Annotated in this window: 40 protein-coding genes; 16 read left to right on the top strand and 24 right to left on the bottom strand. The window is 53.8% G+C overall.

The window, feature by feature from the left end:
- From AB8B76_RS10405 to AB8B76_RS10385, 5 genes are all read right to left on the bottom strand, one after another.
- Positions 1-1,134 (bottom strand): metallophosphoesterase, encoded by a 1,134-nt coding sequence (locus AB8B76_RS10405; RefSeq protein WP_405272277.1) that lies wholly within the window; start codon positions 1,132-1,134, stop codon positions 1-3.
- Complete coding sequence (locus AB8B76_RS10400) at positions 1,131-2,150, bottom strand: hypothetical protein (protein ID WP_405272276.1); 1,020 nt, start codon at positions 2,148-2,150, stop codon at positions 1,131-1,133. Before AB8B76_RS10400 ends, AB8B76_RS10405 begins: the two co-directional genes overlap by 4 nt.
- 200 nt (positions 2,151-2,350) lie before the next feature.
- On the bottom strand, positions 2,351-3,112 hold the full coding sequence (locus tag AB8B76_RS10395; protein WP_405272275.1) for a hypothetical protein: 762 nt from the start codon (positions 3,110-3,112) through the stop codon (positions 2,351-2,353).
- A gap of 109 nt (positions 3,113-3,221) precedes the next feature.
- The gene (locus AB8B76_RS10390) at positions 3,222-4,367 is read right to left on the bottom strand and encodes a patatin-like phospholipase family protein (RefSeq protein ID WP_405272274.1); all 1,146 of its coding nucleotides are present in this window, start codon (positions 4,365-4,367) and stop codon (positions 3,222-3,224) included.
- Between the two features lie 98 nt (positions 4,368-4,465).
- Entirely contained in the window at positions 4,466-6,421 is a 1,956-nt protein-coding gene (locus AB8B76_RS10385; protein WP_405272273.1) for an acetoacetate--CoA ligase, read from the bottom strand.
- Between the two features lie 281 nt (positions 6,422-6,702).
- On the opposite strand from AB8B76_RS10385, the gene AB8B76_RS10380 reads away from it, so the two are divergent.
- The 4 genes from AB8B76_RS10380 to AB8B76_RS10365 all read left to right on the top strand — a co-directional run bounded on the left by AB8B76_RS10380 (position 6,703) and on the right by AB8B76_RS10365 (position 9,509).
- On the top strand, positions 6,703-7,020 hold the full coding sequence (locus AB8B76_RS10380; RefSeq protein ID WP_405272272.1) for a high-potential iron-sulfur protein: 318 nt from the start codon (positions 6,703-6,705) through the stop codon (positions 7,018-7,020).
- 48 nt (positions 7,021-7,068) lie between these two features.
- The gene (locus tag AB8B76_RS10375; RefSeq protein WP_405272271.1) at positions 7,069-7,245 is read left to right on the top strand and encodes a hypothetical protein; all 177 of its coding nucleotides are present in this window, start codon (positions 7,069-7,071) and stop codon (positions 7,243-7,245) included.
- A gap of 190 nt (positions 7,246-7,435) precedes the next feature.
- Positions 7,436-8,644 carry an MFS transporter gene (locus AB8B76_RS10370; protein ID WP_405272269.1) on the top strand — a complete coding sequence of 403 codons (1,209 nt, stop codon included), beginning with the start codon at positions 7,436-7,438 and terminating at the stop codon, positions 8,642-8,644.
- A 136-nt stretch (positions 8,645-8,780) separates the two neighbouring features.
- Entirely contained in the window at positions 8,781-9,509 is a 729-nt protein-coding gene (locus tag AB8B76_RS10365) for a glutathione S-transferase family protein (protein ID WP_405272268.1), read from the top strand.
- A gap of 9 nt (positions 9,510-9,518) precedes the next feature.
- Here AB8B76_RS10365 and AB8B76_RS10360 read toward each other — a convergent pair whose 3' ends face one another.
- On the bottom strand, positions 9,519-11,033 hold the full coding sequence (locus tag AB8B76_RS10360; protein WP_405272266.1) for a malonate--CoA ligase: 1,515 nt from the start codon (positions 11,031-11,033) through the stop codon (positions 9,519-9,521).
- Positions 11,034-11,113: 80 nt separating this feature from the next.
- On the opposite strand from AB8B76_RS10360, the gene madL reads away from it, so the two are divergent.
- The 3 genes from madL (at position 11,114) to AB8B76_RS10345 (ending at position 15,598) form a co-directional block, all read left to right on the top strand.
- Positions 11,114-11,479 carry a malonate transporter subunit MadL gene (madL, locus tag AB8B76_RS10355; protein WP_405272264.1) on the top strand — a complete coding sequence of 122 codons (366 nt, stop codon included), beginning with the start codon at positions 11,114-11,116 and terminating at the stop codon, positions 11,477-11,479.
- Positions 11,469-12,233, top strand: a complete 765-nt coding sequence (madM, locus tag AB8B76_RS10350; protein WP_405272263.1) for a malonate transporter subunit MadM — start codon at positions 11,469-11,471, stop codon at positions 12,231-12,233. The genes madL and madM overlap by 11 nt, the downstream gene beginning before the upstream one ends.
- A gap of 92 nt (positions 12,234-12,325) precedes the next feature.
- Positions 12,326-15,598 carry a glycosyl hydrolase gene (locus AB8B76_RS10345; protein ID WP_405272261.1) on the top strand — a complete coding sequence of 1,091 codons (3,273 nt, stop codon included), beginning with the start codon at positions 12,326-12,328 and terminating at the stop codon, positions 15,596-15,598.
- Between the two features lie 88 nt (positions 15,599-15,686).
- Here AB8B76_RS10345 and AB8B76_RS10340 read toward each other — a convergent pair whose 3' ends face one another.
- Together AB8B76_RS10340 and AB8B76_RS10335 are read right to left on the bottom strand one after the other, a co-directional pair.
- On the bottom strand, positions 15,687-15,863 hold the full coding sequence (locus AB8B76_RS10340) for a hypothetical protein (protein WP_405272259.1): 177 nt from the start codon (positions 15,861-15,863) through the stop codon (positions 15,687-15,689).
- 59 nt (positions 15,864-15,922) lie between these two features.
- Positions 15,923-16,102 (bottom strand): hypothetical protein, encoded by a 180-nt coding sequence (locus tag AB8B76_RS10335; protein ID WP_405272257.1) that lies wholly within the window; start codon positions 16,100-16,102, stop codon positions 15,923-15,925.
- Between the two features lie 164 nt (positions 16,103-16,266).
- On the opposite strand from AB8B76_RS10335, the gene AB8B76_RS10330 reads away from it, so the two are divergent.
- Positions 16,267-17,877, top strand: coding sequence for an AMP-binding protein (locus AB8B76_RS10330; RefSeq protein WP_405272255.1), 1,611 nt, complete (start codon positions 16,267-16,269; stop codon positions 17,875-17,877).
- A 13-nt stretch (positions 17,878-17,890) separates the two neighbouring features.
- On the opposite strand, the gene AB8B76_RS10325 is transcribed toward AB8B76_RS10330, so the two are convergent.
- Positions 17,891-18,850 (bottom strand): hypothetical protein, encoded by a 960-nt coding sequence (locus tag AB8B76_RS10325; protein ID WP_405272253.1) that lies wholly within the window; start codon positions 18,848-18,850, stop codon positions 17,891-17,893.
- Between the two features lie 363 nt (positions 18,851-19,213).
- Between AB8B76_RS10325 and AB8B76_RS10320 the strand changes: the two genes are divergently transcribed.
- Together AB8B76_RS10320 and AB8B76_RS10315 are read left to right on the top strand one after the other, a co-directional pair.
- On the top strand, positions 19,214-20,239 hold the full coding sequence (locus AB8B76_RS10320) for a phosphotransferase (protein ID WP_405272251.1): 1,026 nt from the start codon (positions 19,214-19,216) through the stop codon (positions 20,237-20,239).
- Positions 20,236-21,075 (top strand): inositol monophosphatase family protein, encoded by an 840-nt coding sequence (locus tag AB8B76_RS10315; RefSeq protein WP_405272249.1) that lies wholly within the window; start codon positions 20,236-20,238, stop codon positions 21,073-21,075. The genes AB8B76_RS10320 and AB8B76_RS10315 overlap by 4 nt, the downstream gene beginning before the upstream one ends.
- A gap of 75 nt (positions 21,076-21,150) precedes the next feature.
- Here AB8B76_RS10315 and AB8B76_RS10310 read toward each other — a convergent pair whose 3' ends face one another.
- From AB8B76_RS10310 to bglX, 13 genes are all read right to left on the bottom strand, one after another.
- Positions 21,151-22,344, bottom strand: a complete 1,194-nt coding sequence (locus tag AB8B76_RS10310; protein WP_405272247.1) for an MFS transporter — start codon at positions 22,342-22,344, stop codon at positions 21,151-21,153.
- 123 nt (positions 22,345-22,467) lie between these two features.
- Entirely contained in the window at positions 22,468-23,391 is a 924-nt protein-coding gene (locus AB8B76_RS10305; protein WP_405272244.1) for a PEP-CTERM sorting domain-containing protein, read from the bottom strand.
- A 42-nt stretch (positions 23,392-23,433) separates the two neighbouring features.
- Positions 23,434-25,890, bottom strand: a complete 2,457-nt coding sequence (locus tag AB8B76_RS10300; protein ID WP_405272242.1) for a CehA/McbA family metallohydrolase — start codon at positions 25,888-25,890, stop codon at positions 23,434-23,436.
- A 212-nt stretch (positions 25,891-26,102) separates the two neighbouring features.
- On the bottom strand, positions 26,103-28,001 hold the full coding sequence (locus AB8B76_RS10295) for a glycoside hydrolase family 3 protein (RefSeq protein ID WP_405272240.1): 1,899 nt from the start codon (positions 27,999-28,001) through the stop codon (positions 26,103-26,105).
- A gap of 40 nt (positions 28,002-28,041) precedes the next feature.
- On the bottom strand, positions 28,042-28,896 hold the full coding sequence (locus AB8B76_RS10290) for a family 16 glycosylhydrolase (RefSeq protein WP_405272238.1): 855 nt from the start codon (positions 28,894-28,896) through the stop codon (positions 28,042-28,044).
- Between the two features lie 223 nt (positions 28,897-29,119).
- A complete protein-coding gene (locus AB8B76_RS10285) occupies positions 29,120-30,664 on the bottom strand; it encodes a tryptophan halogenase family protein (protein WP_405272236.1) in 1,545 nt (514 codons plus the stop codon).
- Between the two features lie 58 nt (positions 30,665-30,722).
- Positions 30,723-31,751 (bottom strand): cupin-like domain-containing protein, encoded by a 1,029-nt coding sequence (locus AB8B76_RS10280; RefSeq protein WP_405272278.1) that lies wholly within the window; start codon positions 31,749-31,751, stop codon positions 30,723-30,725.
- A gap of 1 nt (position 31,752) precedes the next feature.
- Positions 31,753-32,499 (bottom strand): SapC family protein, encoded by a 747-nt coding sequence (locus AB8B76_RS10275; protein ID WP_405272234.1) that lies wholly within the window; start codon positions 32,497-32,499, stop codon positions 31,753-31,755.
- A 24-nt stretch (positions 32,500-32,523) separates the two neighbouring features.
- A complete protein-coding gene (locus AB8B76_RS10270; RefSeq protein WP_405272232.1) occupies positions 32,524-34,083 on the bottom strand; it encodes a tryptophan halogenase family protein in 1,560 nt (519 codons plus the stop codon).
- Between the two features lie 110 nt (positions 34,084-34,193).
- Positions 34,194-37,277, bottom strand: a complete 3,084-nt coding sequence (locus AB8B76_RS10265) for a TonB-dependent receptor (protein WP_405272230.1) — start codon at positions 37,275-37,277, stop codon at positions 34,194-34,196.
- A gap of 546 nt (positions 37,278-37,823) precedes the next feature.
- The gene (locus tag AB8B76_RS10260; protein ID WP_405272228.1) at positions 37,824-38,843 is read right to left on the bottom strand and encodes a cupin-like domain-containing protein; all 1,020 of its coding nucleotides are present in this window, start codon (positions 38,841-38,843) and stop codon (positions 37,824-37,826) included.
- 15 nt (positions 38,844-38,858) lie between these two features.
- Positions 38,859-40,691: a glycoside hydrolase family 3 protein gene (locus AB8B76_RS10255; protein WP_405272226.1), complete on the bottom strand. Its 1,833-nt coding sequence runs from the start codon at positions 40,689-40,691 to the stop codon at positions 38,859-38,861.
- 19 nt (positions 40,692-40,710) lie between these two features.
- Positions 40,711-42,942, bottom strand: coding sequence for a beta-glucosidase BglX (gene bglX, locus AB8B76_RS10250; RefSeq protein ID WP_405272224.1), 2,232 nt, complete (start codon positions 42,940-42,942; stop codon positions 40,711-40,713).
- A gap of 429 nt (positions 42,943-43,371) precedes the next feature.
- Between bglX and AB8B76_RS10245 the strand changes: the two genes are divergently transcribed.
- The 3 genes from AB8B76_RS10245 to AB8B76_RS10235 are packed head-to-tail and all read left to right on the top strand — an operon-like array spanning position 43,372 to position 46,707.
- Positions 43,372-44,751, top strand: coding sequence for an MFS transporter (locus AB8B76_RS10245; protein WP_405272222.1), 1,380 nt, complete (start codon positions 43,372-43,374; stop codon positions 44,749-44,751).
- A 34-nt stretch (positions 44,752-44,785) separates the two neighbouring features.
- On the top strand, positions 44,786-45,916 hold the full coding sequence (locus AB8B76_RS10240) for a sensor histidine kinase (RefSeq protein WP_405272220.1): 1,131 nt from the start codon (positions 44,786-44,788) through the stop codon (positions 45,914-45,916).
- Positions 45,917-45,918: 2 nt separating this feature from the next.
- Positions 45,919-46,707 (top strand): LytR/AlgR family response regulator transcription factor, encoded by a 789-nt coding sequence (locus tag AB8B76_RS10235; protein WP_405272218.1) that lies wholly within the window; start codon positions 45,919-45,921, stop codon positions 46,705-46,707.
- Between the two features lie 97 nt (positions 46,708-46,804).
- On the opposite strand, the gene AB8B76_RS10230 is transcribed toward AB8B76_RS10235, so the two are convergent.
- A complete protein-coding gene (locus tag AB8B76_RS10230) occupies positions 46,805-48,712 on the bottom strand; it encodes a TonB-dependent receptor (protein WP_405272217.1) in 1,908 nt (635 codons plus the stop codon).
- A 276-nt stretch (positions 48,713-48,988) separates the two neighbouring features.
- On the opposite strand from AB8B76_RS10230, the gene AB8B76_RS10225 reads away from it, so the two are divergent.
- Complete coding sequence (locus AB8B76_RS10225) at positions 48,989-51,250, top strand: hypothetical protein (RefSeq protein WP_405272216.1); 2,262 nt, start codon at positions 48,989-48,991, stop codon at positions 51,248-51,250.
- Positions 51,251-51,261: 11 nt separating this feature from the next.
- On the opposite strand, the gene AB8B76_RS10220 is transcribed toward AB8B76_RS10225, so the two are convergent.
- A complete protein-coding gene (locus AB8B76_RS10220; protein WP_405272215.1) occupies positions 51,262-51,582 on the bottom strand; it encodes a hypothetical protein in 321 nt (106 codons plus the stop codon).
- A 183-nt stretch (positions 51,583-51,765) separates the two neighbouring features.
- Between AB8B76_RS10220 and AB8B76_RS10215 the strand changes: the two genes are divergently transcribed.
- Both AB8B76_RS10215 and AB8B76_RS10210 read left to right on the top strand, forming a co-directional pair.
- Complete coding sequence (locus tag AB8B76_RS10215) at positions 51,766-51,981, top strand: TIGR02450 family Trp-rich protein (RefSeq protein ID WP_405272213.1); 216 nt, start codon at positions 51,766-51,768, stop codon at positions 51,979-51,981.
- 158 nt (positions 51,982-52,139) lie between these two features.
- On the top strand, positions 52,140-52,673 hold the full coding sequence (locus tag AB8B76_RS10210) for a hypothetical protein (protein WP_405272212.1): 534 nt from the start codon (positions 52,140-52,142) through the stop codon (positions 52,671-52,673).
- The last annotated feature ends 58 nt before the right edge of the window (positions 52,674-52,731 follow it).

Raw genomic sequence — 52,731 nt, 5'->3', positions numbered from 1 at the left:
CTAGGGCGACTCGTCGCCCTCTTCCAGCTGGCGAATAAGAAACTCGAGGTTTTTTACGCCCGGCTCAATTTCATTGATAGCTCGAAAGTATTCGAGCAAACCCTCATCAGAACTCGGAATAGGGACTCGCTGGCCTCGCTGGATCGTAAACACTTCACCATTCTCAATAAGCACACTGGCTAGATGCCCCCCGTAATGCGCGGCGATGCCGCTATCTGCAGCGAGCACCTTAGCGTTGTAGCGCGGCACTACTGTACCAAAGCCTGGGGTGTGCCCCACTACAATACGATCCACATCGAAGTGTTTTAGCAAGGCATCGACTTCTTCTGCGATCAGCGGGGTTTGCTCTCCCATGCTGAGACCGCGGTACCAAAGAGGACCACGCTGATCATCAACAAAACTGAGGTTGGAGGGGTCTACAGAACTGAGCTCTGAGCGCACATTGTCGTTGATACTATCTAGCGTTTGCTCCAAGAAATCAGAACTGATTCCGCCGTGGACAAACAAGCTCCTATTTATACGGATCACGGCATTGTGGCCTGCAACCCACTCACCAAACTCACCTTGGGAACTCCAATACTGGCGATGCTCTACAAAGCCCAAGGGGTAGTCTTTCAGTAACTGCTCGCGAAACGCGTCGTCGACCGCTTCCTCGCCCTGCTGCGAGACAACGTAATCCACAACCCGCTCCAGGTAGTCTTCTTGCAGGCGCTTTGCTCGTCGACTCTTAAGCGCTTCGTACTCCCCAGGGTGCACATAACGCAGATCATCCGTCATGTTCATGGCTTCATGATTACCTATCAAGGGATGGACCTTGCCACCCGCTCGCTTAGCCTGCTTCACCAGCGCTTTCAAATGCTCGATGATCTTAGCGCTATCGGGACCACGGTCGGGAACGTCGCCCAACTGCACAAAGTGCGTAGTGCCGCCACTCCAGCGACCCCGGTGATCGATCAGCTCCGCCTGACGTAGGACTTCAATGTAGTTTTCGTAATCACCGTGAACATCAGCTACCGCAACCACGCGCTCAACGCCCTGCCAATCCGACTCTGAAGCGCTGCCCCATGGCGCTGCAAATACAAACAGCCACAGGAACAAGCAACGCGCTAGTCCGTTTTCTTTAGGGGCCATCATCTGCATTCTTCAACAATCTCTCGCTGAAACTTCTTTGGGTCGTCTAAAACATCATAAAACTTATCAACAAACTTCTTCGTACGTTTCATAGATTTGGAAGACACGTAACTGGTGTCCGCAACGATCTCATAAATAGCTGCACGCTTGGATTGTAGAAGCTCAACTGCCTTTGCCATTGCATCATCGCTTGCACAGTATCCACGGTACATACGCTGCTTCACGTTACTCTGACCAATACCTCCCGCCGGCTCGGCGTAGGAGGTATTCACATATCCCGTGGAATCATAATCGTAAGGCAAGGGATAAAGGGCTCCGTCTGCGGCTTCCAGAAGCTTGATGTTGTGACAGCAGGTATCACCCGGAGGCGCCGCTATAAATGAGTAATCCGTATTGGACACAAGGTACATAAACAGCGCCACCATCGCGCTACGATCGGCATCCAAGCGAGATTTATCCGCACGGATCTCTTTGTACACAGTCATGTCGTTTTGTTTGGCAAGGCGCTTCTGGTGCTGAATAAAAAAGCCAAGCTGACTTCGTGTTTCGCCGCCTTCCGAGTCAGCGTAAGTGACATCGAGCATACGGCTATCCAGGCTGAGATCCGAAAGAGTTTGGAAAATCTGGTAAGCCTGCTGCTCCCGACCTATGTACTCAGCGTAGCGGTCAGCATCTTTACACTGCACGACAAGCTTTAACTTGTTTTGCTTGTCGAACAACGTGCCTTTGGCTTGGCCCTTTTTTAGATTTACCCACAGCTGCGCGTGACTGCAGACATCCTTGCGAAGCCGAAAATTACCACGCACGGAAAACTTCGCTTCCAGAGTCGTCGGCCCTAGCTCCGGGTCGTCATAGCTCAAAGACCCCAGGTACTCTTTTTCTTTATCTCGCTCTATATCAATGAGTTCGAAAGGGCCGGACAGAGTTATTGCGAGCTGCTCATGGCTATCAAAAAGCGGAGCGGCAAACAGGCTTGGGCTGAGGAGCAATAAGAGTGGAACAAGTAAACGTAGTAGCATCACAATTGTTTCCTGAGTTTTAGCAAAAGCCCTATAAGTCTAGGCCGCCAGAACAGTCTCGGCAAACACTTGCACCCCTTAGGCTCATACGCTGAATTCAGGACTCTCTGCTAGCTCGTCTGTCCGCATCAACTCCGCTTACTTGATCGAAACGTTTCAATTTTGCCTAGCAGGTGCGCTCATTAAGCTTTGGTACAAGCTCAATCAAGAGCAATCTTAGAGGGCTCCAGGGCGCGAAAACGAAATTCATCAAGCTGAATATCGTCAAGGCCGATTTGGTCAAAGGGGTTCTCCATCTGTATCTGTACGTTATAGAGGGAAATCAAGATAAAACCGTGCAAGACACTAAGACCGTAGGTTAAGAACACCGGCGCGTGAGGCAGGTGGTAGACGATGGTCGGCGAGAAGACAAAGGGAAACACAAACACAAAAACCAGGCAGTAAGCACGCATACTGATAGGTGTGCCATGCATCTTCAGACTGATGGTGTTTTCCATACCTTCATTCACTTCCTGAACAAAGCGAATGATCTTCAAGGCCAGACCATTGGAAATAGCATCGTCATTGCGCTGAATGAAGTGAATGATTTCGTTGACGGTGTCTTCTGCTGGACGAATGTCCATATTCTCAGATCCAAGAGCGTCAAAAAACTGCGACGAGGCTTTATCCAATAAAGAAGAAACCTCGGCTCGGCGAGCCGCGTCGAGCTTTTTGCACTGCTCGAAACAGTAGTGCACAGAACACAAGCCGGATTTGAACTGGCTGAGAAACTTCAGCGCGTTGTCGCGGCGCTTAAATGCTTCACGAATCGTAAACACCAAGGGGAAAATCACAGCAATGCTAAACAAGGTTATATCCAAGTCATAGGCAATGTTTAGAGTGAAGCAGGCGTAAGTAACAGCAACACAAATTACGGCAAGCGCCACCGTCTTCATATCGATAATCGCGAGGTACTTATTCATCAGTCTATGATCTCAATGAACGCCGGAAGACACACGCACGATACTGGTTCATGGCGTTAGCAACAATACGCGCATGAACACTGCCCAAGACATGCGCGACTACTCTAGCTCAAGCTTGAATCTCTACCCCGAGAAAACTCGCAATATCATCTCTTTGCCCCATCGCATCGCGATAACCCAAAGCAATAAGCGACTCCACAAACGGTTTCGCGAACAGCAGATAAGACGCCGCGGTCGAACCTGCACCACTTTCGGTACCCCCCGTAGTACGAAGCAGAAACCGAACACTTGGATGCAAGGAATCGACATTCTGTGCCGCAATCACATCTAACTCCTCGGAGGGAGAAATAACCTGTCGCTCAATGTAGCGAAGCTTCGAAGTACTCGACTGAGCTTCCTTAGGCAGCGATGCCAGCAAATTGTTGATGCGATCCAGTCGCTCGATGTCGCTCTCAAGGCTATCGATAAAGGCGCTGTTTAGAAGATGTCCCACAATCTGAGCCAGGGACGGTGAGTGCGCGGATCTCGGTGCAGGATCGTTCTGGGGCTTCTCACGGTTTGCACTCACGCCCACAATAAACAAACGATCGGCACCCAGATGCAGGGCAGGACTTAGTGGCGCCAGTTGTCGGACAGCACCGTCACCAAAGTACTCATACTCTATGCGCGTGGCGGGAAACATCGTGGGAATTGCCGACGACGCCATTAGATGATCAGTATTGAGCAGCGTACGCCGACCACTGCGTCGATAGCGAGACCAATCGGAAACTCCGCTGCCGGCCTGATAAAAGCACATTGATCTGCCCGACTCATAACCGGTTGCCGTGACACACACCGCATCGATATCGCCCCGAGCTATCGCCCGATCAATTTTTTCAAAGTTAATCGTATGTTTGATCAACTCTCGTAGTGGAGAGTTATCCAGGAGTGCGACGGGGTTACCCACGCCAACTCCGCGATTCACCAGGGACAATATCAGTCGGCCACCACTGCTTGCCATGGCGCCCCAACCACTGCGGTACACCTGCTCGGGTGTGAGCCGCATCCAAACCGCTTCGAGCTCGTTGATCGCGTCAGCAAAGCTGCCGTCATGCGCAGCCAAGGTAACTGCGTTGATCGCACCCGCCGAGGTCCCACAAATCACCGGAAAAGGATTTTTTGCTCCGTCTGGTAGCAGCTGTGCGATCGCTTTTAAAACTCCCACCTGATAGGCCGCGCGGGCGCCACCACCAGAGAGGATCAACGCGTTTTTCATAGGATCTCAGGATTGCCAAGCTTGGCAACAAGATACCGGCTGCGGCAAAGGGAAGCTACGTCAGGCAGCCAATCACCAAAAAAAGCGCTGCGCGGCGTTTAGACCTGCAACTCGGGCCGATCTCGAAACTGCGGGAGAGACTCGGGGTTCGACAATGACTCTGTATTGTCGATGGACTCCCCGTTCACGGTTTTGCGAACTGGAATTTCGGCGATCTTTCCCGAGCGGGTACGAGGGATGTCCGTTACCTCAAGTATTTTGGCAGGGACATGCCTCGGCGTATTTTCTCGCCGTATGGCTGCTCGAATCTCGGCACTCAACTCGTCGGTGAGTTCTGCTCCTTCTTTTAATACGACAAACAACACCACCCGCACATCGTCATCCCAGTTCTGGCCGATACACACGCTATCGAGAACATCTTCAATCTTCTCGACCTGCCGGTAAATCTCGGCGGTACCAATGCGCACACCACCGGGATTGAGTACCGCATCGGATCGCCCGTGAATAATCATTCCGCCACTAGGCGTGAACTCCGCATAATCGCCGTGCGCCCAAATACCTTCATAAGACGCAAAGTACGCTTTGTGATATCGCTGGCCATCGGGATCATTCCAGAAACCCACAGGCGCTGAGGGGAAAGGCTTTACGCAGACCATTTCGCCTTTAGTCTCTTTTACAGGTTGGCCCTGCTCATCCCACACCTCTACCGCCATACCTAATCCTGCACACTGAAGCTCCCCCTCATGCACAGGGAGACATTCGTTGCCGAGAACAAAGCAGGAGATTATGTCGGTGCCACCCGAGATCGAGGACAGACACACATCCTCTTTTACATCTCGATAAACGTAACGAAAGCTCTCGTGAGAAAGCGGTGAACCCGTTGAGAGCACGGTGCGCAGAGAATTGAGCTTATGCGTCTCGGAGGGCCTGAGTCCCTGTTTTTCTAATGCCGATATGTACTTAGCGCCCACCCCAAAAACGTTAATGCCTTCGTCATCTACGATATCGAGCAGCGTATCGGGCGCCGGATAAAACGGCGACCCATCGTAGAGCACCAGTGTGGCCCCCGTAGCAAGACCACCTACCATCCAGTTCCACATCATCCACCCACAGGTAGTGAAGTAAAACAGCACGTCCTTAGGAGCAAGCCCTACGTGCAGCTGATGCTCTTTGAGATGCTGCAGGAGCGTGCCACCGGCACTGTGCACGATGCATTTGGGCGCCCCGGTGGTGCCCGATGAGTACATGATAAAAAGCGGATGATCGAAGGGTAGCTGCTCGAAATGCAACTCGGGAACGCCTCCGGAATCGGTCTGCTGTGCCCGGAGATACGAAGGCCAGCTAACGGCCCCATCGACAGGTACCCCTAGTATGGGAACAACAACCGTTGCGGACAGCTCTAGCTGCGATGCGACTTCCGACACTTTTTCGGTGCAGTCGATCGTCTTGCCGTTGTAATGGTAGCCGTCGCAAGCAATGAGAACTTTCGGTTGAATCTGCCCAAAGCGATCAAGGACGCCGCTTACACCAAAGTCGGGGGAGCAAGAAGACCACAGTGCACCAAGGCTGGCTGTGGCCAGCATTGCCACAATGGTCTCGGGAATATTGGGAAGCATGCCCGCAACACGATCGCCTTTTTGGACACCGCTTTCCCGGAGTGCAGAAGCCGCGAGTGCCACCTGCTCGTATAATTCAGACCAGCTGAGTTCCCGGCGGTCGCCGTTTTCAAGACGCCCAATGATCGCTGCGCCACTGTCTCGACGGTTAAGCAGATTTTCAGCGTAGTTGAGGCGGGCTCCCTGAAACCAACGTGCCCCCGGAAAGCGCTCTTCATCTACCAGTACAGAATCTGCCTCGCGCGTGGCACGAACGCCCGTGAAATCCCACACCGATTGCCAGAATTCAGCGAGCTCCGTCACAGACCAGCGATGCAGGTCTCCATAATCATCAAATTTGCACCCGTTGCGCGCCTCCACAAACGCCTGAAAACGGCTCAGAGTGCTGCTGGTGATTCTTTCTGAGGCGGGCTGCCATAGACTTTGCTTCTTACTCAAGTATCACCCTCTGATTCCAATTGGTTTGATTCGCATCGCAAGCTCAAGGTATCGCGCGTTCAATAGGCGCACCAAAATCGGCAAAGTAAGGATTATACAGGGCTGGCTAGGCCGATACTGCCAGACCTGCGCTAAGCCGTCGCCTAGGAATAAGAACGCGAATAATTCTCATGCGCACCAATTTGGTGCAAGAAAGCGCGACAAAACATAAACACGGGTGAGCCGGAGCTGCCAACGCCGCCGTATCACTTGCGAGAACACACACTGTCGGAGTATCACTCATGAATAAGCTAAATCGTCGTAATTTTTTAAAGACATCAGTCGCGGCCGGATCTGGCCTCCTCATAGCTCGCTTTAGCCATGCTCAAGAAATCGTCACTGAGGGCGATGGAATTGCCGTAGCAATGGGCTACGCCGCGGATCACACCACGGTGGACACGGCCAAATGGCCTAAGAAAGGCGGCGCAGACGGCGCCCAGCAGCAGTGCACCACGTGCTCCTTGTATCAGGCCGGCGATGACGGATACGGCATGTGCCCGATCTTTGCCGGCAAGCGAGTCCACGCTGCCGGCTGGTGTAACGGTTGGGTCCCTGCCTAAGTACTACAGTGCAGCAATACAAGGCCGTTTATTGATGTCGATTCAGCTGTGGGCAGCGCAATAGCAATCACCACAGGTCCCCTGCGGCAAAGCCTCATGCCGGCAATCAACACGGCCTCAGACACTCGGGATGAATCCCGTTTTCAGCGACTTCACACGCTGTCGCTGGTCGTGGGTGTCTGCCAGTTGATTGCAGTGGACTACGTGCTGCTGAGAGCGTTCTAAAAAAACAAGCGCACACTGCAACCGCTGTGGCGTCGAGGGTTGCAGGTAAGGCGCCGTACACGTCAGCTGTAGATCGTAGTAATTAGCAACCAGCCTCTGTACCGTGTCTCCCCTTTAATACCTGCCCAGAGACCCCGAGGCTGCACGAGCGCATGGGTATCCTGGGCTCTGCCAGACAACACATGTCTCATTGAACCCCCTAGGGATGATTCCTCTGATCGATAAAAGTCCTCGACAGCTCAGCACTCGCGAAGTGGTTCTTCTTGCTGCAGCGGGCGCAATCGTGACGGCGAATGCTTACTACATCCATCCCATCATCGGATCCGTGGCAGTTAGCTTTGACGTAAGCTACGGACTCGTGGGACTGGTGCCAGCCCTCAATCAGATTGCTCTGGCCCTCGGCGTGCTGTTTCTTTTGCCCTTGGGCGATCGTATGAGTAATCGCCGTCTTGCTGTGATCTGTATCGCTGCTCAAGTCGCTGCACTTGTCTCCATGGCGACGGTTAAAGACTTCGGTCTTTTTGTAGCCGCCTCGAGCTTGCTCGGCTTCTTTACTATCACCCCTTACCTTTTGCCGGCTTATACGTCCAAGCGAGTCCCCAAGGAACGCCTTGGCTTTGTCACAGCAGTCCTTACCACCGGAGTGATTGCCGGTGTGCAACTATCCCGAGTCACATCCGGTCTCATGGGAGAAACACTTGGATGGCAAAGCGTGTACTGGATGGCTGCGATCCTTATGGCTATGTCCACCGTTGTACTACCCATGCTCATGGATTCGGACGAACCACCGGGAGGAGCAGGCAAAGAAAGCTATGGTCAGCTACTCAGGTCTCTGATGTCCCTGGCCTTGCAGCACCCCCGTATCATGATGTCAGGCGTCATTCAGGGACTGGGGTTTTCTGCCTTCTTGTGTTGCTGGTTAGGTATAGGACTGCACCTGACCAGTGAAGAATTCAATTTGGGCACAGACACTGTGGGCTATCTCGCGGCATTCTCTGCAGTGGGCTTACTGGTGACGCCGCGCCTCGGTCGCTGGGCGGATCGCTTTGGCGCTGAGCGGACCCGCCTTCGCGTGGCGACCATCAATTTTCTAGGCATTCTTACCCTGTCACTCGCTACTGTTCACTGGCTGTTTTTGTTACTGCCTATCGCAGTCATGAGCACCGTGGGTCCCATGGTGGATGTCACCGGTCGTATGACCAGCCTCAATACGCCGCCGCCAGTGCGTACAAGGCTAATGACCTTGTACATAACACTCATGTTTCTAGGCGGCGGTCTTGGCAGCTGGACGGGCGCGATCGCTTACGGTTTCGGCGGCTGGTGGGGCACGGTTGCCCTCTCCAGCTTCTTCGCAGCATTGGTTTGTATTCTTTCCTGGCATCAGGCGCGCGGGCGGTGATCGAGCTGCCCGTAACCACCTGCCTTGGCAACGATAGAGCATGCTCGCAACCCATCATCAATCGTCGTATTCTCCGACCATCGCTCGAAATTCGAGACGGCAGCACAGACTCAAAGTGCAAATTGGAGATAGGAAAATGCTTGAGCTCGTTACCCTGCCGCCGGCATTTGGTATGCGCAATGTCAGTCCGTTCTGCCTGAAAATTGAAATGCTATTAACGGCGCTAGACGTACCTTTCACCCCATCTGAAGAAGCCAATCCAGGCAAGGCGCCAAAAGGAAAGCTTCCTTATCTTGTAGCCGAAGGGCAAACAATCGCTGATTCGGAACTTATTGCTGAGTACCTTGATGGCATCACCGACGGCGGTGTCTATGCGGGTATGACAAGCCAACAGAAGGCTCACGGCGTCGCCCTTACTCGCTTAGCCGAAGACCACTTGTATTGGATGGTGGTAGCAAGTCGCTGGCTAGATGATGACTGGTGGCCAAACGTGGTCAGCGGTTTTTTCCATATCGCGCCCAAACCTGTACGCCCCCTCGTCGCCGGCCTGGCTCGTCGCCAGGTACGCCAGACCTTCAATCTGCAAGGCCTCGGACGTCACACACTGAAAGAGCAAAAAGAGTTTGCCGCTCGGGATCTTCAAGCGCTGGAAGACGCAGTGCCCGAGTCAGGCTTCCTCTTTGGTGAGACTCCGAACATATTCGACTTCACAATTGCCGGCATGATGGCGGGCGCTTACGACAATCAGCCGGCGACATGGATCACTGAGTTGGCGCACAGTTACAAAAAGCTGCACGCCTACACCGAGAGGGTTCAAGAGACTATCGGTGTTTACGGTCGAGCACTTGATAAGACTGATGCGTAACTTACCTGTTCAGCTCAGCAACTGCGCATAGGACTCGCGCAAAACATTCTTCTGCACTTTGGCCATTGTGTTCCGCGGCAACTCGTCCAGGAACACCACACGTTTTGGCGTTTTAAAGGCAGCCAGTTCTTGGCGACAGGCAGCGATAATATCGGCCTCTGTAGTTGAGCCAACTTCGGTCGGCACCACAACCGCTACAACCGCTTCACCAAAGTCCGCATGGGGAACACCGATCACGGCTGACTCTTTGACGCCCGGTAACTCGTCGACAAAAAGCTCTATCTCCTTTGGATAAACATTCAGGCCGCCAGTGATTACCAGGTCTTTGTTCCGTCCCACGATGCTGACATAACCATCTGCATCGATCTTTCCTAGATCGCCAGTGTTGAAAAACCCATCTGCAGTAAAGTCCTCGGCAGTCTTTTCAGGCAGTCGCCAATAGCCGGCAAAAACGTTTGGCCCTTTTACTTGAAGATGGCCTGTTTCATTGCTCGCGACTTGCCCTCCCTCGTCATTAACGATGCGAATCTCGATTCCCGGCAGCGGTAATCCCACGGTTCCTGCCCGACGCTCACCGCCAAGGGGATTAGACGAGTTCATATTGGTTTCAGTCATACCGTAGCGCTCGAGAATGCGATGACCAATGCGCTTCTCAAAAGAGTGGAAAGTTTCTTCGAGCAAAGGCGCAGAACCGGAAACAAATAGGCGCATAGAGGCGCAGCGATCAACAGAGAAACCAGGCTCTGAAAGTAGACGGGTGTAATACGTGGGTACGCCCATAAAAACCGTGCATTCAGGCAAATATTGTACGACCTGCTTGGCATCATAGTTGGGCAACCAGCGCATGCTGGCGCCACTTAGCATGACGCAGCTCACAGCCACAAACAGACCGTGCACGTGAAAAATAGGCAGAGCGTGGAGCAAACGATCGTTGGCAGCAAAACCCCAGGCATCAACCAAGGTTTCTCCATTCGCAAGGAGGTTGCCATGAGTCAGCATGATCCCCTTAGGCACTCCCGTGGTACCCGACGAATACAGCAGCGCAGCCAAGTCGTTGGACTCTCTTGGGAGAATACCGAAAGCGCCGACCTTGCTATCTGCGGCTTCAAGTAGCGAACCGCTATCGTCACTATTCAGCGTAAACACCTGCTCTGTACCCGCTGCCGATGCTATCGCCCGCATTTCATCTTCACTACCGCTATCGCAAACCACGAGCTTTGGTTCAGCATTACCAATGAAGTACTCGATTTCCGCGCGACGATAGCCGAGGTTTAAAGGCTGGTATACCGCACCGGTTCGCAGGCAAGCGAAGTATAGACACAAGGCCATGGGGGACTTTTCTACCTGTACGGACACTCGATCACCCGGTTTGACACCGCCCTCGACGAGCACGTCAGCCATCTGGGCGGCACGTTGATCGATATCCGCAAAGCTGTAGTTCTCGCCAGTGTTTGTCACCAGCAACAGCTTGTCTTCAACTCCCTGAAAACGACTCGCGAAGTGCGCGTAAAGGTTCTGACTCATCGTGACTGGCTCCGCCTCACTATCTCTTGTGCATGCTAACCTAAGTCAATTCTAGGACTACCCGCAAACGGGCAAAGCGTATGGTGATTTACGGAGTCGGCTTGCTGTCCTTCTGCATGCTCTGCGGCGTTTTCGCCGGTGACTTGCTCGGGAAACTGATCGGCGTAAACGCGAACGTCGGTGGAGTCGGCATTGCCATGCTCCTTCTGATAGTGCTGTCGAACCTGAACAATCGCGGTCCAAAACTGAGCCTGCCTACAGAAACAGGCATCAACTTCTGGAACGCTATGTACATCCCAATCGTTGTGGCTATGGCGGCAAAGCAAAACGTCATTGCAGCGCTATCGAGCGGTTGGCTGGCCATCGTGGCGGGCGCTGCAGCCGTAGTGGCCAGTTTTATGCTGATACCCGTTATGACGCGCTTGAGTAAATCCAATGATCGCTGAAACCCTCGCGGCCGTTCTGACAAAGAACGCACTCATCACGGCGTTCCTTGTTGTGGCTATTTTAGTCTGGGGTTCCTACTACCTGTCGGACAAGCTCACCCGCGGACATATCCACGGTTCTGCCATCGCAATTGCCGTCGGTCTTGCTCTCGCTTATGTCGGAGGCCGCTATACCGGTGGAACCCGGGGTATAGCGGACATCCCCCTGTTTGCTGGCTTCGCAATAATGGGCGGTGCAATGTTCCGAGATTTTGCCATTATCGCCACGGCCTTTGGTGCGAATCTCGATGAGCTAAAGAAAGCGGGTTTTATCGGCGGCATTTCCGTGGTCACAGGCGTTGTGCTTTCTTTTACCGTCGGCGCCGCCACTGCAGTAGCTTTTGGTTATTCAGACGCCGTATCGATCACTACTATCGGTGCGGGTGCCGCAACTTACATCGTTGGTCCAGTAACGGGCACGGCGCTCGGTGCGGACTCAGACGTCATCGCGCTCAGTGTCGCCGCCGGCCTCATCAAGTCCATCCTCGTCATGATCGGAACACCGTTGGTTGCCTCACGGATTGGGCTTAACAATGCGCACTCAGCAATGATCTACGGCGGGCTTATGGGCACCACCAGTGGCGTGGCTGCGGGCCTCGCGGCGACCGATCCAAAGCTCGTACCTTACGGCGCCATGACTGCAACGTTTTATACAGGTGTTGGCTGTCTCATCGCACCGTCAGTGCTCTTTCTGGTGGTTCGAACGATCACCTGAGGTCTTACATCAGGCTGCAACTCGACAATCTCGTCTATGCGGCTATTCTTACATCCTCGTTTATCCACCAAACTCACAAAAGGTAAACCTTTATGAGAACCGACAAGACAATTCTGTCTGCCATCGCCCTTGCTGTTGGCCTGACACTTGGCGGCACTGCCATCGCCGCCGACAACGACGAAGCACTTTTATCCGAGGCCACCTTTGAGGGCCTCGCTTTACGAAACATAGGTCCGGCCGTTAGGTCCGGACGCATCGCCGATCTCGCCATCCACCCAGAAGACGAAAACACCTGGTACGTGGCTGTAGGCTCAGGGGGCGTGTGGAAAACCGTCAACGCAGGCACCACATTCGAGCCGGTTTTTGACGACGAAGGTTCTTACTCTATTGGCGCCGTGGCCCTGGACCCAAATAGCAGTAACACCGTTTGGGTGGGTACCGGCGAGCACGGGGGCGGCCGACACTTCGCCTTCGGGGATGGCATCTACAAGTCTACCGATGGCGGCAAAAACTGGATGAACATGGGTCTTGAGGACTCTCAGCACATTGGCGAGATCATCGTCCACCCAGAGAACTCAGATGTTGTTTACGTAGCGGCACAAGGACCGCTCTGGAGCCCCGGTGGCGATCGTGGCTTCTACAAGTCGACCGACGGCGGAAAAAGCTGGACCAAGACTCTCGGTGATGAGGCGTTCACGGGCGTAACCGATATTGCGATTGACCCCCGAAACCCTGAGCGAGTCTATGCGGCAACCTGGCAGCATCATCGAACCGTGGCCGCAGTGATGGACGGTGGCGCCAAATCTGCCATTTATCGCAGTGACGACGGCGGCGATAACTGGAAGAAACTGTCCGAAGGACTGCCCGAGGGCAAAATGGGCAAAATCGGCCTGGCGATATCTCCGCAGCAGCCCGACATCATCTATGCCGCTATTGAACTCAATCGCCGCAAGGGCGGCACATGGAAGTCCGTGGACGGCGGGGAGTCCTGGACACAGCAGTCAGAGGTTATCTCTGGTGGCACGGGCCCACACTACTACGTAGAGCTCTATGCATCACCGCATCGCTTCGACCATCTCTACATGATGGATGCTTCCATGAAGCAGTCTCTGGACGGCGGTAAGACCTGGGGACCAGTAAACCGACAGCACCGTCACGGCGACAATCATGCGCTGGCATTCAAGCTCAGCGATCCAGATTACCTGCTACTGGGTACAGATGGCGGGGTTTACGAGAGCTTTGATCTGGCTGAGAACTGGCGCTACATGCCTAACCTACCTATTACGCAGTTCTACAAGTTGGCGCTGGATGATGCCGAGCCCTTCTACAACATTTACAGCGGCACCCAAGACAACGGTACCCAAGGTGGACCTTCGCGCACCGACAGCGTGAACGGTATCCGCAACGCCGACTGGAGCCTGGTACTGAATTGGGATGGGCATGCTCCCGCGACAGAGCCTGGCAATCCGGACATCGTCTACGCCGAAAGACAGGAAGGCGCACTATCGCGAATCGATATGACCACCGGCGAAGTGGTCGATATCCAACCGCAAGCTGACGAAGGCGAAGATTACGAGCGCTTCAACTGGGATGCGCCAATCCACGTCAGCCCTCACGACCCTGCGCGCATCTACTTTGCTAGTCAGCGAGTATGGCGCTCGGACAATCGCGGCGACAGCTGGCGAGCGATCTCTGGCGACCTGACACGTAACGAAGAGCGCTTTGAGCTACCCATTATGGGCCGCAAGCAAAGCTGGGATTCGTCCTGGGATGTGTTGGCAATGTCCAACTACAACTCCATTACTTCATTATCGGAGTCGCCACTGGTGGACGGACTCATTTACGCAGGTACCGATGATGGCCTCTTGCAGGTGACTGAAGATGGCGGCAAAAGCTGGCGCAGCATCGAGGTTAGCCTTATGGGAGTACCCGAGCGCGCGTTCATCAACGACATCAAGGCCGACCTGCACGACTCGAATACCGTTTACGTCTCGCTGGACAACCATAAGTATGGCGACTATACGCCTTACCTCGTAAAGAGCAGCAACCGTGGACGCAGCTGGGAGTCCATTAGCAATGATCTGCCTGAGCGTCACCTCGTCTGGCGTATGGTGCAGGATCACGAAAAGCCGGAGCTGCTATTCGCCGCAACCGAGTTCGGTATCTTCTTCTCCATTAATGCTGGAGCTAATTGGGTAGAGCTTGAGGGTGGCGTTCCAACCATCAGTTTTAGAGACCTTGCGATACAGAGAAGAGAAAACGATCTGGTAGGCGCCTCCTTCGGTCGCGGATTCTTTGTGCTTGATGATTACAGCGTACTGCGCGAAGTGAGCGAAACATCGCTAGCTCAGGAAGGTTCGCTCTATTCGACGCGTAAGGCCTGGCTGTACATTCCTCGATCTGATCTTGATTTTGACGATCTCAAGGGCTCACAAGGAGCATCGCACTACGTTGCACCCAACCCAGAGTTTGGTGCCACATTTACTTACCACCTGAGTGACGGGCTGAAGACGCTGAGTGAGGCGCGCATGGCTGCCGAAGAACCTCTTGAGGCCGCCGGTAAGGACATTAAGTTCCCGGGATGGGACGCTGTAAGCAAAGAGGCTAATCAAGCCGAACCCACTGTCTTGATCGTAGTCAAAGATTCCCACGGTAATGTCGTGCGCCGCATGGAGGGACCCAAGGAAAAAGGCTTTCATCGCATCGCCTGGGATCTGCGTTACCCGGCTCCCAAGGTAATCGGCATTCACGAGGATGACGGCGACCATGAGCCATCGAGAGGTCTGATGGCTGCACCCGGCACCTACAGTGCGACGCTCTACAAGCGTGTCGACGGGCAAGTGAGCCAACTCGATGAACCTGTGACGTTTGAGGTGGAACGGCTCTATCCGGGTACATTACCCGGCGCCTCTGATGCCGAAGTCGCGGCGTTCTGGCGAGCGTGGGAAGACGCCACTAGAAAAGCTTCAAAGCTTGATCTCGATTTAGCTGGAGCTATCGCGCGCGTCGACGCAATGGGCAAGGCGCTATCGCGCTCGCGAGCGGATGCGGGGCAACTTGATGCAGGTCTTCATCAACTACGTGAAACGCTGCTTGCACTAAACGCCGAGGTCAAAGGCAACCCCGCAAAAATAGAAGTCGGCGAAAAAAACCGGCCCACAGTCTCCCAGCGATTGTTCAACGTCGAGCGCACGATTTACCGATCTTTATATGGGCCCACAGACACCAGTAAACGGGAACTAGCCCTTGCCAACAAATCGATCGGCGCACTCAACGCGCAATTGAAAACCGCCGAAGCCGCGCTTGAAAAGCTAGCGCAGGCTTTAGTTACCGCTGGCTCGCCTCATGTTGAGGGCACGGATTAGAGGCGGCATGCATAAGCAAACGTAGATTGAAAAAGCCCCACTAATGTGGGGTTTTTTTTATCACGAGATAAACGCTACCGAAGCCAACTCAAAGGCCTATTGTCTCGGGCGGCATGTCACTGTTCTTATCGTACCAATCCAGTTGCTCGGTAAGATCTTCGCGAATCGTAGCAACCACCTCGGTGAAACGAGGATCCTCGCGCAAAGAATCAAAGACACTGACGTACTGCAGACCAAAGGAATAAAAACGCCAGCCAGAGGCCACCGTGGTCTCTAAACGATCCAGCGCTTCATCGCGGCGACAGAGTAGCGCAAGGAAAGCTCTTACCTGCCCAGTATGAACTTTTCGTACGCCGCCAAGTTGGGTCGATAACCCTGCTCAATGATATCTGCACCACCAGTACCGAGAACTTCGGTGGTCAAGGCTGTGGCGACTTCGCGCGCTATTTCGTCTTGAATCGCAAAAACAGAATCGATGGCACGATCGTAATAGCCTGACCACACTTCTGGCTTGGCTTAGTACTGTTCACACTCAATTATGATACTAAATGGGCTTGGTTTTATAGAAAATCCGTCGAATCCAGAGCGTCAACGTGAGGGCACCATCCCTTGACGAACCTTTATCTCTGCAGCGATAAAGAGGACAAATCATAGGTGGAGCACAGACAATGAGTAATTGGAACTTTGCAGACATATGGGAAGCTGCCGCTGATGAACTGAAGGATGCAACTTGTCTCATCCACGGAGAGACACGGCGAACATGGCGTGAGTTCGACAAACGTGCTGACGGCCTAGCGCAATTCCTCATCGATGCCGGACTGGAGCGTCAGCAAGCAGTTGCCCAGTACCTTTACAACGGCAATGAGTATCTGGAGTCCATGTATGCCGCCTTTAAGGGTGCATTCGTTCCGGTTAATACCAACTATCGCTATACCGCCGACGAGCTTTTGTACCTCTGGGACAACGCCGATGCTGGCGCAGTCGTTTTTCATGGTGTGTTCGCAAGCACCATAGATGCCATCCGTTCGCGCCTTCCCAAGGTTCGCGTGTGGTTGTTTGTTGACGATGGCAGCGGCCCTTGCCCCGAATGGGCGAGTGACTACGAAGCCGTCGCCAACACGGCCTGCGATCGAGTCACCCCCAGCTGGGGACGCAGCGGTGACGATCTCAACTTTCTCTACACGGGCGGCACCACCGGCATGCCCAAAGGTGTGATGTGGCGGCAAGACGATCTTGCGATCAAACTTACATCCACTCTGGGGAGCCCTCTTCAGGACGAGGGTAGCGTCGAGGATCTGCGCGGCAGCTTTACGTCTCCCGGCACGCGCTTTTTACCCGCCTGTCCGCAAATGCACGGCACAGGAAACTTCCCCGGTCTAAGCACACTCTGCGGTGGAGGGAGCGTGGTTACTCTTACCGACCGTCACTTTGACCCTATCGAGCTTCTCGATACGATCCAAAGGGAAAAAGTAGAGTCACTGGCGATTGTCGGAGATGCTTTTGCCAAACCCATTCTGCGCGCCCTGGACAGTGAACCCGAACGCTGGAATCTCGAGTCGCTGCAGGCGATTGTTTCATCGGGTGTTATGTGGAGCCAGGAAAGCAAGGAGCGATTGCTTGATCACCACCCCCGCATGATGTTGATGGATGCGTTCTCATCCTCCGAAGCCCTCGGCATGGGGTCATCCATCTCGGCGGCGGGCGCGGCAGCAAGCACCGCGCGCTTCGAAATGAGTCCGGAGACGATTGTCATCGATGACAACAACCAAGCCATCGAAGCTGGCAGCGACAAGATAGGACGCATCGCCGTAGGGGGCCGCCAGCCTCTGGGGTACTACAAAGATCCGGAAAAAAGCGCGCGCACCTTTCTGGATATCAATGGCCAGCGCTACTCCTGTCCCGGTGACTTCGCCATGGTCGACGCCGATGGACGCATTATTCTCCTTGGGCGCGGTTCGGTCTGCATTAACAGTGGTGGTGAGAAGATTTTTCCAGAAGAAGTTGAGGAAGCAATGAAGACGCACCCGGACGTGGTGGATGCGGTTGCCGTGGGCGTACCCGACGAGACTTACGGAGAGTCAGTGGTTGGTGTGGTCGAAGCACAGCCGGAAACACCCATGGACAGTGCAAACCTTATTAACCACGTAAGAAAGACGTTGGCGGCCTACAAAGCACCTAGACATATCGTACCTATCGATAGCATTGGGCGCGCCGCCAATGGCAAGGTCGATTACAAACGACTTCGTGCGGTGGCTATCGAGGCATTAAGCGCGGACTAGCCACAAAAAGCATTTATTCGGGCTCGGCGACCACCGCCAGACGCTTTCCGTCTGATGATACGTTTAGTCGGCTAAGCGTCAGTCCCAGCCCGTTCAAATCAACGACTGTCTCCCAGTTACTCTCACGCCACGCCACCACCTGCGCTCCCACGGTCGCCAGTAAAACGCCGTCCGGAGTCCAGGTATGAAAGTCGCCACCCTCAGGAAGAACGACAACTAACTCGGTGCTGCGTGTATCAAGGTCATAGGCCTCGACCACCCGTCCTCCGTCGGTCATCCGCGTGAAACTTACAGCCCGACGATTAGGTACGGATTGAGGGCTGCGACCCACGCCCGTCGCAAGAGTCAACGTCTCTTTGCTCTGGAGTTCGACAAGCTGAAGCATGGAGGGCTCCTGGAGACGCCAGAGGGCGACATGCCCACTGTCGAACCACGCGTGATAGCCCACCGGGCCCAGATCAGGAAAAATGACTTCCGGCGCTGCTCCCGCTTCGGGCATACGCCACAACCTGCCGCTGGTATCGTCGGGGGACCTGATGTAGCTGATTCCACCATCGCTGTCAGGAATCGGCGTAGGAGAAAACTCCCCTTGCTCGGGCGTTTCTGTCACGCGGGACAACTGCTGCGTCTGCGCGTCCCACTGCCAGATGTCCGTCTTCTCATTTTCCATCTGGACAAACATAAGCTTGCCCCCTGGCGTGAAGAACGGCTGGTTATCGTAACCGGGGCGATTGGTCAGATTCCGCGGGGACTCCGCTCGCAAGGCACCGTTATCGTCAACGAGTTCCAGTAGCCAAACGTCCGTGCCCTCGGGATGCCCCACAACAACAGCAGGATCGGCATCACCAACTTCCAAAGTGCCCTCGAAGGGCAAATCATCTGAACATCCCGATGTTGCTAGCAGAGCAGCAAGAGCAAGAGCACTCACGGCATACGGCGTTTTGATGCCGCGATAAATTTTGGAGTAGACCATGGACGACACTCGGATTAGAGAACAACCGAAATGACTAAGGGCTATCGCCGCTTAATCTCTTGCCCCAAGCATAGCTTTGGACAGTACGGACCTCAATCTCAGGGCCACCATCGGCCATCGCATCATGTTCGAGCCGGTGGGCGGCGGAAGGGTCGATACCCACCGAAGCCACCAATGTATATTCTCTGGTAATCGCATTGGCTTTTGCCTGGACACAGCAGACAGAAACCTGCCTCGTTGCTATGCTCGCGGATCCTTTGCCTCTTTCATCAGGCCCGGCGCAATGTCACGTATCAATTTTTATTGGCCCAGAGCGCTGGGATAATGAACAAACTGTTAGTTCTAGTGCATTGAAACGTTGAGGTGGTCATAGACAAGCAATTAGGCGCGATAACGCTGAAGGCGACCGGCGCCACTGCGCTAATGCACAGCGAGGTAATTCAAAGCCTTTGGAGCGGCTACGGTAAAATCGTGCGCTGCACCTTGTCTGGTCTGCCCACTCCGGAACCCGAGTCCAACCACCCTGCTCTCACCTCGCCGGATCCTCGGATGAGCAGCGTCGTGGTAAAGCATGTGCAGTGGCCAACCAGGAACAATCATCCGCGAGGATGGAACACCAGCCGCTCTCATGAACGAAAAGTGAAGTCCTATCAGGTGGAAACGGCCTGGTATAAACACTGGTCGCATCGCTGCGGGGAATCATGTCGAGTACCGGCGTGCCTGGCCCTCGATACCCGGGGAGACGAAGTCTTCATGGTGCTTGAAGATCTGGACGCTTCGGGTTTCGACGGTCGGCGCGACACTCTGACAACCGTGGAGCTACACGCATGCCTTGCCTGGCTGGCGAATTTCCACGCAAACTTTCTAGGCGAGGTCCCCGAGAAACTTTGGACGACCGGCACTTACTGGCACCTCGAAACGCGTCCCGATGAGCTGCTCAAAGTTACCGATGATGCGCTCCGAGCAGCGGCACCACTCATTGACCGTAAGCTCGCGGAAAGTGCGTTCCAAACCCTCGTGCATGGTGACGCCAAGGTCGCTAATTTCTGCTTTGCGCAGGACGGCCGGGTAGCAGCCGTAGATTTTCAGTATGTAGGCGGCGGTTGCGGCATGAAGGACGTTGCCTATTTCTTGAGCAGCTGCCTTAGCGAAAACGAGTGTGAGAGCTATGAACAGGAGCTCCTCGATAGTTATTTCGAGAGTCTGGAAAGCGCATTACTGGCGCGTAAGAAAGTGATCGACTTCCCCGCGCTTGAGGCTAACTGGCGAGCATTATATGCCTTCGCCTGGACCGACTTTTTCCGGTTTCTGCAGGGCTGGAGCCCCGATCACTGGAAGATTCACCGCTACAGCAAGCGCCTCGCCCACGAGGTCCTAACGCAGCTATGACACTATCTGATGCTGACCTGCAGACCTTGTGTGAGGCAGCCGTCGAAGCGGCTAAGGCTGCGGGCCACTATGTGTCTGAGACGCGCCCGAAGCGCGTTGGACATAAGGATGACGGTGTTTCCCTGGCCGCCCAGGTGGTAACCGAAGTGGATCGCCACAGCCAGAATTTAATACTCGAGGTACTGGCGCCAGCCATTACACAGTACGATCTTGCCGTGCTTACCGAGGAGTCTCCCGATGATGGTGGTCGTCTGCTAAAGGACTATTTCTGGTGCATCGATCCCATTGACGGCACGCTGTGTTTTATTGAGGGACTGCCAGGCTACGCCGTCTCTATTGCCTTGGTGTCCCGCGAAGGCGTACCCACCGTCGGTGTTGTCTACGACCCTATCCAACATGTTGTATACCGAGCTATCCGTGGCGGTGGAGCATTTCGTAACGGTAAGCCCTGGAAGGTAGCGCTCGGTATGGAGACATCCAAACCCACCATCTTCAGCGACCGCAGCGAAGCTGAGCGAGCATCGTTTGAACCCGTCGCCCGGGCACTGAACGCAACACGCGGCTTGCAGGGCGGTGCCGTCATGAATGCCGTTTGGTGTCTGGAGCACTCACCCGCCTGCTACTTCAAGTTTCCAAAAGCTCAACGGGGCGGCGGCTGTTTCTGGGACTTTGCGGCAACCGCATGTATCTATGTCGAAGCCGGTGCCTGGGTGTCCGACGCTCAGGGTGCTCCACTACATTTCGATAGTACGGACAACACTTATCTCAATCACTGCGGCATTCTTTATGCCTCACACGAGGCCCTGGCGCGGCAGGTACTTGAGAGTCGCGGCTAATGAGTACTTTGGAGTCTCACAAAAGCTCCCACGCTTTCTCACCCACAGCATCGCGAGCTAACAACCCGTTGATGACTAGTTAGAAACGGGTGCTGGCGCCCTTTGGGTTTTTTGCCACCAGATTAAGGTGAACGCCAACAAAAGAATCAGAGGTATGCACGCCAGCAAAAGATTTTTCCAGCCCAGCCAGTGCAGAACTGCTCCCGCGGATAGAGCCGCTGTGGCTTGAAACCCGAACACCAGCATTTCATTGAGACCCTGTGCCTTGAATCGTTCAGCGGGAGCGTAAGTCAAAGGTAATAAGGTCGTTCCGGCCAGGAACAAAAAGTTCCAGCCCACACCCAGCAGTACAAGCGCGGTCCAATAGTTGAGGATGGCGCTACCCGTTAAGGCCAGTGTCACGGTCATCGCATAAGCCAGCAGCCCCAACCTTATTACCCAGGCAGCCCCCCATCGACTGATCAGCCAACCACTAAAAAACGACGGCAAAAACATTGCCAGAACATGACTCTGAATCACCAGCTTGGTCTGGTCCAAGCTATGGCCCTCGTACACATGCATATGCACTGGCGTAGCGGTCATGATGAAGCTCATCAGACCATAGCCACCGACCGCAGCGACAATGGCCATAACAAGCGTGGGGTTGCGAATCATCTCTCGAAGAGAACGAACATCACCCGATACCTCGTTTGCCTGTGCTTTGGACGATGGCGTGAACAAAAACAGGAAAGTGCACGCGCCGCAGATCCCTGCCATCAACAAAAACGTGCCGACAAACTCCGCGCCAATCAAATCTCTGCCGCGGGTTGCCAGCTCGGGTCCGATGATCGCTGCCGCCAATCCTCCGAGTAAGACGGTAGACGCTGCCTTGGGCATTAAATCAATTGATACCGCCTCCATCGCCGCAAACCGCAGCTGCTGAATGCCCGCCAACGCACAGCCAAAACCCAATGCAGCACAGCAAAAAAGGGCAAAGCTAAGATCACTGGCGGCCTGGGCCGCTAACAATGAAGCAAACACCGCGACGATGGTCACAGCCAAGAATATAGGTTTACGACCAAAGCGGCGCATCAGTCGGGTAATGGGAAGTACGCTTACCGCAGTGCCAGATATCATCACCGCAACGGGCAAGGTCGCATAGGCCGGCTCAGGAGCCAGCGCTGCACCCAGCACGCCGCCCACGATCACCATCATGCTGCCAACGCTTACCGCAAGCGACTGTATGAGCGTGTATAGCCATACCACTCTAGGGAGCGAACTGAATGCCATTTTGATTCCAGAATATGAAAGGATGAACTATACCTCGGCTTACACCTCGGTCTTCACGCCGATTCTTACCCCGGCCTTCTCAATTCGATACTTGTCCTCGGGGAGAAAAGTACGATCGCGACCTCACCCACAAGGAGTTGGCCACGTGAGCGGTGTCATCGTTTCTGGTGTGCTGAGCTCAACGCCCGCTGCGGCCAGCTCGTCACGGGCGACGCGCTGTAGCGCCACAACTTGAGTTTGGGAGAGCCCGAGCTCGAAAGCCGCACATTCTCCATCTCCTAACGCCACTGGATCTACGCCCGTCACGTTGCCGAACACCACTAGCGCCTCAAGATAATAACCGTAAGTACTGCCGTGATAATGATCCCAGGTCCAAAGATCGACCTTGTTTACATCAATGCCATCGTAAGGGTTGCCATCAGCCACGCCTGTTTTCACGGCACGATTAAAGGCTTTTCCCACGGGATTCACAGCTGTAACACCGGGCACCTCGGCAGCGAGTTGCTCATAGCCGTCGTTTACGTCGATACCCATTTGCTCGATACCCTTGCCGGACCAGGGAGAGCCCGATCGAAACGTTAGGTCCGGTCTCGACCATGTGGCCGTGACGTAAAACTTCAGTTGCGGGTTAGCGCCTTGCAGTACCGTGGCGAGTTCGCGACCCGTCGCTATCAGTCTTGTGGGGTCACCCGGGGCATTAGCATCAAGGGTGCTGTAGCTGTGTGCCACCGCCACATCCCAGGGTTGAGATGTAATTTCAGTCTTCTTTTCGCGAAGATGAAAAGCAAAGTCCGAGCCGGGGTGTGTTTCTAGAGACACGTCCCAAGCAAGTCCCGCTTGTTCTGAAAACGCTTTGAAAATTGCAGGCACGCCACCGACACCTTGACCGTTGAGATCCGTGACCGTGTCCGCCCCCCAGAACCACGCGGCGGAACCGTAACCGAAGGTAAAGCTATTACCGATAAAAAGTATGCTTTTGTTCTGGGCGGCAGCCGGAAACGCGCTACAGAGTAGTAACAGTACACTGGCAACAAAGCTTCGATTCATGTGTGGCTCCGACAAGAAGACGTATTTAGGGATATCACCGCCTTAGGTATCCGCCGGCATCATTTTACGGAGTTGTTCCTTGGCTTGCGCCATGCGGCCCATCATCTTGGAAGCCTCTACCGTGCCGTAAGCATCGCGGGAGCTTTGCTCCGCCGCTTCGATCGCGCGGATCATATCCGAGACCGCATTAGCGCGAGCCGCGGGATCTGTGCTTCCAACTTCACCGATCCAGATAGGCGCACTGTGAGCGAAAGGACGCGGATGCATCATTGGCCAGGGATCATCCAGCGTCTGCTCACTGTAAACCCGCGCCGCGACCCACCCTGCTTCGGGAAGAGTGACCTCACCCGTGATGGTTTTGCTCTGCCCAGCGGAAACACCTGGAAGCTGCTGCACAACGTCGCCGTTAACAACAATCTCAAGCCTCTCGACGTCAGCGGTAGTTGCGAGAAAGGCCGACCAGCCTATCGTCCCCGAGCGCGTCACATCACCTGGTTTACTGCCATCGTCTAATTTAAAGACGATCGCCGGGCCAGTGCTGACAAAACCGCGACTCGCCGTTGCCGAGCTGAACGCCGTGGCAAAGTCCGTGCTTTGCGAGTCCACCGGCACGTAATTTCGGCCCGTGCCAACAGCTGGCGTTCGATAAAAATCCACCCAGGCATCCGTTCCTGACATTGCGGGGACGGAGCGACCAACATTTAACAATCGATACCAAAGTTGCGAGGTCCCCAGCGGGCTAGACCACCCAATCACGGTCTCAAGGCCGAAATTTTCCTCGAGCACTGCATCAGACACGAGTTCAATAGGTAAACCATCCAGCTGATCAGGCATAAAGGGATCTGCATCCGATGACGTGGGGTGAACATAAATGGGGAAAAGTCCTTGACCCCGGGCATAGTCAAAGACCATGCCGTTACTGAGGTCAGGATCACCCAGGGTGGGATTACGTGGCCCGAAAAACCAAGGTTCGAAGGGCTGCTTTACGCCAACCAAACCGATGTGACCGTGGAAATGAGACCGCACTTCCTGTCCCTGACTAACCACAAAGCCTTCGCTCTCGGTTTGAGTGCCCAGCAACTCACGATCGATCTTCCGGTCCCAGCGGTTCCACGACATGGGCGCCATATGATGCAGGCTCTCGCCTTTTTGCAGCCGTAGAGCATGTTCATGAGTGGCGCGATGATGGCCGTCACCGTTCAAATGATTGTGGTAATCCGCAGCTATATAACCCGCCTCTTTGGCATCCCAGACTGGCTCGAGGAGCAGCGCAGTCTCTGTCTTCTTATTCGCGCGAACTCTGACTGTCTTTCGCACAAGCGGGGTCATAGGACCGTTAGTCGCAGTGATCTCGTAAGTGCCGACGGGAAGGACTAGATCTTGCTCGCCGATACTGTAAAAGTAATTTCGCCCTGACTGCGGGTCGAAGTACGTCGCATCCGAAGGACTGGCTACGGGATGGCCATTGGCATCAACGATAGAAATCCGAGCAGCGACAGTCTCACCTGAGATGTTTTGCGACACGATAGTCAGCTGTCCGGTGCTCTTGCCATAGTCCCAGGACTTTATTTGCACGGACTCCACCGGGCCGCCGTAAGTGGCGATTCTCTTGAGATGAAATTGTCGCTGTGCGTCCGCTTCGACGAAATAGATAGATGCCCCATCGGCACTGAACGCGGGAGTTAGCGCAAAAGCCTGACCAAAGGTGAGCTGCTTGCGTACTTCAGGCCGATCCAGATCTTTGGTCCACAGGTGGTAGTCGTTTTCCAGCGGCGCCGAGAATACGGCCAAGCGCTCGACAGGATGCACATCTGCTGTCAGATGGTAGGTAAGAGTTTCGGCGTGTGCGACCTTGTCTGTGCCCTCAGTGAAGTTTCGAAGACGAAGCTGACGCTGAGCCCCGTTACCATCGAGGTACACAATGCTGTCACTACCGGGAACCCTGCGGGCGTTACGCTCTGCCTGACGCAAAGCCGTGACCTGCTCACTCGTGCCCGCTGCAATGTGATGGCGCCAGATATCCAGAGAACCGCTCTGGCCGGATGTGTAATACACGTGTTCACCGTCTGCGGAGAATTCGGGATCCACATCGATCGCCTGCGTGTCGATGACTGTCTCCTCGCGACTCTTAACATCCATAATCACGATCGAGGTATCGGCTCCTGTGTCACGGACAAAAGCTAGCTGTTCGCCATCAGCAGACCAGCGTGGCCGGGAATCAACGTCACGACCATCGGTAAGCCGCCTTGCAACGCCGGAGTCGATATCAAAAAGCCAAAGCCAACCCTGAGAAGCGAAAGCGATGCTTCGCCCGTCGGGCGATGGCGCGGGATCGACAGGCCCATGCGATAAAATCGGAAGCTCGTGCTGCTCCAGATAAATCTGATGGCCAAAGTCATCGAGCTTCGGGTATCGATTGGTGAACTGGGCCTTCGTTGAAGATGCGCAAATGATCGCGAGCACTAGCAGCCCAAGGTAACGGTTGATTGTTCCAGACATCAGCTTGTCTCCAGTGTTTAAAAGCCGTCATTCAGGGACGGTTTGATCATTGACCGGCATGAAAGCCATTTCAACTCGGGGCTAACAAGGATAAGACTATAGCTCGACTCGCTAAGCAGGGTCGAAGACCTTAGGAAATGGCAGGGCTAGCACACTAAATTTAGGGGTGCTCTCATGCCGACCTGCAAGATCGATGGAGCCAGAAACTGCGCTCAGTAATCGGACAAACCGTAACCAAACTTAAACAGAGCATGGTCTGCGTCAGCCTCCAAAGGTAAATCCTCATAGCGCTTTGGCCAGGCATAGGGCAGCTTTCCGGTGGGTCTGAAACCATCCACGGCAAACAGAAAATCAGCTACGCCAGCACCTTCCGAGCCCGGCAGCCAGGCTGCAATAAAGGCATCGCTAACATCCAGTTCGTCCTGAATAAGCAGCGCGCGACCGGAAATCAAAACAACAATGATCTGCTTATCCAACTTCTTACACCCTGCTAAAAACGCTTTGTGTGCATCACTCAACGACAAGGCATCGGAGTCACCAAAACCCTCTGCGTAAGGTTCTTCACCGACCACCAGAACCACCTTTCTGGCGCGCATATCTGTGTGGCAACCCTCTTCGGCGTACTCAACGTCCGGTGCAACCGATCTGATGCCATCAAGTATTGTAGTGGCTCCACGGTAGCTTTCGGTTTGACCCTGCCAGTGGATCGACCAGCCACCGCTCTGCAGACCGCTGTTATGGGCGTGCTTACCGACAACGGCAATAGGTTCATCCTGCCTTAAGGGCAACACTTCGTTGGCACTTTTCAATAAGACTAGAGATTCTCTGACCGCCTGTTGTGCCACGTCACGATGACTCTTCGATCCCACCAAGTCGGCGAACTCGCTTTTGGCAAAGGGATCGGCAAACAAGCCAAGGTCAAATTTCATCTTTAGGATTCTACTCACCGCATCGTCGATGCGACTCATGGGCACCGTTTCGTCCAGAACAGAAGCCTTCAGGCGGCTCATAAATTCTTCGTGGTTACCAGGCTGCATGGCAATATCGACACCGGCGTTGATAATCGTGTGCGGTTCACCCCAGCGAAGTCCGCCATCCCAATCGGTTAGAACCACCCCCTCGAAACCCAGCTCCCCCTTGAGTACCTCATTCACCAGATGACCGTGCTGGTGCATGTTGACGCCGTTAAAGGAGTTAAAACCCACCATAATCGAAGCCACACCCTCATCGACCGCAGCAATGTAAGGAGGGAGATACTCCTCCCGCATCTCCTCTTCGGTCATGACCGCGTTACCGCCCTCAACACCACCGCCGGTCGCGCCGTCACCGATGAAATGCTTTGCGGTCGCTGCGATGGTTTCCCGCCGCCAGAGCCCCTCGCCCTGGTGTCCGCGGACGGAGGCGATGGTGGCTGCGGTGGTGAGGTCTCGATCTTCACTGAAGCCCTCGTAAACACGCCCCCAATGCTCATGTTTTGGCATCGCGATGCAGGGAGAGAAAGTCCAATTGAAACCCGTGCCGGCTACTTCCAGAGCCGTGATTTGCGCCGACCTGCGGATTAGCGCGAGGTTTCGACTCGCCGCCATTCCAATGTTATGGGGAAAAATCACCGCGCCTTCGAAGGTGTTCTGCCCATGCACCGCATCTACGCCAATCAGTAACGGAATACCGAGGCGTGTCTGCAATGCACTGGACTGAAACTCATTGAACTTGGCTATCCAATCGAGGGGGCTTGGCCCTGGCGTCGGCCCTTCGGTATGAATAACCGAACCGATGCCCTTGTCTCTAATAGTGTCGGGAGTCACATTGTTGTGCCACACCGACTGAGTGATCTGTCCGATTTTTTCGTCCAGCGTCATTTCCCCGATCAAAGCGGCAATGCGCTCATCCCGCGTAGCGTACTGACAGATATCGAATCGCTGCGTACCCCAGTGGCAGATCAGAATAGGCACAGAATCCACGCTTAATGCTACGGGTCTATCCGTGGGAGTGTCCGAAGTATCGGAGGGTGCCGCACAGCCCCCCATGACTAAAGTTATAGCAAATAGGGTGCTAAATGCGGCAAACAAACTGTATTGAGAAGTAACCCGCGACAAAGAAATCAACGCCATGTTTTAGACGCCGTCGTAGCCTTCCTTGCCACACTCATGCTCAGGGATCCTTGGCCAGGCTTTCGTGTTTCACCCAGTCCACTTCCATAAGCCATGGTCCGGTTATAGGACCAGGCTTTATTTTCGCGAAGTTCAGAATCGCGAAAAGGGGCTCAGGGAATAGATCACCTTTATCATCGATGCGATACACCTCTTCGCCATCAAGACGGAAGATGATGTCGTTGCCCAGCCATTCCACAGCATACTCGTGGTAATTCTCCATCTTCGCTTCCTGAACCAGCATAGCGCCCTGCCAGTCACCACCATCACAGTAACCCAGATTCTCGATAATGCGCGCTGCGTAGTGATCTGGACCGCCATCACCATGATGCTCGAAAATGTCGATTTCACCGGACCCAACCAGTGGCCAGCAAACAGTTTCATCGTCTTCTTCGACAGGGGCTTCGTTGTTTAAAGCGCCGAGGAGCCACCAAGCCGGAAACATCCCATTCTGGCCGCTATCCGGTACGCGCAGACGTGCAGTCCAGCGACCTTTGACAAATTCTTTCCGGTTTTTTGAGGAGATTCTACCGCCCACGAAAGCTGTATCCGGGTGTCTCTTGCCCTTTTTGCTCATGTTGTCGCAGGGCCGCGGCTCGCCGAGATCAACAACACGAAGTTTTAGACTCCCGTCACTAACCTCCCGGGTGTTATGCAGCCCGTCACGGACGTAACAGTGATCTTCACCGTTGACCCACACTATTTGATCGCGCCAGTTCGTCTCGTCAAAAGTGTCAAAATCATCAAAGAAGTCGATAGCCCACCGGGGAGCGCTGACAGTTGCTTCAGCCCAACCTACTCCGGTGTGCAGTATTAGAGCCAGACCCATGAGCAAGGTAAATGTTTGTTTGTACACCGTGACGCTCGCTATCGTTTTATCTTGAGAAAAGCATAGCGTGAGATTAGCGACGCTCAACGATATTGCGCCGGAACGGACTACCATCAGGATCAGCAGGGCGTATTGCCCCGAGATCCCCGGCGACGATGGGTACTAACAATCCATGCGCAGGGATACCCTCAGAGCCCTCGGGGGAATGTAGCGATACGCGCCCGTAGAATCGGCGTTTCCGGCCGCTAATTCACGATACCGCTCGAATCCCCGCGGCCGGACTCAGGGGCATGGCGCGCTCTCCAGCTGCTCCAACGTCGGCCTTGCAATAGTGATCAATGAAAGCTTGATGGCTCGGTAACTGACTTACGGTTCGCTGCACAGAAGCCTCGGCACCGTGCATAAACTTCTGCAGCTCCTCCGCGCTCATCTCATCGACAATGGTGTGGTACTGCTTGGGCATCAAGCCCTGCCCCATCATCACCTGAATCCAGGAATTCTCTACAAACAGATCGTTCGGGGACTTAAAAACCCTTCCAGTTTCTTTAAACAAATCAATACGATGCTGTAAGGAATCCGGGATACTCATGTTTTTACAGTGGCGCCAGAAGCGAGTGTCCTCACGATTCGTCACGTGGTAGTGAAGAATGATGAAGTCTCGAATATTCTCTGTGTCCGCCTCCATTTGAGTATTGAATTCTCGAACCTCTGACTCGTGAATTCCCGCGAAGGGAAAGTTCTGGATAAGCCGCGTCACCGCCTTCTGAATCAAGTGGATACTCGTGGACTCCAAGGGCTCTATGAATCCACTAGCAAGACCCATAGCAACACAGTTTTTATTCCAGTGCTTCCGACGTTGACCCGTTCGAAACTTGATTACACGAGGATCAGTAATCGTTTCGCCTTCGACGTTATTCAGAATCGTTTGAATGGCATCTTCATCAGACATATAGCGACTACAAAAAACCAAACCGTTGCCGACCCGTGACTGAAGCGGTATCCGCCACTGCCACCCCGCATCTCGCGCAATGGAGCGAGTGTAAGGCACTGGCGGCCCCACAGACCGTGTCTGAACAGCGACGGCACTATCGCAAGGTAACCAATGGCTCCAGTCGTCGTAACCGGTGTGCAAGGTTTGCTCAATCAGGAGTCCACGAAAGCCGGTGCAATCAATGAAGAGGTCGCCTTCGATACACTGACCCGAAGCAAGGGTTACCGACTCGATAAACCCGGTACTTTCGTTTGTAGCAACGCTTTCTATTTTCCCTTCCTGGCGCTTGGCGCCGTTTTCTTCCGCGACGTTTCGCAACAACGCGGCGTAGCGTCCCGCGTCGATATGGTAGGCATAGTTGAGTGCGCCATTCTTCAACACGGCGAACTTGTCCTGCTGCGCAGCAATGAGTTCAGCGCAGTAAACACCGTAGTCCTTGCTGACACCCTCCTTAAGGCCCCTTAGCCAGAAGTGCAGAAAGTTTGCCGCCCAACAGTCCTTGCCGGTGTACCCAAAAGAATGAATGTAATCCTCATTGACGTTCCGCCAGTTTTCAAAGGAAATACCGAGTTTGAAAGTACCGTGTACGGCCTTCATAAATTCCTTCTCATCCATCTCAAGCAACTGGTGCAAGAGGATAAGCGGAGGAATCGTCGCTTCACCCACGCCGACGGTAGGAATTTCATCCGACTCGATAAGCGTGACTTCGATGTTATTACCAATAAGCTTGGACAAAGACGCTGCGGCCATCCATCCCGCTGTGCCTCCTCCAGCAACCACTACTTTCTTAATGGTTTTATTCATTTTGGCTAACCTTCATTACCAGGGTATTTATTGTACGAACCAGTCTGCCGAAGCTCAGTTATCTATTGAGCGCATTTAGCAGCTCTGCCCGGAGCGCTCGACTTCGGTTCTCATCCATGGGTCCATGCATGCCGAGACCGGCATCAGGAATATGCGCAATCGCGTCCTCTGAGGCCTCGAAGATATAGTAGTCGAAAATATCCCTCCAAGCCCGACGCTGCTCTACGGGCAGACTTCGCACAGTCAGCATGGCGTGCTTGAGTACGTTCATGGGGGTGCCCATGTACGCTGGCGTACTTCGCCACCAATAGTTCAGCAACACGTTGAGATCATCAAGGCCCTCGACGTGATGCCACCACATGCTGGGTATAAACAGGGCGTCCCCGGGCTCCAGCACCACCTCCTGCGCTGCCTCCATTGCTTTGGAAAACTTCGGAAAGCGTTCGAGGTCAGGATCTCGCAAATCTACCAGACTCACCGGTTGCCCAGCGGGTGTCATATCCCAGGGTCCGACATACAGATTGTCTAACTGATCTGGCGGAAACAACGTAAAACGACGGCGTCCAGCCACACAGCAAGCGAGATTATCGGGGAAATCAAAGTGCGCAGATACCACCACGCGATTCCCAAGCCATAGGCTTGCGAGAGGTTTGGCCACGCTAGGCGCAAGTGTGTTCTCTGCCGCAACGCCTGGGAACCAATGGTCCAATAGACTTGAGCCAACATACAAGGTCGGAGACTGATCCTGACCAGCATAAGCCTCTATCCCAGCAAGAAACTCCTCCAATTGCATATGGGAGCGCTGGAAATTAAAACCTGTGAAGCTCTCATCGTACGCAATACGTCCATTTGTATCAGCAGAACCTGAGGACGTTATCAGCGGCGCACCGCTATAGCAGCGCGTAAGGTAGTCACCAAGATCTCGCCTCGATCGCTTCCCCTGCTGCACTATCGGCCAATCCTTAACCAAACCCCGAATCACCTGTGGGGCCGTAAGCGCGGCAAGAAACTCCGAGAGATCGTCTACATCGGCCGCGCTGCACTCCGGCATATCACTACCTGCTCGCAACACACAAGGGTTTGCCACCTCAGCCAAGACTAGGCTCCTGCTTCGGAAGCAGTGCATTCCGACGATCAATCATTGCGCGGAAATGCGAATGAGAAGCCATGATCATATAGATGGATTGAAGATGCCCGGCCTGATGTAGAGCAGCAACCGCCGCCGCGTCCAGCTCGTTCAATCGGTCCTCGTTAATGGTGTAAAGACCCAAAAGCTGGCGCTCAGCACCGTCATTCAAGGTGATGCTCATAGACACGCTTTCGATAAGGTCATTATCAGTAAGCGCTTTCACAAATGGCGGATTCATCTCAAGACCCAGCTGAATGTCTTCAAGCAGCGCCGTGAGATTCTCGAGATAGGGTGACGAACCCCCATGCTCCAGAAACAGGGGTTGGCCGTCTTCCGCTGAGGTTAGAAGTGGACTATCCATGTTGATAGTAATGACCGCCTGACGTCCGTCTGGACTCTCGGGGTTGGATTGGTACCCGATAAGAAAAGGTCCGCGGAGAATGCTCATGGGAACGTAGGGTGGCTCCCAACCATTCTCGGAAAGAAACAGGTTTTCACCCTTCTCAAAGCCCAGGAGAATAATGGGAAAGAACTGCCCCGTACTTGCATCCTTCTGAAAGAAAATCGGGTAGTGCGCCTGCGCGCGTCGTAACTCTAAAGGGAAGGTGACGACATATTGCACAGCATCACCCGTGTCCGCATTGCGCTGCGTAAGAATGCGAACATCACGATGTTCCACATTGTTGAGCATTTCGTATCTAGCCATCAGGTATCCCAGTCAAAGCACGCCTTACACGCGCGATAGTCCATAGCGGTTTATTTTCTCGATCAACTCCCGGTTCGCCGGCAGTCCCGCAAGCATTTTCTGCGTCTCTAGAGCATTTTCTTTAAACAGCGTTTGTGCGCGCTTACTCGCCTCAGGATCTATCTCCATCTGGCTTCTTTGATCTCCTGAGTGAAAATCCATGCCATAAAGCACGTACTGATAGCTGGCAGTAGAGAATAACTCATCGACCTGAGCCTGATCTCCATGCCAGGGACAGTGATGACCCCACAAGACAAGAGAGTCTCGTAAGCGAGACGGAATCGATGCGGCTTCACGGTGATCCCGCCAATACGCTGAGTCGTTTCTTTCACTCAGAACATAGTGGAGCTTAAGGAATTCTATGATGCGCTCCCAGTGACCGCCGAAACGCGCGTTGAATCGGCCCGCAACAATATCCATAACTCTTCGATCAGGTGGCATCAGTTCGCCGAGCATTTTCGCGGACAGCTCTATCATCACCAGCGCCGACGCTTCCAAGGGCTCCACAAACCCCGCCGAAAGACCAATAGCGACGCAGTTGCGATGCCAGAATTTTTCTCGATAGCCCGGACGAAAGCTTATTTTGCGAGGTGTACAGCTCTCACTGAAATCCTTGTTTGATGTTTTGGCCAGATAGGCTCGTAGAATCCTCTCCGCCTGATCATCATCGGTGTATTTGCTGGAGTAGGTATAACCCGTGCCCCGACGGGTCGGGAGCCCAATATCCCAAATCCATCCAGCTTCTTGTGCCGTGGATACTGTCGCAGCAGCCACAGGTTCAGAGTCATCTGATCGCGGAACCTGTACGGCAAGGGCGCTATCATTGAACAGCACCCCAGACATGTCTTTAAATCCAACCTGGTAATGCTTGCCCAGCAACAGCGAGCGCATGCCCGTGCAATCTACAAACAATTCGCCGGGAATACGACGGCTGCTTGAGGTATGCAGCGCACAAATGTCTCCCGTTTCATTAGTCTCTATGGACTCAACGTTTTCCAGGAGATGCTCCACCCCCAGAGCCTCTACGCAATGCTTCTGAAGGAGTCCGGCAAACTTCCCTGCATCCAGGTGATATCCATAATTCAGATTACTGGCGTATTCAGGCGTTACGATTTGCTTGGGGCCCAAGGCCTGCTCGCAGACCTTGGCTTGGGGCGAAACGGCATCACAGAATGAAACTTGCCCGCGTACAGCCTGCCAGTGCCGTGCCAAATTAATATCGGAAAAGCCCCGGGGGGGCGTAAACGGGTGGTAGTAACTTTCTGTGCCGCCCTTAAGCCAACCTACAAAATGCGTACCCTGCTTGAAGCTCGCATCACAGGCTTTGAGGAAATCCGTCTCAGATATACCCATGCGAATGAGGCTACTGCGCATCGTCGGCCAGGTGCCCTCGCCCACACCTATAGGGCTCACATCGGGTGATTCGACCAAACATACGCGCATCGAGGAGCCGCCGCGACGAAGCTCCGCCGCCAGAATCCCAGCTGTGAGCCAGCCAGCGCTACCGCCACCAACTATGACAACTGTTTGGATGGCCTCGGCCATGGCTGTTCCTGTCGTTGAGTAGTGAGCACCCTAGTATAGAAAAACCGCCACTACCAATGCAGTGGCGGTTTCAGAACGAGCGGTGAAAACCGCTCAGCTAACCCAGTCTGTTAAAAGTTAGCGCGGAATCCCAGTGCCCAACGTGCACCGGTCTGGCCCGCTTGCAAAACGTCCAGAGAAGATCGACCTCGCTCCCGGAACGTTTCGTCCGTGACATTCACGCCCTCAAAGAAAGCGATGTATTGATCCTCTCCGCCAAAGCGATAACTCGCACGAACATCCCACTGTCCGTACTCTTCTGTGTATCGCGGCTGCGCACCAAAGGAATCCGTTCCGATTCCTCCAAGGAACTCGTCTCGCCAGTTGTAGGCCACTCGAACTTCGATGCCGTTTTTGTCGTAGAAGCCAACAAAGTTTGCGGAATCACTCAGACCTAACAAGGCGAACTGCGCCTCTTCTTCTGGCCTAATCAGATTGTTGTAACCCACGTCTCCATCGACAACAGTGTAGTTAACAATCACACCAAAGCCCGTATCCCAGAAGGCATGCTGGATAGCGAATTCCCAACCGTCAATTGACGCCTCTTCCTGGTTCGCGGGAACCTGCACCCTGAAGCCCATCGCGTTGTTGCCCGGGCCGCCCGTGATTATCTGGTTAGCCACATCCACCGTAGGATCATTCGGGAAGTTGTTAAAGATGTATTGCCTCACGTCGTCGGCAGTACTAGCACCTGCTGCTCGGGCTTGGTCGGCCAGGCCTCCTACCGTGGGATCACCCAAGTCCGGGAACAACTCAACACCGGTATTAAAGGAGTTGCCAAGGAAGTTCTCTACATCCTTCTGGAAATAGCCGATGGCGACGTAACTTGTCTCGCCGTAGTACCACTCCAAAGAAAGATCAAAGTTGGTCGATTCAAGAGGCAACAAACCCGGATCTCCTGAGAAGCCGTCACAGCCTCCGCCCGGCACGCAGCCACCAACTGTCAGACCCCCTTGAATATCACCGTAGCCAGGGCGGGACATAGTCTCGCTCCAGGATGCCCGAAATAGAACGTCCTGCATGAACTCAATATTGAAGTCTATGTTGGGTAAGAAGTTGTCATAAGAGCCTGTCAGGCTCGTGAAATCTTGCACCGCCACACCGTTCGCATCTACACGGGTAACTGCGATCAGTTCGTTCGCAGTAATCCAGTCGAAGCGATCGACAACAGGCACCAAGGCCTGAGACGCCACATCCGTGTCTTCGTAGCGAACACCAAGGTTCAGATTGACAGGCATATCACCCCACTCAAGGTCTAAATCTACCTGAACGTAAGCGGCAGTTTGCTCTTCTTGGGTGCGTTGATCCCGCGTCCACGCAGTAGATGGACAGAATCCATCACCGCAATCTCCGGGAATAGTGCTGGGGTTGCTGACAGTGACGCCTTGCGCTTCCAGCTCTCGAGCCCGGTCAATCAGAGCATTCGTGTCCCAGGTAAATAACTGTGTAAAACGGCGGTCATCGCCAGAGTTACCAAAGTCATCGAACCAGTCGGCCATGGACGCGGGCGAGAGAAGATCAGAGATATCTCCCGGCGCGCCGATTCCACCCCAGGTATCGCGCTGAGTTGTCGCGGACTGAGAGGTGTTATCCACCTCGGTGGTTTGAACGCCAAAGTTAATCGTCGTGAAGTCATTAAAATCAAACTTACCCGCTATCTTGGCTTGTTCGACATTCATCTCGTTCTGTTCGTTGGTAAATACACTACCGCCGATCAGCATATCGTCTGGCTGCAAAGGTCGGTCATCCAGCAACGTCAACGCCATGATTGGGAGATCTGACCCAAAGAATCCGCTTGCAGAGGTGCGTCGCGCCGAAGTGATGGCCAGCGACATAGAGCTACCAAGAGGACCATTAGGGCCGCGCTCAGCAGAGGAATCGTGATAATCAAACTCCAGCGACAAGCGATCAGACACGTCCCAGACGGCGTTAAAACCTACAGAGAGGTTTTCTGACTTACTCGAGTCGACACCAACCCCCATAGGGTTATCTGACGGGTTGCCATAGAACTCGGTGTACTCAATAGGCCCAGCCACCGGACCATCGGTCCACTCCGATTGAACGCCGGCTGTGTTCGGCGGGAGGCTGAACCAGGCGGAGTAGTCGTTGAAAGAACGCTCGATCTCCTGCGTAGAGTAAATCACGTCCAGCGTTGTAGTAATGGACTCCGTGGGCGCCCACTGCAGGGTAAGGTTGCCGTTGATACGCTCCCGCTCGAAACTCTCGCGGACGTACTGGAGCTGCTGAGGTAAAGAATAGAGCTCCGAGTTTTCTGTTGTTCTGTTGATCTGATTGGCGTCGGCAGGGAGTCCCGGCCAGACGTCCGCACCTAAAGTAGGCTGCCCAGCCCAGCTACAGCAAGAATCATCACCACGAAGAGGAATCCAGCCGCGCACCTTCGCGGAGTCAACGCCTTGGTTTCGCTCCTGAAAACTACCCGCAAGGGAAATGCCAAAGGTACCGTCAGCAAACGTCTGAGCGAATAAACCGGACAGCTCCGGCGTCAGGTCATCTCCGTCAACAGAATCCGCAGAGGTATCGTGCACCGCCTTGCCGCCGATCGTGAAGATGCGGTCTTCGCGCATTTCCAACGGGCGCTGCGTCTTGATGTTAATGGTAGAGCCGATGCCGCCTGTAGGCAGTTCTGCTCGGCTAGTCTTGTAGACCTCGACCCCAGCCACACCTTCAGATGCAATATCTGCAAAGTCAAAAGAACGAGAAAGGTTTTGGTGCGTTGGCATCTGGCGACCATTCACCGTCACCAGGTTGTATTGCGGCCCGAAACCGCGGACGGTGACTTTACTACCCTCGCCTCGGGTTCGGTCAATAGATACACCCGTGATTCTTTGTAGTGACTCGGCGAGGTTCGTATCGGGCATCGCGCCAATATCTTCCGCCGAGATGGCGTCCACAACGCCTTCGGAGTAACGCTTAATGTCGGCAGAGGCCTCGAGACTGGCCCTAATGCCAACTACGACGACTTCTTCTAAAACACCAGGATTTGATTGCTCCTGCGCCATTGCCGCTCCCGGCACCAATAAAGTACCGATTGCCATGGCAACGCCGGTTGCAAGCGGATTTTTTCTGAGCGTGTTGTAAGCCATACAGAAGCCCTTAGCTTTGTGGATACGTGAAGTTTTGTGGATTGCAATCATTTACAGATAATTCGCCCCGTCGCAGAGACCGCCGAAACGAGAAGCCATCCCGGGAAAACGCGCGCGCAGTAGCGCTGAACCCTTCTCGGGCAGCTATGCGACTGATATACGGAACTGTAGATGCTCTACCCATTAATTATAATTTTTAACTACCTGTTATCGTTATTTTGGAGTCCGGGGTAAGCGTCTCTGCCCAACCTCCGTCTCTCTTTATTCTTCGCCTTAGCAGCTGTGCCTGTGGATCCGGGCATTGACACTACCCATAAGCACACAGCTCTTGCGAACATTCAGCAGAGCAACACTACCCGCCGGTGGACGCCGCTTACCATGCGTTTTCGCTGAATGGGACTTAGAAAGCGTCAAGAGGGACTTTGACAAAAAGCCGCCAGCGCGTTCCTCTAATCCGTCTAACGGGAGGAGGAAAAAACTCACCGAAGACGCCAGCAAAATGGTTAAGCCTATGATTTTAAGAGATAAAAAATTCGAGTCGACTCAGCCCGACAAGCCACAGTCTAGAGGCCTTCACCGCGCCTTACGCTGCGATAGTCAGTCGGTAAGCCGATCCCGAAGCTCTTTCCTCAGCTGTTGGGCAGTCGGATTATCCAGATCACCGAGACATCCGCGCACATGCTCCGGAATATGCGCAACGCCGTCGGGCCCGGCATCAAAGACGTAATGCTCCATCAGCGTGCGCCAAGCCTCTCGCTGCTCCGGGGGAAGCGATCTAATAGATAGCACTGCATGTAAGAGTGCCCCAAAAGGCGAGTCGACGATTTCCGGTTTCTTCAGCCACCAATAGTTCACCAGCATATTGCAAACAGAGAGCGCCTTAACATGATGCCACCACATGCTAGGTATAAAGATCGCATCACCTGGTTCTAGCACGGCGGTCTGCGCGTGCTCCAAAGCATTAGCGAAACGGGGAAACCTCTGAAAATCAGGCTCATCAAAATCGACGAGACTGATGGGCTGCCCCGACGGTGTTCTATCAATAGGCCCCACATACAAGTTGCTTACTTGATCCGTGGGAAACAATGTGAAGCGTCGTCGACCAGCAACAACGCACGCCACATTACATGGGAAGTCGTAGTGCGCCGCGACAGTAGTACGGTTCCCAAGCCAAAAATTGATGAGTGGGTCACCGGGTACCGCAAGTGAATTTGCTTCTAAAAAGCCGGGCAACCAACCCGCCACAGGAGTTGATCCCACATAGACCGACATATCGGCATCGCCACCCGGTTTGTCCAGCTTCTTGAACCTCTCCATTAGACCTTCGAGAGGAGCACTGCCTTTTTTGAAATTGAAGCCGTTAAAAGCTTCGTTGTATCCGAACCGGCCCTTGGCTTCCGGTGCCGCCACATAAGCGGTGACGGGTCTGTCATTCCAGAACTTCGACAGATAGGATTCTAATTGTTCAAAGGAGGCGTCGGCGGGTTGAACAGCTGGCCAGCTGTCGACGAGGCCACGCATAACTAGAGGCTGGGTACGCTCAAACACGGCAGAGGGAATAGCGTCGGACGTGACATCATCTATCGACTCTATCGCAGCTAGCTTATCGAAAATCATAACTTACGCTTCTGTCTATTCGCTCCCACTGAGCATCTGAAGCCCATAACCGAGAGGGAACAGTGGTGCCCGGGATGGATCGCTCACCGAGTCGGCGTCCTTGGGCCAAGCAAACGATAGGCGTCCCTGGAATTCGAAGTCTCCAAATAGCATGTCAGAAACTCCCTCTCCTTCCGATCCTGGCAGCCATGCCGCGATAAACGCATTGCTTGCAGCGAGTTCGGGAGCAACAGGCAAAGGACGCCCGGACACGAGCACAGTGATGACGGGAATGCCTTTTGCCACAATACTATTTATGAGCGCCAGGTCCTCAGGATGAGAGACCGCATGCTCCAGAGTCCTACCGTAGGGCTCAAGCACTTTCATTTCACCGCGAATCTGCGAACCGGCCTCAACAATTACGTTGTCTCCAGATCGAACGTCGCCCAAGCCCTCGGCATAGGGCCTCTCTCCTATGACCACTATCGCAACATCATGTGCGGACGCATCAACGCCCTGGGCAAGGGGGTCTTCACAGAGCACAGCGTTATCTGCAACGGTTCTAATACCCTCCCAGATGGAGCATCCGCCTACAATACTCTCGTTGTCTTCTGCGCCCTGCCAGGCAATTGTGAACCCCCCGCATTGATGACCGCGATTATGAGCGTTCTTACCGGCAACCAGAATCCGCGCGTCACGCTTAATAGGTAGGGCGGCATTGTCATTTTTTAAAAGCACCAGAGATTTTCGCACCGCCTCCCGCGCAATTTGCCGTTGTTCTCTACCACCAAAGCGGGCGTCGTTAGACCAGCGCCGTTCTGATGGACGTGGCTTGTCGAACAAACCAAAGGCCAGCTTTACCCGGAGGATGCGCCGCACGGCATCGTCGACCCGACTCAAAGGTACGCTGCCTTTTTCGACATGCGTGCGCAGATGACGGATAAACTGTTGCCAGTCAACGGATACCATAAACATATCGATGCCTGCGTTTACCGACATACCGACTGCGTCGTAGTAACTTTTGGACAGGTAGTCGATTCCGTCCCAGTCGGAGATCACGAAGCCCTTGAATCCCAACTCTTCTTTTAACAGGTCGGTAATGAGTTGACGGTGCCCATGACACTTATCGCCGTTCCAGCTGTTGAAGGACGCCATGACAGTTAGCACGCCCGCGTCGATAGCTGGTCTATAGGGGGCGATGTGCGTGGCATAAAGCTCCGCCAGGCTCACAGTCGTCTCGCCCTGATCTATGCCATGAGTGGTTCCACCATCACCCACCCAATGCTTGGCGCAGGCGATAACTCCGTCATCGCCAAGGTCGCCCTGCATACCATTTACAAAGGCAGCTGCGTAGCTGCCAACTAAACCGGCATCCTCGGAAAAGCTTTCGTAACTTCGGCCCCAGTGTATGTTGCGTGCCACGGCGAGGGTTGGCGCAAAAGTCCAGTCCACGCCCGTTGCGAGAATTTCGCGGGCCGTTGCCCTGGCGATACGTGCGATGAGATCGGGGTCCCGGGCTGCCCCCAGTCCGATATTATGCGGAAAAACCGTCGCGCCTCGCACATTACCGTTGCCGTGTATGGCATCAACGCCATAGAGCAGAGGTATCCCAAGGTGCGCATCATCAGCATCCATGGATGCTTGCCAATAAGCGTCATTCATATCGACCCAGTCGGAGGGTGCGTTATCTCCCGGACAGGAGCCGCCGCCGCTAAGCACCGAGCCGATATGAAACTCTTTAACATCCTCTGGCGTGCAAGCCATTCTTTCAGGCTGGGTCATCTGTCCGATCTTTTGATCAAGACTCATGCCCGCTAAAAGTTGTTCGACCTTTCCTGCGAAGATGGGATCGTCGAAGTGTTTGTTCATGAAGGTTATCTCAACAGTCTCAAGCGTGGACCTCGAACTCAGCCCATAGAGGCGCATCAGAACTTCCGCCAATCCAAACGTGAAATTGCCCCGGCTCTGTTACCAATTGCATATCACGATTGAAAAAGGCCAGATCATCGGTATGCAGGCGAAAACTGATCCTCTGACGCTCGCCCGGCTTTAAACGAATGCGTCTGAAACCTTTGAGTTCTTTTATCGGACGAGTCACGTTACCAACAAGGTCTCGGACATACAATTGCACGACCTCCTCACCGGCGTAGCTACCCATGTTCACGATATCAGCTGAGACATCAAGGCTTTGGCCGAGCCCTATAGAGTGATGGGAGGTCGTGATCTTCACATATTGAAATCGGCCATAGGAGAGACCAAACCCAAAGGGAAACAATGGTTTAAACCCGGCATCCAGATGAAAGGAGGTCATACCCAGCGACGTCTGAGGCGCTCTTGGAGGAACTTCATTGATATCAATGCATGTCTCTTCGGTGGCGGGACGGCCTGTATTCTTTTGCGCATAATGAATGGGTACTTGCCCGACAACCTTCGGAAACGTGACTGGCAGCTTGCCCGAGGGAGACTCCAATCCAAAAAGCAAATCTGCGATAGCCGGCCCGCCCATGGTACCTGGATGCCAGGCATAGAGCACAGCGTCGGCATACTCAAGTATAGGCTCGATGGTCAACGGGCGACCTGCCATGATGACAACCACTACTGGTTTTCCAGTGCTCGCCGCAGCTTCGATGAGTGCCTTCTGATGACCGGGCAGGTCGATGGAGGCTCTTGAGTGCGCTTCTCCGGACATAAACGCTTCTTCGCCAACCACAACAACCGCGGCATCTGATTGTGTAACGGCCTCTATCGCTTCGGAAAAGCCGTCTTCACTTGCAGCCCGAGTAGTCTCCAAGGCTTTTACGTAATTGATTTCGGTCGTACGCCCAATCAGTTCTGTGATTGCTTGCAAACAAGTCACGGAGTGGCACGCTTCGCCATCAAAAACCCAGGTACCCATTTGTTCAAAACCGTCATCTGCAAGCGGCCCCAGGAGAGCGATAGCATCTAGCTTTGCAGGTAGTAGCGGTAAAGTCTGATGCTCATTCTTAAGCAGCACACAGCTCTGCATCGCAGCTTGCTTGGCAGCTTTCAGATTTGACTTATTAAGGAGCTCCGGGTGTTGAGATGGGTCCGTATACGGTTGCTCGAACAGACCAAGTTCAAATTTTAGCCGCAGTATCCGCTCTACCATGCGGTCTATTTGTTCCAGGCTTATCTTGCCTTGATCCACCATATTTTCTAGATGGTCGCGGTAGGAAGAGCTTGCCATTTCCATATCGATGCCAGCCATGGCCGCTTCATAGGCGGCCTGCTCGTCATCGTGGGTGAAACCGTGAACGCTCATCTCCACAATGGACTCCCAGTCGCTGACAACCATGCCCTGATAGCGCCACTCCTGGCGAAGCACTTGATCCATCAGCCATTGATTACCGGTGGCAGGGACGCCGTTAAGATCGCAAAAAGCAGACATGAATGTTGCGACGCCAGCGTCAGCCGCCGCCTTAAACGGACGCAGATAGACATTCCGCATCTCGTTCTCAGGGATGTTTGCAGTGTTGTAGTCTCGTCCGCCTTCTGCGGCGCCATAGCCAGCAAAGTGCTTGGCGCAGGCGGCTATGGAGTCGGAGGCTGTCAGTGTTTCGCCTTGAAAGCCGCGGACCATTGCACTCCCGAGCTCACTGCAAAGATAGGGATCTTCGCCTAAGGACTCGGCAATTCTTCCCCAGCGGGGATCACGGGTGATATCAATCATGGGTGCGAACGTCCAGTTGATACCTGAACGTACTGCCTCTTCCGCACTCACACGGGCCCCCGCTTCCACAACCGTCGGGTTCCAGCTTGCCGCTTGCCCAAGGGGAATGGGGAAAATCGTTTTGTAACCATGAATAACGTCACGACCGACCAGCAGGGGGATTCCCAGCCGACTTTCTTCCACAGCTATTCTCTGAAGTTCGTTGACGACTTCCACGTCGGGCTCGTTGAGCACTGATCCCACTTGGCCCCGGCGAATACTGTCAGCGAGTTCGTCGGGTATCCATCCACCTCCCGCCTGTAGCTGGCTCATCTGACCGACTTTCTCGTCCAGCCCCATGCTCATGAGTAAATCGTGGACGCGGCTCTGAATGATGTCGCTGTGTTGAGCATTGTCCACAACAAGCTCCGGGGTTCTCTCGCCGTGCATAGTTCAATCTCCGCCTTATTCTTAGGTTTTTCCGAGCTAATACGGCTAGCTGGACGCGCCCACGCTATGGCTCTTCACTTGCTTCTTCATAGGTTCAAAGGCACGTAACAAGTTGTACCTTCCTTAATGTGGGTGAAGATATAGCCGTTGTGTCTGAGAACAACATATTTCGGCTGAAGTGGGTCAGCATTGCGCTAAAACGGACTCCGGCGCTACGACGCGCATATCCCCCCGCTTTCTCGCCCAAGTCTCGGCTAATGTTGAAGTCCAAGCGACGAGGTCGTCCGCCCTGTCCCGAGGGAAGTCCTTTTTGGCGCATGGTTGTTGTACCCTCCACGATCGGCCATAAGATCAAGAGGGAAGCAACATGTTGCATCCTGCAGTTGCCATCTGAGCAACCCAATAAAAACATAAAGTAGTAGGGTGTCTATGAATACTGAAGAACTCTCTTTTCGAGAGAAGTTGGGCTACGGACTCGGTGATACCGCCTCCAACTTTTTCTTTCAGGTCTTTAACCTTTTCCTTATGTACTACTACACCGATATATTCGGTTTACCGCCTGCAGCCGTGGGCGCTATGTTTTTGATAACAAAAATCATTGATGCGGTCAGCGACCCTGTTATGGGCCTGATCGCAGATCGCACCAATTCTCGTTGGGGAAAATATCGTCCCTATTTGCTGTGGGGAGCAATACCCTATGGGATCTGTGGCTACTTGATGTTTGCGGGTTCACCCGACATGTCGCCTACCGCCAAGTTAGTCTACGCGTATGTAACCTATACCCTGATGATGCTTGCTTACACCGTAATCAACGTCCCTTATTCGGCTTTGATGGGTGTTATCTCGCCCTCGTCGATTGAGCGCACGAAGGTAGCCGGCTACCGATTCATCTGTGCCTTTGCGGCTGGCTGGATGATAGCCACGTTTGTCGGTCCACTAAAGGGATTGCTAGGTGGGGAAGATGAAGCGACCGGCTTTCGCATGACGATGATAATTTTTGCAGTATTGTCAGTGGTGCTTTTCTGGACAACTTTTGCCACAACCAAGGAACGAGTCACTCCTCACGTTATGAAGACCGACGTGCGATTGGACATAAAGACACTCTTATCCAATGGTCCATGGGCTGTGCTTTTTGCTTCTGCGATCGTGACCTTAATGAACATTGCAGTACGCAATGGCTCACTGCTTTATTACTTCAAGTACTACGTCGGTGATGACGGCAGCCCATTGTTTCTGATTTTTGACAAAACCGCCGTTTTCTTGTCATTGGGTCTGATCGCCATGATCGGGGGGATCCTCCTAACCCGATATCTTGCCCAGCACTTCGAGAAACGCAATTTGATGATTGCGTTGACTCTGCTTAACGCGCTCAGCATGTCGGCGTTTTTCTACATTCCACCGGATCAATACTGGCTCATGGTGGTTGTTAACTGCATCGGATCATTTCTTATTGGCCCCACTCCAGCTTTGGTTTGGTCCATGTATGCCGACTGTGCAGACTATGGTGAGTGGAAAAGTGGGCGACGAATCACGGCACTGGTTTTTTCCACGGTCCAGTTTGCTCAAAAAATGGGTTTGGCGGTGGGCGCAGGTCTGCTGGGAATTGTTCTGGGCGCTTTTGGTTTTGTTGCTAACGAAGTGCAGTCCGAAACTTCGATGATGGGTATACGATTAATGTTTAGCATCCTCCCCGCGGCACTGGCAATCTTGGGCGCGGCGTTTATTTTCTTTTACCGTATCGATCAGAGCACCATTGTCGAAATGGAGGAGGCATTGGCCCAACGCCACGGGTCACCTGCGGTTGAGTAGGTGTCAATCGATTTATTCTTTATGGCATGAGTAAGTGAACCAAGCGCCAGAAAAGTCTGTGCCTGCGTTTTTTCGTGAAGAGCGTCTTACACGCTTTTGGGTGCTCCAGCTAGCTGGGTGGTCCTGCCTCTCCATCGTGAGCTATTTCAGCCTCAATCTTTGGTACGACCAGCCCGATGCGGCCTATATCGGGCATAACGTCGTTCAATCACTTTTGGGGATAGCGCTCTCCTGGCCCCTGCGTTACGTCTATCGCAGAGTTTGGAATAACTCCCTAATTGTCCGGATCGTATATATATCAATAGCTGTATTGATTTTTTCCGGCTTGTGGTCGTTGTTTCGCCTCGCATTTTTTCAATGGATGACCGGTGTTTCCGGGCTGTGGGCCGACTTTGGCGGCTGGCTATTTCCGTCGATCTTCATTTTCATGTGTTGGACTGCTCTTTATCATGGTTTCAAGTATTACCAGCTGGTAGGTCAGGAGCACAAAGCGCTCCTGCGTATGGAGTCCGCCAAAAACCTGGAGGCGAGTCGAGCGGCCCGCGCCGAAACGTTGGCCCGGGACGCGCAGCTAGCAATGCTTCGCTACCAGCTAAACCCACATTTTTTGTTTAATACCTTGAATGCAGTTCAGAGTCTTGTGGCAACCGGGCGAAATGAACAAGCGACGGGAATGATCTCCGCGCTCAGCGAGTTTCTTCGCTACTCGCTGTACACAAATTCTGGGGAATTTGTTTCTGTTGAGGACGAAGTAGCGGCGATCAAGCTGTATCTGGAGATTGAAAAGATTCGCTTTGGTGACCGACTTAAGGTGACGATAGAAATCTCCCCGGATGTGCAGAAGCAGCAGATTCCCAGCATGCTACTGCAGCCGCTAGTGGAAAATGCGATCAAATACGGTGTTGCGAAGTCCGAAAAGGGAGGCACATTGAATGTGGATGCCTACTCTGATGCAACGCATCTGTGCATTGATGTCATTGACTCGGGAGCTGAAATGAAAGCTCGGGAAGCTATGGGGCAACCCGGTGTCGGGCTCAGCAATATTCGTCAACGCCTCGAAGTCTGCTACGCCAAAGACTACGATCTATCCCTGCATAGACTGCCAGAGGGTGGAGTTCGTGCGGGTGTGCGGGTGCCGTTGCAATATGTCGGAACGGTGAACTGATCATGCGCGTGTTAGTGGTAGACGACGAGCCCTTGGCACTAGATCTCTTGATAGAACTTCTGAAGGACACTCCGGACGTCGAAGTTGTTGCTTCTGCTTCTGATGGGCGTCAAGCGGTAGCGGCTATCGCCAGTCACAGACCGGACTTGGTGCTACTCGATATAGAGATGCCGGGCAAAGACGGTTTTTCAGTCGTGGAGTCCTTGCAGGCAGATGATCACATGCCCTTGGTCATTTTCGTCACCGCTTTCAATCAATACGCAGTGGAAGCCTTTGATAAAAATGCGATTGACTATATCTTGAAACCCGTCGACAAGGCCCGGCTGCAAAGAGGATTGCGGCGAGCCAGGGAGCGTCTTCTTGACGCATCAAAAGCAAAATTGCTGCGAGCGATCACCGCTGCCGGGCAGCAGGAAGCTAAGGGTGCGCGCTCTGTCCAAGATGCCCTTGATAGTTACTCGGACGCGGTAGGTCGTTTACCGGTACGTCAGGGCGACAAAGTAAAGCTTCTTGAGTTGGACGAAATCGACTGGGTCGATGCTGCAGGGGATTACATGTGCGTCCATTCGGCGGGAGAAACTCACATTTTGCGGTGCACTATGAAACAGCTTTCAGAGCGTCTGGCGCTGGGCCCCTTTGCTCGAATTCATCGCTCTACATTGGTAAATCTGAATCGAATTGTGAAGATCACGCCCCTTAGCAAAGGGGAATGTCTACTGCACCTTGATGAGGACACACGATTGAAAGTCAGCCGAAACTACAGGGCGGCGATCCAGCACCTCCTTGCGTGAGTCCGGCGGAGCACCGCGAAAGCTCCTCTTATTACTGCAGAGCTGTCAAGAAAGGCAGAGCTGCCTGCGCTTCTACGGGGACGGTACCTAAGAGTCGTTAAATATCCATTCGCAGGGACACGCTCAGCGCGCGCGGGGGAATGTAGCGATAGGCACCCGTGGAGCCGGCGTTCCAGGCAAATTCATCAAAGAGGTTAGTAAGCCGCCCGCGAATGACCACGTCGTTATCCGCAAAGGAAAACTGGCGTCGCAGTCCCAAATCGAGAAGCGTGTAGGGATCGATAGTGACAAGGCCCTGGGAATCGGCATTCTGCTCTCCCCGACTGCTTAGCCCGAGGTCGAAAGACCAACCGGGCGCCCACTTCGGTCGATAGTCAAGATTCAGCGTCGTCGAACGATTGAGGGCTCCCGCAGGACTGTCTGCAAGCGCGCCGGAGTCCACTGCGTCTCCGGTCAAGACCACATCGTAAAACACTGTTCCCAGAACTAACTGCAGTTCCTCTGTTACCGGCCCTGCCAACGAGAGCTCTACACCACGATTGATCTGCATTCCCTGTTCGCCAAAAAAGCGGTTTTCGTCAAAGCCAAAGAAAGGCTTCTCGATCTCGAAAATACCTGCGACAGCGGTGAGCTCGCCAAACGTCACGCGCGCGCCCGCATCAATTTGCTGCGTCTGCGCCGCCGGCGGTGACTCATTCTGGTTGATAGCACTGATTGGCGCCACGGGGCTCTCTTCGAACCCTCTCACGATCCCGCCATAGATCACTACTCGCTCACCCAGGGGTGCGTTAGCGTTGACGTTGTAAAGCACCGGGTTCTCTTCATCGGCCAGATCTTTACTTCCGGGCACGACGACGTCTCGGGAATAATCAGACTGCTGGATACCGATATTGAGCTGCCCCGCATTCTCCCAGCGAAGGTCATAACTGAATCCCAGGGCAAGCTGCTCTACAGATTCTTGAGATTGCTCGCCCACTTCTACATCCGGGCGCTCGAAGTACACCGGCTCGTCGATATTCGCATCACCAAGATCGATACCCACGGTACCGCCATAGTCCCTGCTGCGATCCAGCCCACGCAGGTTTACAGTGAAGCTGTGCCTGCGGCTTCCCTCATAAAAATGGCGTGTAACTCTGGCTTCGAGGGAGGTCGACGATGAGGAAGTCGAAGGGCCCAGCGCCGACCGGCGACGTGCAGAGCCATCGGGCTCAACATCTGTATAAAGCACGTTTGCCTGCTGATCCCATTCGCGGCTGGAGTAAAAAACGCCAAGGCGAAACTCCCAGTTTTCCGGTCGATAATTGGCCAGTAAGCCGACGTTGTAACGCGGACCAGCAAATTCTGCCCAAGGCTGGCCTACAAACTTTAGAGGGGTAACTTCAGGTGGCTCGTAGGCACCAGCAGTGAAGTATCGCTGGGAAAACTGGTTCTCGATTTCTTCAACGTAATCCGAAAAAACTGTAATGTCGGCATCCTGCCCGAGAGCGAAGCGCAGGTTGCCACCTACGCTTGCCGCGATGTCGTTGGTCCCGTTGCCCTCCTCGTCTTCTTCGTAGCCAACACCGAATGCAGCCTCCACGCCCTCCGCTAGGCGAGCCTGAAGGTCAGCTGCGATTCGAAATCCGCCATAGCGGCTGCGCTCCAGAATCACACTCTGCACCGGTTCTTCAGCAACGCGGCGCAAAGAAAAGTCAGCGATACCTGTGGGGGCGGGCAACATATAACCCTGCGCCGCGAGACCGGCACGAATCTGGGACCCCGAGACGAGTCTGTCGCTAAAGCCGGATTGGCGATCGATGAAAATTCCATCTATGCGGATGTTGCCCGCAGCTGTGGGACTAAAACCGCGAACGTTGGCAGCACTATACAAACCAATTTGCTCGTCCCCTACACTGGATCCAAAAGCGTCTGCGGCGGAGCGCACGACGTTCTCGTTTGCGCGCTGCGCATTGGCTCCCGCGGTGAGCACAAGGACGAGTATCAAGACAGCAAGTTTGAACCTCATCGACAGATGCATGAGCGAATTTCGAAACTTTGGCGGCAGACACTTAGAAACATCAGCAGTAAGTACGGACACCGGTAGCTGGCCTCAAATAGGTATAGTTTGCGAGGAACAAACGCGTAGACATGTAAAGTGGCTTTGTGTGTATTCTCGCATTTTTCCGCCGGGTGCGCGGGCATTGGGAGAGCCTACGATTACAAAAATTACGACACCGTGCATTCTACTGGTAGCGCCTGCGCGCATTTGCTAACGTCGAAGCCGTATCGACAGGAACAGTAAATGAGTTTTTTTGGAGAATTACATCGTCGCAACGTGGTTCGTATGGGCGTCGCCTATACCGTGACCGCGTGGCTGCTGCTGCAGGTGACTGACGTAGTCATGCAGAACATCGAAGCGCCGCCTTGGGTGATGCAGGCGCTTCTATATTTGCTACTTGTAGGTCTTATACCCACCTTACTGTTTGCCTGGGTATTTGAGTTAACCCCCGACGGAATCAAACGTGAATCCGAAATAACCGAAGGCACTTCGGTGGTGCATCAAACGCGTCGCAAGCTCGATACTCTGATCATTCTGGTGTTAGTTGCTGCGGTCGCTTATCTGTTCTGGAACGGAAAGCGACCTGATCAATCACCGTCGGACGAATCGACCGTCGTAGAAAGCGTCGAGGCTGAAACCGATTCACCCGGCATGGCTCGGCTGCGAGAGCAACTGGCCGCTGCTGACAAGAACAACACAGGCAGTACCGCTACCGATGCCGCCAACAAGTCCGTCGCAGTGCTGCCCTTTGTAAACCTTTCGTCAGATCCTGAACAAGAGTACTTCTCTGACGGTATCTCCGAAGAGCTGCTAAACGTACTAGCCCAGATTCCTGCGCTGCGAGTTGCGGCCCGTACCTCATCTTTCCAGTTTAAAGGTGACAATCGCGATATCAGCGAAATTGCCGAAGTACTCAAGGTTAACCACGTACTTGAAGGGTCCGTGCGCAAAGCGGGAACACGCCTACGCATTACCGCGCAGCTCATCGAAGCACAGAGCGGCTACCACCTGTGGTCCGAAACTTATGATCGCGAGCTCGAAGACGTGTTTGCCATTCAGGACGAGATTTCTCTGGCCATCGCAGAGGCGCTAAAAGCAGAGCTGGCGCTGAATGAAGATGGGCGAGCAGTGCTAAGTCGTGAAACAGCAAACACACCGGCGTACGAGGCATATTTAAAAGGTCGAGGCTTGGTAAATCAAAGAGGCAATCAGGCAATCACCGCCGGGGTGCGAGAGCTGGAGCGCTCTGTCCGCCTGGATGCGAACTTTGCGCCGGCTCGGGCGCAGCTCGCTATTGGGATTACACTTTTACAGTCATCCGCCGGGACCTACGGAGACCTAAGTCCAGAAGAGGTTACCCAGCGCGCGGGAGCCCAAATCGAAGCAGCAGCTGCGCTCGATGATGACTTTGCCGAACTGTGGGCGGCACGCTCAATGCTGGCACTTGCTCAATATGACGCTGAGCAAGCACTCGAGTATGCCGATAAGGCACTTGCCATTCGCCCTAACTACGCAGATGCACTCACCTGGCGTGTAAATGCTCTGGGTGATCTGGGCCGCTATACCGATGCCTTCGCGGCGCGAGAAGAGATGCTCGAACTGGATCCACTCAGCGTGGTCGGACGGCTTAATGCGATCACTACGCTGAGTTACACAGAGCCAGAGCGTGCGGCAGTTATGGCCCAATCCCTTGCGGCGCAATTTCCCTGGGCCAGCCATATTGCTCAGGCACGCGTATATAGAGCGAAAAGGGAGATAGACCTTGCGCTCGAGGAATTTTTGCGCGCTTATGTCTTAGACACATCAGACCTTTTTGGCAACCTGCTGTTGTCATTTGTCTTTGCCGAGCTGGGGTTTGTTGATGAGGGCCTGCGCGTTGCGCGAGAAGTTGAGCCTTGGGTGTTGTTACAGACAGGACTGTTCGATGAGGCTGAGCGCAGTTTGCGCGCCGAGCTCGAGCAGAGACCCACAGATCTAGACTTGATGGGCGGCCTGGGCAGCGCGCTTTACTATCAGGAGCGCTATCAAGAAGCCGTCGATACATGGCGGAGAGCGCTGGTCCCATCGGTGTTTGGCGAAATTGTTTATAGCTGGGGTGGAAATTTGCCGACGGCGCAGTTTGTGCATTCTCTCCAGCAGTCGGGCGAAAACGATGCCGCGGAGCATTACTTGGACGCGCTTGACGCTCATGAGCGTGCTATCGGCGAACTCCTCCAAAACTCGGATTGGTTCTGGGGCCAGGCGTTGATCGCTACGATGCGCAATGATCGTGAGGCTGCCATTGCAAACTTGCAGCGAGCAGTATCAGAGGGCCTTGCAGACCCCGTGTTGTTAGACGAGCCCATATTGAGCGAACTGGCTGATGAGCCTGCGATACGCGTAATGCGGGAAACACTGGTAACGCGCAACGCAGAAAATCGCGAAAAAGCGCTGGTTCTGATTTGCACCAAAAACCCTGTGCCCGATGATTGGCGACCCTTAGAGGCGACTTGCGAGGGGTTTTAACAGGGTATTGCCTACTGTTGCTTCTCTAGTGCAGTCGCATCGTCCACTTGCACCCAGCCGCGAATACTTGCCAGATACACAAAGCTTTTCCCGATGGAGTTAACCTGTCGCAAATCCCCGTGGGTTGCCGGGTCATAATCCTCGAGCCCTTCTAACGCTAAAGCATTAGCCATGGCATCCAAGGGACTGAGCGTTGCGGGCAACTCATGGAGATGAAGTTCCTCTGCCTGCCACACCATACCGTCGCGCTCCACCGGCGATGCTCCGTTGTAGTCTTCCCTTAAAAACACCGCAGACGTGCCCGCCATGCGTTTGTATCCCAAAGTCGTCACGCGTTGTTCCTCATCTTTAGCAGCTTTAACCAGTGGCACGATGGTAGGAAGTATTGATTCGTGAGGCTTTGCGGTAGATCAAGGAAGCGACAAATGCTTGCAACCAGTGTTAGGTCATGTGAGCTCGCTAATTAACTGTTACGCTGGATTTTTACTGAGTTAGATTGATCGGATCGATCTCTGATGAACAACGTTAACCCCAAGAAACTGCTCAACAGTAAGTGGTCTGCGGTAACCCCCGCTAATAAGGAAAAACACTTCGTAGTTTCCGAAGTTGAATATGACGAGGACGGTGTCGTCGTTTTGTGCTGCATCGAGGCTGTTATGTCAAAACGCGCGATGCCTATAGATTGGCGCGATCTGAAAGACGAGAGTACTTGGGTGCATGGCTGGAAGTAAACGTAGCAACGTGGAGGATGCGCCTAACAAATACAAGCCATCGCGTTCGCCGGTCCAGGAGCCTGTGTTGTAGGTGTTATGCGGCGCATACTGCGCGGGCGCCATACAATTGGGGCCGTAGATTTGAGAGCCCATCCAGAATTATAGGGAGTCACCGCATGGGAATTGAACAACTGAGCGGAATAGCGGAGATACTAGGCGCCGTTGCTACAATCGCTGGCCTACTGTTTCTATCTATTCAGGTTCGGGACAATACAAAGGTTACCAAGACTTCCACTCTGGCTTCTATGCTGGAAGATGCGAGAGATCGTACCGCTGGACAGCTGTGCTCTGATCCTGAAGTGTCAGACATTGTAGCTCGTGGCGTCAGCTCGATAGATATGCTCGATCAGAAGGAACAGCTTCGCTTTACCTTCTTTGTTATGGAAACGGTTCTTCACATGCAGAATGTGATGCAACTCCATGAAGCTAAGCTACTGTCCAGAATTGATTACCTTGCATGGCTAGATTGGACGGGGGCTATTCTTCGAACTCCAGGCGCTCGAGCCATCTGGCCCCAAGTGTCATCTGTTGTTACGCCAAATATCGCGGGCGTACTAAAGGCCCATCTGGCGGAAAACCCCGATACCCCAATGCTTTTGGACTTAATGCCGGTCTTTGATAGGCGAGAGCATGCAGGTGTGGCGTGTTAGTTCACCGCATAACAAGGCACGGAACCGGACGGCTTCGCCTCCGGTTCGCTTGGCGTTA

The sequence above is a fragment of the Congregibacter sp. genome (assembly GCF_045107095.1).
Taxonomy (GTDB): domain Bacteria; phylum Pseudomonadota; class Gammaproteobacteria; order Pseudomonadales; family Halieaceae; genus Congregibacter.
The sequence above is the reverse complement of the archived record's forward strand: the minus strand, read 5'-3'. Positions and strand labels throughout refer to the sequence as shown.

Bases quoted from the DNA above. Each gene is read 5' to 3' on its own strand.
- AB8B76_RS10380 (WP_405272272.1), top strand. From the start codon at position 6,703: ATGAATAAGCTAAATCGTCGTAATTTTTTAAAGACATCAGTCGCGGCC.
- AB8B76_RS10405 (WP_405272277.1), bottom strand. From the start codon at position 1,134: ATGATGGCCCCTAAAGAAAACGGACTAGCGCGTTGCTTGTTCCTGTGG.
- AB8B76_RS10305 (WP_405272244.1), bottom strand. From the start codon at position 23,391: ATGAATCGAAGCTTTGTTGCCAGTGTACTGTTACTACTCTGTAGCGCG.
- madL (WP_405272264.1), top strand. From the start codon at position 11,114: ATGGTGATTTACGGAGTCGGCTTGCTGTCCTTCTGCATGCTCTGCGGC.
- AB8B76_RS10315 (WP_405272249.1), top strand. From the start codon at position 20,236: ATGACACTATCTGATGCTGACCTGCAGACCTTGTGTGAGGCAGCCGTC.
- AB8B76_RS10275 (WP_405272234.1), bottom strand. From the start codon at position 32,499: ATGGCTAGATACGAAATGCTCAACAATGTGGAACATCGTGATGTTCGC.
- AB8B76_RS10270 (WP_405272232.1), bottom strand. From the start codon at position 34,083: ATGGCCGAGGCCATCCAAACAGTTGTCATAGTTGGTGGCGGTAGCGCT.
- AB8B76_RS10260 (WP_405272228.1), bottom strand. From the start codon at position 38,843: ATGATTTTCGATAAGCTAGCTGCGATAGAGTCGATAGATGATGTCACG.
- AB8B76_RS10400 (WP_405272276.1), bottom strand. From the start codon at position 2,150: ATGCTACTACGTTTACTTGTTCCACTCTTATTGCTCCTCAGCCCAAGC.
- AB8B76_RS10300 (WP_405272242.1), bottom strand. From the start codon at position 25,890: ATGTCTGGAACAATCAACCGTTACCTTGGGCTGCTAGTGCTCGCGATC.
- AB8B76_RS10325 (WP_405272253.1), bottom strand. From the start codon at position 18,850: ATGGTCTACTCCAAAATTTATCGCGGCATCAAAACGCCGTATGCCGTG.
- AB8B76_RS10215 (WP_405272213.1), top strand. From the start codon at position 51,766: ATGAACAACGTTAACCCCAAGAAACTGCTCAACAGTAAGTGGTCTGCG.
- AB8B76_RS10295 (WP_405272240.1), bottom strand. From the start codon at position 28,001: ATGGCGTTGATTTCTTTGTCGCGGGTTACTTCTCAATACAGTTTGTTT.
- AB8B76_RS10265 (WP_405272230.1), bottom strand. From the start codon at position 37,277: ATGATTGCAATCCACAAAACTTCACGTATCCACAAAGCTAAGGGCTTC.
- AB8B76_RS10390 (WP_405272274.1), bottom strand. From the start codon at position 4,367: ATGAAAAACGCGTTGATCCTCTCTGGTGGTGGCGCCCGCGCGGCCTAT.
- madM (WP_405272263.1), top strand. From the start codon at position 11,469: ATGATCGCTGAAACCCTCGCGGCCGTTCTGACAAAGAACGCACTCATC.
- AB8B76_RS10310 (WP_405272247.1), bottom strand. From the start codon at position 22,344: ATGGCATTCAGTTCGCTCCCTAGAGTGGTATGGCTATACACGCTCATA.
- AB8B76_RS10230 (WP_405272217.1), bottom strand. From the start codon at position 48,712: ATGAGGTTCAAACTTGCTGTCTTGATACTCGTCCTTGTGCTCACCGCG.
- AB8B76_RS10235 (WP_405272218.1), top strand. From the start codon at position 45,919: ATGCGCGTGTTAGTGGTAGACGACGAGCCCTTGGCACTAGATCTCTTG.
- AB8B76_RS10360 (WP_405272266.1), bottom strand. From the start codon at position 11,033: ATGAGTCAGAACCTTTACGCGCACTTCGCGAGTCGTTTTCAGGGAGTT.
- AB8B76_RS10395 (WP_405272275.1), bottom strand. From the start codon at position 3,112: ATGAATAAGTACCTCGCGATTATCGATATGAAGACGGTGGCGCTTGCC.
- AB8B76_RS10345 (WP_405272261.1), top strand. From the start codon at position 12,326: ATGAGAACCGACAAGACAATTCTGTCTGCCATCGCCCTTGCTGTTGGC.
- AB8B76_RS10285 (WP_405272236.1), bottom strand. From the start codon at position 30,664: ATGAATAAAACCATTAAGAAAGTAGTGGTTGCTGGAGGAGGCACAGCG.
- AB8B76_RS10245 (WP_405272222.1), top strand. From the start codon at position 43,372: ATGAATACTGAAGAACTCTCTTTTCGAGAGAAGTTGGGCTACGGACTC.
- AB8B76_RS10255 (WP_405272226.1), bottom strand. From the start codon at position 40,691: ATGAACAAACACTTCGACGATCCCATCTTCGCAGGAAAGGTCGAACAA.
- AB8B76_RS10365 (WP_405272268.1), top strand. From the start codon at position 8,781: ATGCTTGAGCTCGTTACCCTGCCGCCGGCATTTGGTATGCGCAATGTC.
- bglX (WP_405272224.1), bottom strand. From the start codon at position 42,942: ATGCACGGCGAGAGAACCCCGGAGCTTGTTGTGGACAATGCTCAACAC.
- AB8B76_RS10330 (WP_405272255.1), top strand. From the start codon at position 16,267: ATGAGTAATTGGAACTTTGCAGACATATGGGAAGCTGCCGCTGATGAA.
- AB8B76_RS10210 (WP_405272212.1), top strand. From the start codon at position 52,140: ATGGGAATTGAACAACTGAGCGGAATAGCGGAGATACTAGGCGCCGTT.
- AB8B76_RS10225 (WP_405272216.1), top strand. From the start codon at position 48,989: ATGAGTTTTTTTGGAGAATTACATCGTCGCAACGTGGTTCGTATGGGC.